This window comes from Pseudoalteromonas sp. AS71, assembly GCF_038900275.1.
Lineage (GTDB): Bacteria > Pseudomonadota > Gammaproteobacteria > Enterobacterales > Alteromonadaceae > Pseudoalteromonas.
Map to the genome: position 1 here is coordinate 57,672 of NZ_JBBMQZ010000016.1, position 57,671 is coordinate 115,342.

General features: G+C 39.0%; 53 protein-coding genes and 1 tRNA gene (2 of these 54 cut by a window edge). 33 read left to right on the forward strand and 21 right to left on the reverse strand.

Annotation, left to right across the window (positions count from 1 at the left end; genetic code table 11):
* The 4 genes from WNY98_RS13160 to WNY98_RS13175 all read right to left on the reverse strand — a co-directional run.
* On the reverse strand, positions 1–504 hold the 5' portion of the coding sequence (locus tag WNY98_RS13160) for a LysM peptidoglycan-binding domain-containing protein (RefSeq protein ID WP_342878094.1). It extends 966 nt beyond the left edge of the window; only the first 504 of its 1,470 coding nucleotides appear in the window; its start codon is at positions 502–504; its stop codon lies beyond the left edge, outside the window.
* A 55-nt stretch (positions 505–559) separates the two neighbouring features.
* A complete protein-coding gene (locus tag WNY98_RS13165; RefSeq protein WP_342878095.1) occupies positions 560–1,582 on the reverse strand; it encodes an MBL fold metallo-hydrolase in 1,023 nt (340 codons plus the stop codon).
* 63 nt (positions 1,583–1,645) lie between these two features.
* Positions 1,646–1,951, reverse strand: a complete 306-nt coding sequence (locus WNY98_RS13170) for a cell division protein ZapA (protein ID WP_002957856.1) — start codon at positions 1,949–1,951, stop codon at positions 1,646–1,648.
* Entirely contained in the window at positions 1,951–2,181 is a 231-nt protein-coding gene (locus WNY98_RS13175; RefSeq protein WP_007586448.1) for a hypothetical protein, read from the reverse strand. The genes WNY98_RS13170 and WNY98_RS13175 overlap by 1 nt, the downstream gene beginning before the upstream one ends.
* Positions 2,182–2,419: 238 nt before the next feature.
* On the opposite strand from WNY98_RS13175, the gene rlmJ reads away from it, so the two are divergent.
* Positions 2,420–3,259, forward strand: coding sequence for a 23S rRNA (adenine(2030)-N(6))-methyltransferase RlmJ (rlmJ, locus tag WNY98_RS13180; RefSeq protein ID WP_342878096.1), 840 nt, complete (start codon positions 2,420–2,422; stop codon positions 3,257–3,259).
* A gap of 105 nt (positions 3,260–3,364) precedes the next feature.
* On the opposite strand, the gene WNY98_RS13185 is transcribed toward rlmJ, so the two are convergent.
* The 3 genes from WNY98_RS13185 to WNY98_RS13195 all read right to left on the reverse strand — a co-directional run bounded on the left by WNY98_RS13185 (position 3,365) and on the right by WNY98_RS13195 (position 5,699).
* On the reverse strand, positions 3,365–4,183 hold the full coding sequence (locus tag WNY98_RS13185) for an META domain-containing protein (RefSeq protein WP_342878097.1): 819 nt from the start codon (positions 4,181–4,183) through the stop codon (positions 3,365–3,367).
* A 121-nt stretch (positions 4,184–4,304) separates the two neighbouring features.
* Positions 4,305–4,871 carry an alkylphosphonate utilization protein gene (locus WNY98_RS13190; protein WP_002957852.1) on the reverse strand — a complete coding sequence of 189 codons (567 nt, stop codon included), beginning with the start codon at positions 4,869–4,871 and terminating at the stop codon, positions 4,305–4,307.
* Between the two features lie 78 nt (positions 4,872–4,949).
* Positions 4,950–5,699, reverse strand: coding sequence for a transporter substrate-binding domain-containing protein (locus WNY98_RS13195; RefSeq protein ID WP_342878098.1), 750 nt, complete (start codon positions 5,697–5,699; stop codon positions 4,950–4,952).
* Positions 5,700–5,853: 154 nt separating this feature from the next.
* Between WNY98_RS13195 and WNY98_RS13200 the strand changes: the two genes are divergently transcribed.
* The 7 genes from WNY98_RS13200 (at position 5,854) to WNY98_RS13230 (ending at position 15,156) form a co-directional block, all read left to right on the forward strand.
* A complete protein-coding gene (locus WNY98_RS13200; protein ID WP_342878099.1) occupies positions 5,854–7,122 on the forward strand; it encodes an EAL domain-containing protein in 1,269 nt (422 codons plus the stop codon).
* A gap of 2 nt (positions 7,123–7,124) precedes the next feature.
* Positions 7,125–7,739 carry a paraquat-inducible protein A gene (locus tag WNY98_RS13205; protein ID WP_342878100.1) on the forward strand — a complete coding sequence of 205 codons (615 nt, stop codon included), beginning with the start codon at positions 7,125–7,127 and terminating at the stop codon, positions 7,737–7,739.
* Between the two features lie 94 nt (positions 7,740–7,833).
* Positions 7,834–8,196, forward strand: a complete 363-nt coding sequence (locus WNY98_RS13210; RefSeq protein WP_342626610.1) for a hypothetical protein — start codon at positions 7,834–7,836, stop codon at positions 8,194–8,196.
* A 257-nt stretch (positions 8,197–8,453) separates the two neighbouring features.
* Positions 8,454–9,830 carry a TolC family protein gene (locus WNY98_RS13215; protein WP_342878101.1) on the forward strand — a complete coding sequence of 459 codons (1,377 nt, stop codon included), beginning with the start codon at positions 8,454–8,456 and terminating at the stop codon, positions 9,828–9,830.
* On the forward strand, positions 9,820–11,382 hold the full coding sequence (locus tag WNY98_RS13220; protein WP_342878102.1) for an efflux RND transporter periplasmic adaptor subunit: 1,563 nt from the start codon (positions 9,820–9,822) through the stop codon (positions 11,380–11,382). The genes WNY98_RS13215 and WNY98_RS13220 overlap by 11 nt, the downstream gene beginning before the upstream one ends.
* A gap of 8 nt (positions 11,383–11,390) precedes the next feature.
* Positions 11,391–14,510: an efflux RND transporter permease subunit gene (locus WNY98_RS13225; protein ID WP_342878103.1), complete on the forward strand. Its 3,120-nt coding sequence runs from the start codon at positions 11,391–11,393 to the stop codon at positions 14,508–14,510.
* Between the two features lie 190 nt (positions 14,511–14,700).
* The gene (locus WNY98_RS13230) at positions 14,701–15,156 is read left to right on the forward strand and encodes a hypothetical protein (protein WP_024600196.1); all 456 of its coding nucleotides are present in this window, start codon (positions 14,701–14,703) and stop codon (positions 15,154–15,156) included.
* Positions 15,157–15,195: 39 nt separating this feature from the next.
* Here WNY98_RS13230 and WNY98_RS13235 read toward each other — a convergent pair whose 3' ends face one another.
* From WNY98_RS13235 to WNY98_RS13245, 3 genes are all read right to left on the reverse strand, one after another.
* On the reverse strand, positions 15,196–16,683 hold the full coding sequence (locus tag WNY98_RS13235) for an exopolyphosphatase (protein ID WP_342878104.1): 1,488 nt from the start codon (positions 16,681–16,683) through the stop codon (positions 15,196–15,198).
* Complete coding sequence (gene ppk1 / locus WNY98_RS13240) at positions 16,676–18,763, reverse strand: polyphosphate kinase 1 (protein ID WP_342878105.1); 2,088 nt, start codon at positions 18,761–18,763, stop codon at positions 16,676–16,678. Before ppk1 ends, WNY98_RS13235 begins: the two co-directional genes overlap by 8 nt.
* A gap of 96 nt (positions 18,764–18,859) precedes the next feature.
* The gene (locus WNY98_RS13245) at positions 18,860–19,366 is read right to left on the reverse strand and encodes an ACT domain-containing protein (protein WP_342878106.1); all 507 of its coding nucleotides are present in this window, start codon (positions 19,364–19,366) and stop codon (positions 18,860–18,862) included.
* Positions 19,367–19,747: 381 nt separating this feature from the next.
* On the opposite strand from WNY98_RS13245, the gene WNY98_RS13250 reads away from it, so the two are divergent.
* The 7 genes from WNY98_RS13250 (at position 19,748) to WNY98_RS13280 (ending at position 28,395) form a co-directional block, all read left to right on the forward strand.
* Positions 19,748–21,982, forward strand: a complete 2,235-nt coding sequence (locus WNY98_RS13250; protein WP_342878107.1) for an ABC transporter permease subunit — start codon at positions 19,748–19,750, stop codon at positions 21,980–21,982.
* Positions 21,983–21,997: 15 nt separating this feature from the next.
* Positions 21,998–23,647, forward strand: coding sequence for a phosphate ABC transporter permease PstA (gene pstA / locus WNY98_RS13255; protein WP_024600192.1), 1,650 nt, complete (start codon positions 21,998–22,000; stop codon positions 23,645–23,647).
* Positions 23,648–23,674: 27 nt separating this feature from the next.
* Entirely contained in the window at positions 23,675–24,502 is an 828-nt protein-coding gene (pstB, locus tag WNY98_RS13260; protein WP_007586464.1) for a phosphate ABC transporter ATP-binding protein PstB, read from the forward strand.
* 46 nt (positions 24,503–24,548) lie between these two features.
* On the forward strand, positions 24,549–25,250 hold the full coding sequence (gene phoU / locus WNY98_RS13265; RefSeq protein ID WP_166420446.1) for a phosphate signaling complex protein PhoU: 702 nt from the start codon (positions 24,549–24,551) through the stop codon (positions 25,248–25,250).
* A 150-nt stretch (positions 25,251–25,400) separates the two neighbouring features.
* Positions 25,401–26,078, forward strand: a complete 678-nt coding sequence (locus WNY98_RS13270; RefSeq protein WP_342878108.1) for a TIGR00153 family protein — start codon at positions 25,401–25,403, stop codon at positions 26,076–26,078.
* A gap of 39 nt (positions 26,079–26,117) precedes the next feature.
* Positions 26,118–27,386: an inorganic phosphate transporter gene (locus tag WNY98_RS13275; protein WP_007586466.1), complete on the forward strand. Its 1,269-nt coding sequence runs from the start codon at positions 26,118–26,120 to the stop codon at positions 27,384–27,386.
* A gap of 82 nt (positions 27,387–27,468) precedes the next feature.
* Complete coding sequence (locus WNY98_RS13280) at positions 27,469–28,395, forward strand: hydrogen peroxide-inducible genes activator (protein ID WP_024600190.1); 927 nt, start codon at positions 27,469–27,471, stop codon at positions 28,393–28,395.
* Positions 28,396–28,413: 18 nt separating this feature from the next.
* On the opposite strand, the gene WNY98_RS13285 is transcribed toward WNY98_RS13280, so the two are convergent.
* Positions 28,414–28,626, reverse strand: a complete 213-nt coding sequence (locus WNY98_RS13285; protein ID WP_002957835.1) for a hypothetical protein — start codon at positions 28,624–28,626, stop codon at positions 28,414–28,416.
* Positions 28,627–28,807: 181 nt separating this feature from the next.
* Positions 28,808–31,339 carry an EAL domain-containing protein gene (locus tag WNY98_RS13290; RefSeq protein ID WP_342878109.1) on the reverse strand — a complete coding sequence of 844 codons (2,532 nt, stop codon included), beginning with the start codon at positions 31,337–31,339 and terminating at the stop codon, positions 28,808–28,810.
* Between the two features lie 187 nt (positions 31,340–31,526).
* Here WNY98_RS13290 and queA point away from each other — a divergent pair, with 187 nt between their 5' ends.
* The 7 genes from queA to WNY98_RS13325 all read left to right on the forward strand — a co-directional run bounded on the left by queA (position 31,527) and on the right by WNY98_RS13325 (position 39,812).
* Positions 31,527–32,558 (forward strand): tRNA preQ1(34) S-adenosylmethionine ribosyltransferase-isomerase QueA, encoded by a 1,032-nt coding sequence (gene queA / locus WNY98_RS13295; protein WP_076924053.1) that lies wholly within the window; start codon positions 31,527–31,529, stop codon positions 32,556–32,558.
* Positions 32,559–32,741: 183 nt separating this feature from the next.
* On the forward strand, positions 32,742–33,869 hold the full coding sequence (gene tgt / locus WNY98_RS13300) for a tRNA guanosine(34) transglycosylase Tgt (RefSeq protein ID WP_024600187.1): 1,128 nt from the start codon (positions 32,742–32,744) through the stop codon (positions 33,867–33,869).
* 25 nt (positions 33,870–33,894) lie between these two features.
* Positions 33,895–34,230 carry a preprotein translocase subunit YajC gene (gene yajC / locus WNY98_RS13305; protein ID WP_002957830.1) on the forward strand — a complete coding sequence of 112 codons (336 nt, stop codon included), beginning with the start codon at positions 33,895–33,897 and terminating at the stop codon, positions 34,228–34,230.
* A 19-nt stretch (positions 34,231–34,249) separates the two neighbouring features.
* Entirely contained in the window at positions 34,250–36,109 is a 1,860-nt protein-coding gene (secD, locus tag WNY98_RS13310; RefSeq protein ID WP_010554381.1) for a protein translocase subunit SecD, read from the forward strand.
* 9 nt (positions 36,110–36,118) lie between these two features.
* A complete protein-coding gene (gene secF, locus WNY98_RS13315; protein WP_024600186.1) occupies positions 36,119–37,066 on the forward strand; it encodes a protein translocase subunit SecF in 948 nt (315 codons plus the stop codon).
* Positions 37,067–37,196: 130 nt separating this feature from the next.
* Positions 37,197–38,984, forward strand: coding sequence for a bifunctional diguanylate cyclase/phosphodiesterase (locus tag WNY98_RS13320; protein WP_342878110.1), 1,788 nt, complete (start codon positions 37,197–37,199; stop codon positions 38,982–38,984).
* 18 nt (positions 38,985–39,002) lie between these two features.
* Positions 39,003–39,812 carry a transporter substrate-binding domain-containing protein gene (locus WNY98_RS13325; RefSeq protein ID WP_076924055.1) on the forward strand — a complete coding sequence of 270 codons (810 nt, stop codon included), beginning with the start codon at positions 39,003–39,005 and terminating at the stop codon, positions 39,810–39,812.
* A 53-nt stretch (positions 39,813–39,865) separates the two neighbouring features.
* Here the strand turns inward: WNY98_RS13325 and suhB are convergent, their stop codons facing one another.
* Positions 39,866–40,669, reverse strand: a complete 804-nt coding sequence (suhB, locus tag WNY98_RS13330; RefSeq protein ID WP_002957826.1) for an inositol-1-monophosphatase — start codon at positions 40,667–40,669, stop codon at positions 39,866–39,868.
* Between the two features lie 276 nt (positions 40,670–40,945).
* Between suhB and WNY98_RS13335 the strand changes: the two genes are divergently transcribed.
* Entirely contained in the window at positions 40,946–41,362 is a 417-nt protein-coding gene (locus WNY98_RS13335; protein WP_342878111.1) for a VOC family protein, read from the forward strand.
* A gap of 38 nt (positions 41,363–41,400) precedes the next feature.
* Here the strand turns inward: WNY98_RS13335 and WNY98_RS13340 are convergent, their stop codons facing one another.
* Entirely contained in the window at positions 41,401–42,063 is a 663-nt protein-coding gene (locus tag WNY98_RS13340; protein WP_342878112.1) for a LiaF domain-containing protein, read from the reverse strand.
* A 328-nt stretch (positions 42,064–42,391) separates the two neighbouring features.
* Between WNY98_RS13340 and WNY98_RS13345 the strand changes: the two genes are divergently transcribed.
* From WNY98_RS13345 to WNY98_RS13360, 4 genes are all read left to right on the forward strand, one after another.
* Positions 42,392–42,958: a BON domain-containing protein gene (locus WNY98_RS13345; protein ID WP_024600181.1), complete on the forward strand. Its 567-nt coding sequence runs from the start codon at positions 42,392–42,394 to the stop codon at positions 42,956–42,958.
* A gap of 72 nt (positions 42,959–43,030) precedes the next feature.
* A complete protein-coding gene (locus WNY98_RS13350; protein WP_002957822.1) occupies positions 43,031–43,189 on the forward strand; it encodes a YqaE/Pmp3 family membrane protein in 159 nt (52 codons plus the stop codon).
* Positions 43,190–43,559: 370 nt separating this feature from the next.
* Positions 43,560–44,057 (forward strand): hypothetical protein, encoded by a 498-nt coding sequence (locus WNY98_RS13355; RefSeq protein ID WP_342878113.1) that lies wholly within the window; start codon positions 43,560–43,562, stop codon positions 44,055–44,057.
* A 255-nt stretch (positions 44,058–44,312) separates the two neighbouring features.
* A tRNA-Ile gene (locus WNY98_RS13360) sits at positions 44,313–44,389 on the forward strand.
* Positions 44,390–44,708: 319 nt separating this feature from the next.
* On the opposite strand, the gene WNY98_RS13365 is transcribed toward WNY98_RS13360, so the two are convergent.
* Positions 44,709–45,038 carry a 5-carboxymethyl-2-hydroxymuconate Delta-isomerase gene (locus tag WNY98_RS13365; RefSeq protein ID WP_024590599.1) on the reverse strand — a complete coding sequence of 110 codons (330 nt, stop codon included), beginning with the start codon at positions 45,036–45,038 and terminating at the stop codon, positions 44,709–44,711.
* Between the two features lie 207 nt (positions 45,039–45,245).
* On the opposite strand from WNY98_RS13365, the gene WNY98_RS13370 reads away from it, so the two are divergent.
* The 6 genes from WNY98_RS13370 (at position 45,246) to WNY98_RS13395 (ending at position 50,278) form a co-directional block, all read left to right on the forward strand.
* A complete protein-coding gene (locus tag WNY98_RS13370; RefSeq protein ID WP_076925008.1) occupies positions 45,246–45,731 on the forward strand; it encodes a CreA family protein in 486 nt (161 codons plus the stop codon).
* Positions 45,732–45,766: 35 nt separating this feature from the next.
* Complete coding sequence (locus WNY98_RS13375; protein ID WP_342878114.1) at positions 45,767–46,540, forward strand: hypothetical protein; 774 nt, start codon at positions 45,767–45,769, stop codon at positions 46,538–46,540.
* An 11-nt stretch (positions 46,541–46,551) separates the two neighbouring features.
* Positions 46,552–47,178: a LysE family transporter gene (locus WNY98_RS13380; RefSeq protein ID WP_197185558.1), complete on the forward strand. Its 627-nt coding sequence runs from the start codon at positions 46,552–46,554 to the stop codon at positions 47,176–47,178.
* A 26-nt stretch (positions 47,179–47,204) separates the two neighbouring features.
* Complete coding sequence (locus tag WNY98_RS13385; RefSeq protein WP_342878115.1) at positions 47,205–47,708, forward strand: gamma-glutamylcyclotransferase family protein; 504 nt, start codon at positions 47,205–47,207, stop codon at positions 47,706–47,708.
* A gap of 7 nt (positions 47,709–47,715) precedes the next feature.
* Positions 47,716–49,257, forward strand: a complete 1,542-nt coding sequence (locus WNY98_RS13390; RefSeq protein ID WP_342878116.1) for a serine hydrolase — start codon at positions 47,716–47,718, stop codon at positions 49,255–49,257.
* 103 nt (positions 49,258–49,360) lie between these two features.
* Positions 49,361–50,278 (forward strand): histone deacetylase family protein, encoded by a 918-nt coding sequence (locus tag WNY98_RS13395; RefSeq protein WP_342878117.1) that lies wholly within the window; start codon positions 49,361–49,363, stop codon positions 50,276–50,278.
* 13 nt (positions 50,279–50,291) lie between these two features.
* On the opposite strand, the gene WNY98_RS13400 is transcribed toward WNY98_RS13395, so the two are convergent.
* The 6 genes from WNY98_RS13400 to purH form a co-directional block, all read right to left on the reverse strand.
* Positions 50,292–50,585: a hypothetical protein gene (locus WNY98_RS13400; protein ID WP_342878118.1), complete on the reverse strand. Its 294-nt coding sequence runs from the start codon at positions 50,583–50,585 to the stop codon at positions 50,292–50,294.
* Positions 50,586–50,591: 6 nt separating this feature from the next.
* Positions 50,592–51,401: a DUF2797 domain-containing protein gene (locus WNY98_RS13405; protein WP_024600160.1), complete on the reverse strand. Its 810-nt coding sequence runs from the start codon at positions 51,399–51,401 to the stop codon at positions 50,592–50,594.
* Positions 51,402–51,423: 22 nt separating this feature from the next.
* Entirely contained in the window at positions 51,424–53,964 is a 2,541-nt protein-coding gene (locus tag WNY98_RS13410; protein WP_342878119.1) for an EAL domain-containing protein, read from the reverse strand.
* Between the two features lie 112 nt (positions 53,965–54,076).
* Positions 54,077–55,360, reverse strand: a complete 1,284-nt coding sequence (gene purD, locus WNY98_RS13415) for a phosphoribosylamine--glycine ligase (RefSeq protein WP_342878120.1) — start codon at positions 55,358–55,360, stop codon at positions 54,077–54,079.
* A gap of 15 nt (positions 55,361–55,375) precedes the next feature.
* Complete coding sequence (locus tag WNY98_RS13420) at positions 55,376–56,197, reverse strand: methyltransferase (RefSeq protein WP_342878121.1); 822 nt, start codon at positions 56,195–56,197, stop codon at positions 55,376–55,378.
* 106 nt (positions 56,198–56,303) lie between these two features.
* Positions 56,304–57,671, reverse strand: the 3' portion of a protein-coding gene (gene purH / locus WNY98_RS13425; RefSeq protein ID WP_342878122.1) for a bifunctional phosphoribosylaminoimidazolecarboxamide formyltransferase/IMP cyclohydrolase. The gene runs 219 nt beyond the window's last position; only the last 1,368 of its 1,587 coding nucleotides appear in the window; its start codon lies beyond the right edge, outside the window — the gene reads right to left on this strand; it ends in the stop codon at positions 56,304–56,306.

Below are 57,671 nucleotides of genomic sequence, written 5' to 3' on the forward strand. Positions count from 1 at the left end.
AAAGTGATGCGCTGTTGCGCCAACTAACTGCCAAACACCAACAGCTTGCTGTGATGAGGCTATCGTTGGTCTAAAATCGCTTTCTACAAATGGTAGTAAAACGAGCTCCATAGGTAATTGTTTTTGTTCAATTTTTTTTACGATGTGATACAGGTAAGGCGCTGCGCGTTTGCTCACAGTTTGTAAGTAGTTAGGTTGCTTAGCGTACCAGTTGATACGCTTTTTTAACGCGCGATTTTGATAAACCGTAAAGTGTAGATTGTTGGCTATATGCACCCACAGATCGGTGGTTTTTGGTGGGCGCTTTTTTACGATTGTTTTTTTGAATTGAAGTGGCGTAACGTGCTCACTAACTTGCGGCGTTTGAGCTACTTCATCATCAGTATCATAAGTATAGTCAGGCTCAAAATGAGTAAATATTTGTGGAGCTTCTAGTGGTTCTTGCTCCGTTGATTGACAACCAAATAACAGAATACCCAAACAACATAAAACCAAACTGCGCATAGTGATCACTTTTGTAAATTCCTTTTATTATTTTAACACAATCCGTTGTGTTGAGTTATTCTGCGCTTTTTGCGCGATTTAGGCCAGCTTGTAAAAAGAAGTTGCTCGATTTTATATTAAGCGCTTCTTGTTTATAAGGCTCAATAACTGATTCAGGAAACGACAGCATTAACTGCTCAATACTTTGATCTTTATTGTTTTTAACGTGCTCTGTTATAGCTGTTAAAAATGATAGTGGCTGTTTCAGCTGCTCTTTTGTTAATGTACCGCCGTGCCCAGGTAAAATAATAGTGAGCTTTTCGTCGTTAATATATTGCTTAAGCAACGCTTGCCAACTTTTAAGTTCACCGTGTCCAGGGTAAGGAAGCCAGTCAACGATATCGCCACCAATCAGCACACTGCCATTATTAGTAGTAATAGTTAAATCGCCGTTAGTATGGGCTTGCTGAGGCTCAAGCGTTACCTCAAAATCACCAAGGTCGATAACTTTACGACTATCAATTACTATTTTGGGTTTGCTAAGCTGATACTCCTGCCAGCGAAAAAGTCGTTTTTTTGCAAGTTCTAACTTATTTCGCCATTTAGCTTGCTCTTCTTTGGGCACATTCGCTAATCGTTGGTAGCTCAGCTCAATGCTCTTTTCATATGTGTCTAGTTTGTCGGTATATGCTGTTTGATAAAGGTTAAAATTTTTATTTACCTGCTGATGAACAATGAGCTTAGCACTTGGATAAAAATTTTGCATAACCGCCATACCTAGCAAGTGATCGTCATGGTAGTGGGTAGCCACTAAATAGCATAAGGGTGTTTTAAGGCGCTTCTTTAAATCTTCAGCAAGTTGTTCAACTGCGGCAAAATTGGCGCTCGTATCAACAAGTATGGCGCATGTTTCGCCTTCAATTAATACTTGGTTAGAGTCGTAAAAGCGAAGCTTGTCTTGTTGCTTTAAAAACTGAATATGAGGGTTTATTGTATTCCAAGTGACGGCAGCATAGGTGCTAGGTACTATTGATAATAAAGTGCATGCTAATAGTAAGTGCTTACATGAAGAGGCTATGTTTGAAATTTTTAACTTCATTTATTATCTCTACGCTGATGTTTAATTACTTTAATAATAAACAAAAAGCGCAGTATGCGCTTTTTATTTTTGGTGTTTGGGGTCATTTGCCAAATGCTGACTGAGTTTATCAATCAATTGGTCTTGATGCTGTTGTTCAACTGTAGCCTGTGTTTTTGCTTCTAGCAATTCGTGGCTTAAGTTTAATGCTGCCATTAGTAGGGCTTTTTGATCGTTTCTAACGGTTGAGCGTTGCTTCATTTGCTCAACTAAGTCATTTAGATTTTTAGCTGCTGCTATTAATGCATCTTCCTGCCCTTCAGGGCAAGCAAATTGCTGCTCTTTACCTAGCAACTCAACAGTGACCCGCTGGTTTTGCAGCTCAGACATTAGCTAGCCTGTTGTGCGCTTTGTAACTTATCAAGAAGACCAGATAAAGTAGTGCTGGCATCTTTTTGCTTTTCTTCATTTTCTAAAGCTTCAAGTTGTAGCAATTCGTTGTCATCGCTTAGTTTAGTGTTCTGTTCTTTTAAAGTAACAACATCTGTTTGTAATTGGTTATTACGTTCGATTAAAGAATCGATCAGTTGTTCGAGTTGTTGAAGAGTAGTGTTATTCATAAAGGCGCTCATATAACTGTAATTAATGTCATGCAAATGTAAAGCAAAGTGTGTTGATTTGCCAGCATTTACGGTGGTTTTAGCTGATTTTTCTTCTTCATTAAGGGATAATTCAGCATATGAGCTTTTTCATTCAGAAATGGTTCACTTAAACACTCTCTTATCTTGGTGTAAGTTGCCAAAGCCTAGTGCTTATGGTTCACTTACGATATTAAATTGCGTATGGCGAAAATAAATAATGCTTAGTTACAGACACTCATTTCATGCGGGTAATCCTGCCGATGTACTTAAACATTTAGTACTGGCACAAGTGCTAAATTATCAAACAATTAAAGATAAACCGCTTGATTATATAGACACACATTCAGGTGCTGGCTTTTTTGAACTTGCAGCTGCCGACGCGCAAAAAACGCAAGAGTATCAAGATGGTATTGAAAAACTTTGGCAACATAAAAGTGAGCATGCTGAGCTTAATGAATACATTGAATTAATTAAGTCATTTAACGACACTGACGAACTTGCGTTTTATCCAGGTTCACCAAAAATTGCAGAGCATTTTTTGCGCCGCCAAGATAAGGGTTGGTTTTTTGAACTGCACCCGCGCGATTTATTATTGCTTGAAGAAAACATGAAAGGTAAGCGATCTATTCGTGTGCGTGGAGAGGATGGTTTTGCAGGTTTAGTTGGTTTATTACCACCAGCATCTCGCAGAGCGTGTGTGTTAATTGACCCTCCATACGAAATTAAAGATGACTACGAAACGGTTGTAAAAACCTTAGTTAAAGCTCATCAGCGTTTTGCTACAGGTACTTACATGATTTGGTATCCGGTTGTAGACAGAGAGCGCATTGATAATATGGAACAGGGCTTAATTGACTCAGGAATGCGCAACATTCAGTTATTTGAATTAGGCACTGAAGCGGATACTGACGTACATGGTATGACAGCATCGGGCATGATTGTAATTAATCCTCCGTGGAAGCTAAAGCAAACAATGGATGCAATAATGCCTGAACTTGTTAGTTTGTTAAGTGAGCCAAGTGGTTTTTACAGAAGTGAGCAACTCGTTGATGAGTAACTTTAAATAGCGCTTATAACGAATAATAAAATGCCCAGCTTTGCTGGGCATTTTATTTAAAATCAGTACGAATGTGTTAGGTAATATATATAAGGGAGCTAAATATTAATTAAAATAAACCGCACTAAAAGTAGCAAGCGTATTACCGCGACTGTTTTTAAGTTTTAGTGATTCACCTGTTATTTCCCACTTTGAAGTTTTGCTAAGTACGTCAGACATAGCCGCTTCTTGGCTCATATTATCCGAGCACATCTTTTTTGTACTTGCTAGCTGACTAAGTGTAATTGTTTGCTGCTCGGTACTATAGCTTCCGCTAAAATTATTACAGCCTAAAAAGCCATTAACGCGGTGGTCTTTATTGAACTGAATGAACGGTTCTTTAGTTGTAACATTCACAGTTTGAGCATTTATTGTTATTGCTTTCCAGTAAGTATTTGTGAGTGTTACATCGGGTTTTTGAGTCGACACTTTTGAAAGCTCAATTTTATAGGGGGTAGTTAACTGTGATTCTGTAAACGGGTCGTGATTTGTTGTACTTGTGTAAAGCACTTTGTCTTTATTTATAATTCTGGCGCTTAGGCTATAGCGATGTTTATCGCTAATTTTGCTGGCATCATAAATTAGCTCAACGGTAAATGGCGGGGCTTGTGTAACATCAATCACTTCTTGTGTGATTATATCAGCTTTTACATCCATTTTAGATACATTGGAAAGCGTAACTATTAATTGCGAGCCAGGGCGAAGCATACTGCGATCTTTATAGCTAACTTGAATAGTTAGGGTAGATATTGCTTTTGCTTGCTCTGTATTTTCAGTTGGCTTAGTTTGCTCACCGCAGCCAGTTACTGCAAAAGCGCTAAGCGCCAATAAGCCAATCCCTGCAGCTGCTTTTTTACGCGAAGATACTGCTTGATGCTTTTCCATGTTGGTTATCCTTACTCAATATTATGTCCTTAGTGTATTACCTAGTTACTTAATCATTCCTTAACTTATTTTAAACATAAAAAAAGGCGCATTAGCGCCTTTAATAATTAAAAACAAACGATTATTTTTTAACAAACTTAGTTAAAATAACAATGCGCTGGCCGTCAACTCGCCCTTCAATATGTTCAGGGTTGCTGGTTAGGCCAATATTACGAACAGCTGTTCCACGTTTAGCGGTAAGGCTACTGCCTTTAACATCTAAGTCTTTAATTAGGGTAACAGTATCGCCTGCTTGAAGTACTACACCGTTGCTATCTACATGCTTTAAATCGTCATCTTCGGCAAGTGCTTTTTTAGCCCACGTTAGCGTGTCTTCTTCAAGGTAAATCATGTCTAGCGCATCTTGTGCCCAGCCATTATCAGGCGCTAAACGCGAAAGCATTCTGTAAGCTACAACTTGTACTGCAGGAGTTTGGCTCCACATGCTATCGTTTAAACAGTGCCAATGTGTAGGCGTTATTTCGCTGTTATTCTCGATTTGATCTTTACATGTTTGACATGTGTAAATACATTTATCTGAGTGGGTTTCAGTTACCGGTGGTACTTCATAAACAGATAAGTTCTCGGTGGCTGCACACAATTCACATTGATTACTACTACGTTCGATTAAGGCTTTTTCAATACTCATGGGGCTCTTTCTGGTTCTGGTCGAGTTAACATTTGCTGCTATTATACTCCAAAACACGAGCTCTGCGCCATTAGTCCCTTAATTTTGTGTGGGTATATTTGCCATATATTTATCGGCAACTTGCTGAATGAAGCCGCTGCTATGGAGGTTTTTAATAGCTTTGTTAATTGCTGGCAATAAAGCTTTATGTTTGCTCAATAAGCGTACTTTTAATAAGCCATGTGAATACTGCGGACCAAAAGCAATATCAACATTTAATTGTTTAGACCAATGTAAAGCGGGTAGTTTTCCAATAATTGCTACATCGACTCGTTTGCGGGCAAGTGCAATCATAAGTTCTTTTTCAGAAGGAAAATCTATGCGATTAAATAAATTATCGTTGTGATAGTAGTAACCTAAAACAGTGCCTACGTTTTTATTATATAAACTATTAGCGTTTTGCCAGTTATTAATGTTTTCAGATAGACTTACAACTATTTCTGTCGCATTAACTAATGGCTCAGAAAAAATATATTGAGGGTTGTTTCGCTCACTTTCGGGTAACCATTTAAGTGTAATAACGTCAAAATCAATTACTTCATCTTGAAGGTATTTTGTAATTCGTTTTGTTGGTAGGTTTACGTGCGATGCTGATATATCTGCATCACTAAGTATTTTTTCGATAATTTCTGGCAGTACACCAGGCTCTACAGGGTTATTTGTATAATAAGGGTAGTAGTTCCCTGATGAAGTAATGTTATATTTTAAAGCTGGGTTATTTAATTCAGCTAATATAGGAAAAGAGAATAATAACAAGCAGGCTATTAATAGCCCTTTTAAGTTAATCAAATGCTTTCCTTAATAGGTTTAAATTTAGTGAAACTATAACTTTAGTGTTAAGTATTATAGTTTTTTTGTAACGAATAGTATATTTATACTATGTATATTCTATGCAGCTTATATTAATGGTTAGCATTAAAGCGTCTTATAAAGGTTATATATATTGAAACCCTCAAAAAAATTGCCTGGACAACCGGTTATTACACAATATGTAGCTAGGCAGCCTATTTTTGATGCTGCTAAAGGCGTTTTTGCATATGAGTTGCTATATAGAGATTCATCAAATAATGCGTTTCCGGTTGGCATGAGCGACGAAAAGGCAACGAGTCGCTTATTTTTTAATACACTAATGTTAGTTGGAATTGAAAAATTAACCGCTAACCATCGAGCATTTATTAATTTATCAACTGATGCACTGCTAGATGACTTCCCTAAATTATTAAAACCAGAAACTGCGGTTATTGAAATCGTAGAGCGTGCAGTTAATATAACGGCTATTGCAAGGCGTGTGCAGGCATTAAAAAAAGAAGGTTATATTTTTGCATTAGATGATTACGATGGCGATATTAAGTGGGAACCATTATTAGCGCTAGTTGATTATATAAAAATAGAAGTTGATGAAGCCATCATCAAAACAAATATGCGTGTTAAAAAACTCAAACGTAATTACCCTAAATGTAAGGTGATTGTTGAGCGTATAGAAACCCATGAGCAATTTTTGACGCTCAAAGGCGCCGGATGTGATTACTTTCAAGGGTTCTTTTTTTCACGCCCTGAGATGCTAACGTATAACAGCGTTGATCCCTCTAAAGTTACAGTATTTGATTTACTAAAATGCACTTCTAAAGACTCTTTATGTTTTGAAGAAATACACCAACGAGTAGCTCGAGATATAGGTATTACAGCACGTATTTTAAAACTGGCGAATGCACGCTCTGGTAATAGTAATTTAGTAATAACATCTATTTCTCAAGCTGTTGTTTATTTGGGTGAGGATACAATACGTCAGTTTGTACGGGTTTTAGCATTAAGTGATTTGGGAATTGATAAGCCAACAGAGCTTACTAAGTATGCTCTTATTCGTGCAAGATTAATGGAGCTAATTTTAAGCGAGCAAAATGTTGAGTTGGCGCAGCAAGGTTATTTGGTGGGCTTGTTTTCGATGCTTGATGCTATTTTAGATATAGAATTAAGCGTTATTGTAAAAGAGTTTGCACTTGATGTTGCTATAAACAATGCATTATTAGCTCACACTGGTGTGCTCGGTGATTGTTTGTTACTTGCTAAAGCAATACAAGAAAAAGACTGGGTAATTGCGAGTTATAAACTTAAGCAGGTAAACCCGCAAATCTCTATTGAGAAAGTTTATAGCTTTGTTTTAGAATCGATGCTTTATAGTGATGATGTTATTGAAGTTGTGGCTGGTGATTAAGTATGCGTAATTGGTTATCTGTTTTAAGTATTATAATCGCGCTTGGTTTATTGTTTCCTGGTATTACAAAACCGGTATTAACAATAGAGGGCAACATAGATAAATCAAAACTAGCGCAAGCGGGTATTGAAATGCTGGCTGAAGAGGGCGATGGTCGCACTCGCAGCATGCTAATGATGTTCTCTAACATGCTAGGGCTCGATAAGTTAGAAGGTGAGATTAGCGCCTATAACAAAACACAAAGTATTTTAGGCACAGTTAAAGAGCTTGCTCGCAATAATAATTTATTTGTAGCCGCTTTAGTGGGGTTGTTTTCTATTGTTATTCCAAGCTTGAAGCTGCTATTACAATTGCTTTATTGTTGCCTACCTTTGAATGGGTTTAAGCAAAAGCTCGGTCTGGTTATTTGTGCATTAAGTAAGTGGAGCATGGTTGATGTATTTGTTATTGCATTAATAGTGACTTACCTTGCAGGTAACGCTCATGGTAAAAGTGGTGAGCTACTTGTTATGAATGCACAATTTGGTGAGGGTTTTTGGTATTTTAGCGCATATTGTATATTTGCAATTATTGCGAGTAACTTAATTAAAACACCTGCTAAACCGCAGTCTACATAATTAAAGTATTTGTGGTTGCCGTTAGGTTACCTTACAATCATTTTAAAGTTTATTAAAAGGCATAATGTTGCAACGTTTTTACGCTAGTTTACTCATGATAACTTTGCTGCTCACTTTTGTGGGTCAGGCAGTTGCGTCTGTAGCTATGGTATGCGAAATGCCACATATGCCAACTAAAACAGTAATGCATGCCCAAATGCCAATGACACATAGTAGTGATGCAACTGCGGCTGCTAGTATGTCTGAAAATATGATGCAGATGGATTGTTGCGACGACGAAAGTACGCCACAAAATGACTGTAAATGCCCTATCAGTGGCTGCGCTGCTAACTCAATGCTTAATGTTGATACTTTATTTAGCGTTACTTTACTTGAATCTGAAAAAGTAAATGTACGTGTATTTACTACACAAATTAATATACCTCGTTCACTCTACCGCCCTCCTATGTCTGCTTAATAGCAGGATAGGTGTAATATCAATTTTATTGAAAACATGCTCATTCTAGCGAGTTAAATAGCTCTATAACAAGGAAAAAATTACTTATATAAAGCAACTATACTGCGTAATTTTTTCCTTGTTATAGAGCTATTTCCCTACCGCAATAATAGATCATTAATTCAATGCAATTGATATAAAAGGTTTTTGTAAAACTCCTAAACACCTTTTTTGCTTCCTAATTTAAGATTTTCTTTTATTTTTAGATGGAGCAGGTGATGAACCACGCTGTAAGTATTAAAGTCGTATTATGTAGTGTTGTGTTATTTAGCACAGCTGTTAATGCGCAAAACAATTCAAATAACCTAAATACCGAAATACTAAAGCAATCTAGTAATGAGCAAACGCTTAGCTTAACGCAAGCGCTTAATTATGCGCTAACGCATGAGCCATGGCTAAAAGCGAGTGGCTACCAAGAAGATGCAGCAATAGCGCAAAGCATTGCCGCAGGCACCTTACCCGATCCTGTTTTAACGGTTGGCTTACTTAACTTACCTACTAACGGTTATGCGTTTGATCAAGAAGGGATGACGCAGCTTAAAGTTGATTTGAGCCAAAAGTTTAGCCGAGGGAATAGCTTAGCGCTTAAACAAAAAGCACTAGAGGAGTCTGCTCAACAATATCCTTGGCAGCGAGCCGATCGCTTAGCACAAGTAAAAGCAATTGTGATTGAGTCGTGGTTAAACGCGTATCGTGCTCAGCGAAGTATTGCTTTAATTGAGCAAGATAAAGGGCTATTTACTCAGCTTATTGAAATTACCGAAGCAAGCTACGCAAGTACCTTAGGTAAAACACGTCAGCAAGATATTATTCGTGCGCAATTAGAGCTCACCCGCCTTGAAGATAAGCTAGTTATGCTTGAGCAGCAGTTTGAAAGTGCTAAAGGCCGTTTAGCACAGTGGTTACCTATTAATATGCTTATGCAGCCTTTAAATGCCGAGTTTACTAAAACCACAGGGCTGGTTGATTTTTCGAGCCTTGAGTTTAATGAATTAATACAGTTGCTTATGGCGCATCCCGCCATTATTGCGATAGAAAAAACCGTAACGGCAAAGCAAACCGAAGTTGCACTCGCTAAGCAAAGCTACAAACCTCAAATGGGCGTTAATGTGGGCTATGGTTACCGAGATGATACCCCGATGGGTGAGTCGCGAGCTGATTTACTCTCGGTAGGGTTTAGTATTGATTTACCATTGTTTACTGATAACAGACAAGATCAACAAGTTAAATCGGCTATTGCTAGTGCAGAAGCGACTAAAACACAAAAGTTGGTGGCGCTTCAAAAACTCAAAGGCATGTACTTTAAGGAGTTTAGCCAACTCGCTCGTTTGCAAAAACGCGATGCGCTTTATCAAGATACGTTATTACCGCAAATGTCAGAGCAATCTCAAGCAACACTAAATGCTTATACCCGCGACGATGGGGATTTTTCTGACGTCATGCGCGCGCGCATTAGTGAACTTAATGCCAAAATAGACGCGCTTAATATTCAAGTAGATCAACATATTATTACCGCTCGCCTTAATTATTATGCAAGTAGCTTAGACCCCCAAGTAATGGCAGGACAAACAGGAGAATTACACAATGAATACTAATTTAAAGTTACTTGTTGCTGCCTTAGTTGGCGCAGGCGCTGTTGGGTTAATTGGGGGCTTAGTAATGCAGTTTTTACCTAGTAACTCGCCAATGCATGAACAGCAAAGCGCTGACAAGCAGCCCTTATACTGGGTAGCCCCTATGGATAGTAATTACAGGCGTGACGCGCCAGGGCTGTCGCCAATGGGAATGGATTTAGTACCTGTGTATGAAAACGCTAGCAACGCTCAGGACGGACTTGGTGCTGTAACTATTTCGCCTGCAGTCGTTAATAACTTTGGTGTAAGAACTGCCAAAGTGCAGCTTAAAACACTTCACAGCGATATAAATACTGTGGGTTATGTGCAATATAACCAAGACCAACTTATTCACATTCATCCGCGTGTAGAAGGCTGGATTGAAAGTTTATACGTTAAAGCACAAGGCGCAGAAGTTAAAGCTGGTGAGCCTTTATATACATTGTATTCACCACAATTGGTGAACGCACAGGAAGAGCTTTTATTGGCAGTTAATCGTAATAATACCGTGTTAATTCGCGCTGCAAAGGCGCGTTTAGAGTCGTTAAATGTGTCTGATGGATTTATCGAGCGCTTACAAAAAAATAAAAAGATAATGCAAAATATTACTTTTTACGCAAAGCAAAGTGGTGTGGTAGATGAGCTAACAGTACGAGAAGGCTTTTACGTTAAACCTGGCACATCAATGATGAGTATTGCTCAGCTTGATGAAATTTGGGTAGAGGCGGAAGTGTTCGAGCGCCAATCAGAACAAGTGAGCGTTGGTTTACCTGTAACAATGACGCTTGATTACTTAAAAGGTCAAAAGTGGGAAGGTAAGGTTGATTACATTTACCCCGCGCTTGATGCTAAAAATCGGACGCTGCGTGTAAGGCTTAGGTTTGAAAATGCAGATCATCGGTTAAAACCAAATATGTTTGCACAAGTGAGCATTCACGCTAAAGCGAGTAAGGCGCAATTTACAATCCCTAAAGAAGCGGTAATTCGCACGCAGCATCAAAACCGTGTAGTTATTGCATTAGGTGAGGGTCGTTTTAAATCGGTAGAAGTCGACGTTGGGCAAATTAATAGTAATGAAGCGGTGATTTTGTCAGGTGTAATGACAGGTGACACGGTAGTGACTTCAGCGCAATTTTTAATAGACTCTGAATCGAGTAAAAGCTCTGACTTTAAACGAATGGAAATGCCTAGTTCTGGTATTAGCTCAGGTATGAGTTCGGATTCTGGTTCAGACTCAAATATGAACATCAACATGCAGCCACAAAGCGCCACGGTTAACGGCACTATTAACTCCATAGATACACAAAACCGCATTATTAATATTAGCCGAGAAGCCATTGAAAAATGGAATCGAGAAGCCGCCACAATGGACTTTGTATTAGCGCCAGATTTTGATATTAGTCAGTTTGAAAATGCCCAGTATATTAATTTTACTTTTAGCATTATTAACGATGAATTTGTAATTACTAAAGCGCAAAACGCAGAGCCGATTGATCATTCTACTATGCAACCTATGCAATATAGTTCTCACTAGGAGCCATTATGATAACTGCCATTATTCGCTGGTCTGTTAGCAATCGCTTTTTTGTGTTGTTGCTTACATTAATTTTACTGGGTGGAGGATTGCTCGCGGTAAAAAATACTCCCGTGGATGCCTTGCCTGACTTATCTGATGTTCAGGTAATTATAAAAACTACTTATCCGGGGCAAGCTCCGCAAGTAGTGCAAGACCAAGTCACATTTCCTCTAACCACCGCAATGCTTTCTGTGCCGGGTGCGCAAACGGTAAGAGGTTTTTCGTTTTTTGGTGACTCGTACGTTTACGTTATTTTTGACGAAAAAACCGATTTGTATTGGGCGCGTAGCCGAGTACAAGAATACCTAAGCCAAGTAGCAAGTAGATTACCCGATAGCGCTACGCCAGAGCTTGGTCCTGATGCGACAGGGGTCGGTTGGATTTATTTATACGCACTCGTTGATAAAACAAATAAACACGATATTAGTCAGCTACGAAGCTTACAAGATTGGTTTTTAAAGTTTGAGCTACAAACTGTGCCCGGTGTATCTGAAGTGGCTGCTGTTGGTGGCATGGTTAAGCAATACCAAGTCAATGTAGAGCCCGATAAATTACGGGCATATGGTATTCCGCTAAGCCTTATTCAAACAGCTATTCAACAAGGCAACCAAGAGATGGGCGCCTCGGTAGTTGAAATGGCTGAAGCTGAATACATGGTAACAAGCACCGGCTACATTAAGAGTGTTGCCGACTTGGAAGCTATTCCGCTTGGTGTAAACGCCAACGGTACTGCGCTGCAATTACGTGATGTAGCTGATATTCGGGTCGGACCGCAAATGCGCCGTGGTATTGCAGAGCTAAATGGCGAAGGCGAAGTAACCGGCGGCATTGTTATTATGCGCTATGGCGAAAATGCACAAAAAACCATTGAGCTCGTAAAAGCGAAATTAGAATCGCTTAAAAAGGGATTACCAGAGGGCGTTGAAATAGTCCCTGTGTACGATCGCTCTAACTTAATAAATAACGCGGTAGATAATCTAACAAGTAAGCTAATTGAAGAGCTTATTGTAGTTGCCTTAGTGTGTGTGGTGTTTTTGTTTCATGTGCGCTCATCGCTGGTGGCGATTATTACGTTACCGCTTGGGATTTTAACGGCATTTATAATTATGTATTGGCAGGGGATTAACGCCAACATTATGTCTTTAGGAGGAATTGCAATAGCGATAGGCGCAATGACCGACGGCGCTATCGTTATGATAGAAAATATGCATAAGCATATGGAAAAAACGCCCCTTACCAAGGAAAACCGTTGGGAAGTTGTGGCTAAATCGGCGAGTGAAGTAGGTCCTGCATTATTTTTTAGTTTATTAATTATTACCGTCAGCTTTATGCCGGTATTTATTTTAGAAGCGCAAGAAGGGCGTATGTTTGCGCCACTGGCTTACACTAAAACCTATGCTATGGCAGCGTCTGCTGGGCTTGCGATTACCTTAGTGCCGGTATTAATGGGTTACTTTATTAGAGGTAAAGTTATTTCGGAGCAAAAAAATCCAGTTAACCGATTACTTGTTGCAGCGTATCGGCCATTACTTAACTGGGTGCTTAAATTTCCAAAAATGACATTGGTACTCGCGGTGGTTGTTTCTGTTATTGGCTTTTACCCGGTAAACAAAATAGGCAGTGAATTTATTCCGCCACTCGATGAGGGCGACTTAATGTATATGCCCACAACGTATCCTGGTTTATCGGTAGGTAAAGCGCGCGAAATACTACAGCAAACCGACAAGTTAATTGTCACAGTACCCGAAGTTAAAACAGTATTTGGTAAAGTTGGGCGAGCAGAAACTGCGACAGATCCTGCGCCGCTTACAATGATAGAGACGTTTATTCAGTTAAAACCAAAAGACGAATGGCGCGAGGGCATGACGCTTGAAAAGCTGAAAAAAGAACTCGACGGTTTGGTTAAGTTTCCAGGGTTGACAAATGCGTGGGTAATGCCAATTAAAACACGTATTGATATGCTCGCAACGGGTATTAAAACTCCCGTGGGCATTAAAGTTGCGGGACCAAAGTTGAGTGAAATTCAAAAAATAGGTCAACAAATAGAAGTGCTTTTAAAAGATGTGCAAGGCACCGCATCGGTTTACTCAGAGCGAGTAGCCGGTGGACGTTATATAAAAGTAGATATCAACAGAGAAAAAGCCGCACGTTATAGCTTAAACATTAGCGACGTACAACAAGTTGTATCTACTGCAATAGGAGGTACAAACGTAACACAAACGGTAGAAGGGCAAGAGCGTTACCCTGTTAATTTACGTTACCCGCAAGCATACAGAGACTCGCCAGAGGAGCTAATGTTGTTACCTATTGTAACGCCTACAGGGCAGCGTATAGCACTTGGTGATGTAGCTGATGTATTTATTGAAGATGGACCGCCAGGTATAAAAAGCGAAAATGCGCGCTTAAACGGTTGGAGCTTTATTGATATAGACGGTGTTGATATTGGTACTTACGTTGAGCACGCTCAGCAAGTGCTCAATAAAGACCTAATACTACCTGCTGGCTACTCAATTACGTGGGCTGGGCAGTATGAATACATGCAGCGCGCTAAAGACAAATTGACTTATGTATTACCACTTACATTGGCGATTATTATTGTATTGCTTTACCTTAATTTTAGAAGCTTTGCTGAGGTCACTATTATTATGGCTACGTTGCCACTGGCAATGATTGGTGGCGTATGGCTAATGTATTTAGAGGGCTTTAACTTTTCAGTTGCAGTAGGTGTAGGCTTTATTGCCTTAGCTGGAGTAGCGGTAGAAATTGGGGTCATTATGTTGGTGTATTTAAACCAAGCCTATCAAGAAAAGTGCCTCGAAGCAGAGCAAGCCGGAAAACCGCTTAGTTTAGTGCAATTACAGCAAGCTATTATTGAAGGAGCAGGGCTTAGAGTGCGCCCAGTAATGATGACAGTTGCGACAATTATTATTGGCTTGCTACCTGTGCTGTATGGCACGGGCACCGGAAGCGAAGTAATGAGCCGCATAGCAGCGCCTATGGTTGGCGGTATGGGTAGTGCAATTGTACTTACCTTACTCGTTATTCCTGCTGTTTACTTGCTGTGGCGCAAACAAGGACTTAAATAATAAATACACAGAGTAATACGCTAATTTGATGGCGTATTACTCTATAAAAGTTACTCATAATTTGTAAGTTGTTCTATTAAATAGTTCGTTATTACTCATATTTAAATTAACTAACTGTTTTTAAATGGCTTTTTAATTGGCACGCTTTACGCAGTGTATTACCTATACAGTCAACAAGTAAGGAATGCACATGCAAGTTAAAACAATTAAAGAGGTATACGATTGGACCGTTTTGTTTCATACGCAAATGGCGGCTAATTTTTATAGCGTAAAGGATTTACTCGATGAACATAATGCAATGCTGGTGGACTACTACCTAAATTACGAAAAAAAACTCGCCGAAGATTTAGTCGGGTTTAAAGCGATAACTGAAATAAATACGCTCGATACATACAGCTATGAATACTTTGCTAAAAATCCTGAGTTAATTACCTTTGATGATATTAGTAAAGATCAGCAATTCGATGAGAAAGTTATCCAAGCTTATTTATCAGAGCAGCATCAAAAAGTGATTGAGCTATATGAATACTTACTTGAACGCGCCGAAACCCAAAGTGGGCAAGAAAAGCTTCAACAAATACTAGAGCTTGAAAAGCAAGGTATAAAGCAAATGATGCAAAGTACTAATCGACATATGGATATGTAGCTATAAAAGCAGGGTGTTAGTCACCCTGCTTTTGCTGGTCTAGGAGCAATTAAGTGCTATACCTACCTTTTTCAAATAACGTTGCTCTAGCTCTAAATCTGCTTGCAGTAGAGTATGCTCTTGCAGGTAGTTATCGCAAAACTTTATAAATAATCCGGTGCTATTTGCGCTAATTTCCATATTTGGTTTTTGGCTCACTTGGCGTTTCTGATTAAATAAAATCGCTAAACGTAAAATAGTGATGAGTTTAAGTACTTGTTGTTGCGAAATAGTTATAAATTCAGAGAGTTCATCGAGTTTAATTTTTTTACGATAAAAACGAATGAGTGAGCTGAGTATTAATTGCTCTTGCTGCGTAAAGCCTGGCAGCTGGCTATTAGCAACAATATAGGCGCTGTGTTTATTAATACCCGATGAGTTAATCGATAGACCAATTTCATGTAATTTTGCTGCCCAAATTAGTAAAGCAATATCGTCTTTATTATTAAGCTGCCAAGACGACTTTAAACGTTCATAGAGCCAAATAGCGGTATCTGAAACTCGCGTTGCGTGAGCTTTATCTACAGTGTACCTGTCGCTAACATTATTTATGGTATTACTGCGTATATCTTTATCAGCCAATTTTTGCTGCATTTCATGAAGCAAACCCTCACGTAGCGAAAAATCACTATAAGTTAGTTCGGTGATTGCAAACTCTCTAAAAATTGCAATTAAAATGGCAAGTCCGCCACACATACTCTGCTGGCGTTCTGGTGTTAGCCCTTCGATTTCTAAATTATCAATTCTTTTTGCTTTTATAAATTGTTGTTTAAGGCTTAATAAGTCGTCGTAAGTTATGCAAGGCTGATGTGGATTTTGAGCGCTCACCATAGCCAAAATGGATTTAATAGTACCAGATGTACCAATAACGTTTTTCCAACCCTCGGCTACATAATTGGCAAAAATAGCTTCTATTTCTTGTTCAGCTTTTATTTCAGCTTTATTAAAGCGTTTTGAATTTATTATACCGTCACTGAAAAATTGATTTGTGTAACTCACACAGCCCATATTTCGACTCGTAAGTAACTTATGTTTAAAGTGCTTACCAACTATAAGTTCTGTACTACCGCCGCCTATATCGATAACAAGGCGGTTATCTTCATTATGAACGTAATGGGCAACTCCTTGATAAATCAGTCGTGCTTCTTCTTGTCCTGCAATTACATCTATATGAAAAGGAAATGCTTTATTAGCCTGTGTTAAAAATGCATGAATATTTTTAGCTCTACGAAAAGTATAAGTAGCTGCTACTTTTACGTTGCAGGCGGGGAAATCTTGTAGTGTTTTTGCAAACTGTTTAAGTACAATTAAGGCACGGTCAATTGCTTGCTGGCTTAGCCTAAATTTATCGTCTAGGCCATCCGCTAAATATACGCGCTGCTTTTCTTTATGCAGGATTTGTAGTGTGCCATCAACTTCACGAGCAACCACTAAGTGAAAGCTATTTGAGCCTAAATCGACGGCTGCTATTGAGGGATGATCATTCATTATTATAATTGTGTTCCCATTTTTTTAGATGGTCATAAATTGCAATTTGCGAACGTATTTTTTTTCTGTTTCCGCGTCTAACATACGTATTTTTTTGTTCACTGTCGATTAGTCGCGCTTTAGTACGGTCTTTAAATTGTAGCTCTAAAATATCAATAATGAGCTGTTTTAATTTAGCATCTAAAATTGGTACGCCCACTTCTACACGATGATCTAGGTTGCGTGTCATCCAATCGGCAGACGAAATATATACTTTATCATCGCCGTTATTGCCAAACACCATCACTCTAGGGTGCTCTAAAAAGCGGTCAACAATACTTATTACTCTTATATTGTCGCTGAACTTAGTAATCCCAGGTATTAACGAGCACATTCCGCGTACAATTATACGTACTTTAACACCTCTGCGGCCCGCGTAATAAAGCTTATCGACAAGTTGCTTATCTACTAAATTATTTATCTTGAGAGTGATTTTTCCTAGTTTTCCATTTTCTACATGTTGAATTTCTTTATCTATTAAATCCAAAAGCATATCGCGTGCATTAACAGGTGAGATCATTAAGTATTCAAAATTAAAGGGTTTATAGCTGCTTTCTATAAATTTAAATACGCTATCGCACTCCTCAGAAATACCAGTATGTTTAGTGAAAAGGCTAAAATCTGTGTAAATTTTTGCCGTTTTTTCGTGAAAATTCCCAGTGCCTATATGTGCGTATTTTACTATTTTGTTTTTTTCTTTACGGTGAATAATACACAATTTACTATGTACTTTTAATGCTGGAATACCAAAGATTACTTTTATACTGGCACTACTTAATACCTTTGCCCATTCAATATTATTTTGCTCATCAAAACGAGCTTTTAATTCGACCATTACCGTTACTTTTTTACCATTTTTAGCTGCATTGATAAGTGAAGAAATAAGCCGAGATTTACTTGCAACACGATAAATATTAACTTTTATTTGTGTAACCATAGGATCAAATGCAGCTTGGCGTACAAATTCTAATAAATGGTTAAAGGTATGGTATGGGTAGTAAAGTAATATGTCGTGACAGGTTATGGCATCAAATACACTGGTATGTTTGTTAAATGCGGTACTTTGAAGTGCTGGCAGTGGCTTATTTTCTAGATACTGACGGCCTATATTTGGAAAAGTAATAAAGTCTCTAAAGTTTCGATAGCGGCCTGCAGGTATTAATGCATCGTGATGGGTCACGTTTAAACGCTTTTTCATTACCTTTAACATGCTCTCTGGCATTGCTTCATCGTATACAAGACGAACTGGTTCTGCGTAAATTCGCTGCTTTAGGCCTTTTGACATTTTATCAAGTAAGCCCTCTTCTAGCTCATCATCTAAATTATATTCTGCGTCGCGAGTTAGTTTTATTGCATGACCTTGAATGGTTTCAAAAGTAAAAAAGTTACTAAATACATCATTTAAAAAATATAAAATTACGTCATCTAGCATTACAATAGTTTTATGACGTCGAGTTTTTTCTGGTGGTAGTATTATGAATCTAGACACTCGGTCTGTAGGTACTTCTAGCATAGCAAAATGACTTTTTTCATCGCTCATTTCTACAAATAAGTAGGTCATTGTGTCGTTTATGTAGTCGGAGTAATCTTTATTTTCGTCTAATAAAATAGGAGATATATGCTGCAATACATTGTCATGGAAATAATTTTTCAACCAGTTTAAATGAAACTCAGTGAGTTCTTCTGGGCGGTCCACATGAATATTATGCGCTGTAAGGTCGTTTAAGATTTGCTGATGAATTAGATTAAACTTTTTGCCAAGTTGTAATACTTTTTTTTGTATTTGACTTAGTAGTGCTTCATCTTCTTCAAAGTTAGCATTTGGTAGTTTATTCAATAAAATACGGCGTTTAACGTCTGCCACACGCACCCTGAAAAACTCATCAAGGTTATTAGAAAAAATACCTAAAAAACGTATCCTCTCAATAATTGGATTGTTTTTGTCTTTTGCTTCTTGCAGTACGCGCTCATTAAACGACAGCCAGCTAAGTTCCTTAGCAAAGTATTCAATGACTTGAGGTTGTTCTGTGTAAGCGTTCATATTTTATTCCGTAATTAGATACTGAATAAAATATAGTGCAGATTAATGACATTAAAATGACATGCGTGTCATATGCATGACACGCACAAATTGAGGTTAAACTTCTTCTGTATCTACAATTAAATCACTTGTGATTGACTCTAGTGCTTCAATAACTTCATCTTTATTCATGCCATTTGGCAACGTGACGGTAGCAACAGCGCTAAAAATAGGCACTCCCCAATTAGGTGCGCTTTGTTGTCTTGAATTTAAATGAGTAATATTAGCGCCTTTATGGCGTATTACACTTGCCAGCTCTTGAACAATACCTGGACGATCGTTACCTGTTATAACTAGATTAATTTGCTCTAGTGTTGATGGTTCAATCTCTGTGTTTCCGGTTTCAATACGAATGTCTAACTTAGGTAACTTATTTAAAGCACTTTGTAATGACTGAAAATGCTCCTCAGCAACTTCAAGTTGAATGATACCTGCAAAATGACCTAATAAATGGCTTAAGTTACTGCTTAGCCAGTTGCCATGATTTTGTAATACGACTGATGAGATGCTCTCGACTAAACCGGGGCGATCTTGCCCTAAAATAGTTATAACCAACTGCTTCATAAATAATTCTCTTTTTAAGCCCAAAGAAAGTAAATGCATAGGCATTAAGTGTATTGTTTAATATAAATTGTGTGTTATTGCACTTTGTATAAATCTTTGATTTTAAATTAATAAAAATGGATATAGTTGTGTTGACTCTACGCAGTATCAATAGTCATTATTATTTACTAAGTACTCTCTGAGTATTGACCTCGATAAATACTTTGTCCAATTATTTTATAATTTAGTTCACTTATAAATCATCGATTTGAAGTTAATTTAGGCATTTACCTCGCGAGTCTTATTTAAAAGTGTTTTAAAGTGCTTATTGTTACCGTTGTAACAATACTGTCATCTTGATGAAATATAATTTATTCAACGTTAAGATTTAAGGGTGTTTTGATGACTTCAAATCCGAATAAGCCGACTTTTAATACGGATCGAAGCCGTCTATTTAAAGATCGGTTTGCCAAATTTGGCATAACCGCAGGTGGGATAATGGTATTAGTAGCGCTGCTATTAATATTCTTTTACCTTCTTTATGTAGTACAGCCAATTTTTGAATCAGCAAAAGTAGAAAAGCGCGATAGCTTTCATGTTGCTAATTCACAGCAAATAGTAGGTTTAGGCGTAGAAGAGCAAACTGAAGTAGCTTATTTACTAAGTGAGCAGGGGCAGGTTGATTTTTACAGCGTTGAGTCAGGTAGTTTTGGTAAAAAACTCAAAACGCTTAATGCAGAGTTACCTAGTGATGCAACAAGCTTTGCAACTAGCGCGCCTTTTCAAGGGCATTATGCGTTTGGTTTAAAAGATGGCACCGTAATGGTTGTTGCACCTAAATTTTTAGTTACCTTTCCAAACAACGAACGTAAATTAACACCTCGCTTAGGTTTTCCTCTTGGGGAAATGGCTTTAGAAGTAGATGAGCAAGGTGCGGCTATTAAACGCTTTGCATTTAGTCACTATGAAGACAAAACAGCAGTTGTAGCACTTACCAAAGATAAACGTGTACTGTTTAGCAGTTTTGTTGCTGAAGAGAATATGTTTACTGGTGAAGTTGAGTGGGTTGTTGAGCGTACAGAACTTGATGTTGAAGGACGTGTAGACGAGTTATTAATGTCGCCAGATACAACACGTACTTTTGTGCGTTCTGCTAATCAAGTGTATGTATACGATACACGCGACCCAAGTGATGTAGAGCAAATTCAATTACTTTCGGCTAACGAAGAAAATGCAAATATTGTATCTGCACAGTTGTTGGCTGGTGCAAACTCATTAATGCTTGCGAATGATAACGGTGAGGTTTCGCAGTGGTTTGAAGTAAACACTGACACAGGCCGCGAATATCAAAAAATTCGCTCATTTGAAACGACTAAGCAAAGTAAGCTAAATATATTTACTGAGTTTTACCGTCGTACTTTTTTTACTACCGGCAATAATGGTGAGCTAGGTGTGTATTACACAACAAGTGAAGCAAAACTTTGGCAAGGTAAAGTAAGTGAAGGTGCAATAGAGAACTTTGCAATTGCACCACGTTCAAATGCTGCGTTAATTTTAGCGGATAACAAACTAACCGTATTAGATATTCACAACGAGCATCCAGAAGTTACTTGGTCAGCACTTTGGCAAGAAGTCTGGTACGAAGGTTACCCAGAGCCAGGTTATATATGGCAGTCAACATCAGCTAGTGATGACTTTGAGTCTAAGTTTTCATTAGTGCCAATTTCGTTTGGTACATTAAAAGCTGCACTTTACGCGATGTTGTTTGCTGTACCAATCGCGCTTTCGGCGGCTATTTACACGGCATACTTTATGTCGAGCAAATTACGTAAAGTGGTTAAGCCTACCGTAGAAATAATGGAAGCATTACCAACGGTTATTTTGGGTTTTTTAGCGGGTCTCTGGTTAGCACCGTTAATAGAAGAACACTTACCTGCGATTGTTGGGTTACTCGTACTATTACCGCTAGGTATGTTAGCGACGGGTTTAGCTTGGACTAAATTGCCAACAAAAATTCGCCATAGAATTCCTGAAGGTTCTCATTCAATTATCCTTATTCCGGTCGTCTTACTTATTGGTTGGTTTTCGTTTGCGATGAGTGGATTTGTTGAGCTTTGGATGTTTGACGGCAATGTACGTCAGTACTTAACAAACGAGCTGGGTATGACATTCGATCAACGTAACTCACTTGTTGTAGGTATTGCGATGGGTTTTGCGGTTATTCCTACCATATTCTCAATTGCAGAAGATGCTGTATTTAGTGTTCCAAAGCATTTATCAAACGGCTCATTAGCATTAGGTGCAACGCAGTGGCAAACACTAATACGCGTTGTATTACTAACAGCAAGCCCTGGTATTTTCTCAGCGGTAATGATGGGACTTGGCCGAGCAGTTGGCGAAACCATGATTGTACTTATGGCCACGGGTAATACACCTATTATGGATTGGAGTATTTTCCAAGGTATGCGAACGCTTGCGGCAAATATTGCAGTTGAAATGCCAGAGTCTGAAGTAGGCAGTTCACATTATAGAATACTGTTCTTAGCGGCCTTTGTACTATTCATATTCACATTCATTTTTAACACAGTAGCTGAGTTTGTTCGCCAGCAACTGCGTGAAAAATATAGCTCGATGTAAGCGGAGAGACACGACATGGTAAAGCAGTGGTTTAAGTCTGGTTCTCCTTGGATTTGGATGACCGGTGGTGCAGTGAGCATCAGTTTGATTTCAGTTTTAGGCTTATTAGCAATGATAGCCTGGAAGGGATTAAGTTTTTTTTGGCCTTCGGAAGTTGTGCAATTTGAACTTGAAGGGTCGATTGCAAAGCAAACCGTGATTGGCGAAGTTTACGACCGTGAATTAGTACCAAAAACGCGCTTAGCCGCGACAGGTATTGATGTTAGCGAATTTGAAAAAGAAGAAATAGAGCGCTTGCTTATTAAAACAGGTAACCGCGAATATGTAGATTTAGATTTTCGTTGGATATTAGAAACCGACATAAAAAATAAAACAGCACCAGCGGCGCTTGCTGTATTTGAGCGTAGTAAAAACGGTAATTTTTATGGTTATGTTGAAAGTGTAATTAAAGATGGTAAACCAGTCGAAGGCGATAAGATTGAAGCGCTACATGAGCTTGTAGAGCGTGCAGTAGACTTAAACGACGAAGCACTTGATTTGCAAAATGGTGACATTGGGCATATTAACTACGCACTTGAACGTCTTCGTTTAAAAGAAAAGGGCTACTTACTCGATAATGCACTTACTGATGAGCGTGTTGCTGAGCTTGCTCAAGAGCGTGCTGAATTACGTGCACAGTATGGTGTACTTGAAAAAGATTTATTTGCACTACGCAAGCAAGCTAAGCGTGACCACGTAACTGTAAAAGATATGCGCGGTGAGGTTGTAACGATTCCAATGTACCAAGTACTTGATGTTTGGTTTCCAAACGACATGGGCTTTTTTGCAAAGCTAGGTCACTATTTTGTACAGCTAGGTAAGTTTGTATCTGATGATCCACGTGAAGCAAATACAGAGGGCGGTGTTTTCCCTGCTATATTTGGTACTGTGTTTATGGTTATGTTGATGGCTGTAATAGTGACACCGTTTGGCGTTGTTGCTGCGATTTACTTACACGAGTACGCCGCTAAAAATGCAATCACTAAAATGATTCGTATCGCGGTGATTAACTTGGCTGGTGTTCCTTCAATTGTATATGGTGTATTTGGCCTTGGCTTTTTTGTATACATGTTAGGTGGTAGCTTAGACCAACTATTTTATCCAGAATCGTCGCCAACGCCAGTATTTGGCACGCCAGGTGTAATGTGGTCGGCATTAACGCTCGCTATACTAACGCTGCCAGTTGTTATTGTATCGACTGAAGAAGGTTTATCTCGTATTCCAAGTACCGTACGTGATGGTTCACTAGCGCTTGGCGCAACAAAAGTAGAAACGTTATGGCGCATAATTATTCCAATGGCAAGCCCTGCAATTATGACCGGTTTAATACTGGCAGTTGCGCGTGCTGCAGGTGAAGTTGCACCGTTAATGCTAGTAGGCGTCGTAAAAATGGCCCCTACATTACCACTTGATGGCAACTTCCCGTATTTTCACTTAGATAGAAAGTTCATGCACTTAGGCTTTCATATATACGATGTTGGCTTCCAAAGCCCTAATGTTGAAGCGGCACGCCCGCTGGTATACGCAACGGCCTTTTTATTGGTGTCGGTGATTATTACCCTAAACATAACGGCCATTGGTATACGTAACCATTTACGTGAAAAGTTCAGATCGCTTGAACACTAATTAGTAAAGATTTTATAGGTAACAAAAATGATTACAGTCGCTCCAAAAGTAAACCAAGCTAATATAGGCCAGAAGTTAGACCTAGAAAATTTAACGGATGACCAAAAAGCGCTAGAGATTAAAGATCTCGATCTTTACTACGGCGATAAGCAAGCGCTTAATAAAGTAAATATGAACATTCCAAAAGGCCAAGTAACTGCGTTTATAGGACCATCTGGTTGTGGTAAATCAACTCTATTACGTTGTATTAACCGTATGAACGATTTGGTTGATATTTGTCGTATTGAAGGTGAAATATTACTTCACGGTCAAAATATTTACGATAAGAGCGTAGATGTAGCAGCACTTCGTCGTAATGTAGGTATGGTGTTTCAGCGTCCTAACCCATTTCCTAAATCAATTTATGAAAATGTGGTTTATGGCCTACGCTTACAAGGCATTAAAGAGAAGCGTAAGTTAGACGAAGTGGTAGAGCAATCACTTCGTGGTGCTGCTTTATGGGATGAAGTAAAAGATAGATTACACGATAGCGCGTTTGGCTTATCGGGTGGTCAGCAACAGCGTTTAGTTATTGCTCGCTCAATTGCAATTGAGCCAGAAGTTCTTTTATTAGATGAACCTACATCGGCACTCGACCCAATTTCTACTTTGGTAATCGAAGAGCTAATAAACGATTTAAAAAACCAATTTACCGTTGTTATTGTTACTCATAACATGCAACAAGCGGCACGCGTATCTGATCAAACAGCCTTTATGTATATGGGCGAATTGATTGAGTACTCAGACACAAATACCTTATTTACTACACCAACGAAGAAAAAGACCGAAGATTACATTACCGGTCGTTACGGTTAATTAGTCCGTTATAGCGTGTTGTGCAAGATAAAGAGAGAAGGTAACTATGGAACATAATATTAATAAACATATTTCTGGGCGTTTTAACCAAGAGCTAGAAAATGTACGTAATCATGTATTAAGCATGGGTGGATTAGTTGAGCAGCAATTAAATAGTGCGCTTGATGCTGTGAGCCGTAACGATGCAGAGCTTGCTCAAAAGGTACGTCAGAACGATTATAAAGTGAATGCTATGGAAGTAAGCATTGATGAAGAATGTACGCGTATTATTGCGCGTCGCCAGCCTGCAGCAAGCGACTTACGTTTAGTGATTGCAATTGCAAAAACAATTGCTGATTTAGAGCGTATTGGCGATGAAGCTAAGCGAATTGCTAAAGTTGCACTAGACTCATTTACTAAAGATCAGCAAGATTTATTAGTAAATATTGAAAATATGGGCCGTCAAGTTTTAAAAATGCTACACGACGTACTAGATGCATTTGCGCGTATGGATGTGCAACGCGCATTTCAAGTACATAAAGAAGATGCAAAAGTTGACCGCGAATATGAAGCTATCACACGTCAAATAATGACTTACATGATGGAAGATCCACGCTCAATCCCTAAAATCATGGACTTAGTTTGGTCTGTTCGCTCATTAGAGCGTATTGGTGATCGCTGTCAGAACATTGCTGAATACATTATTTATTTTGTTAATGGCAAAGATATTCGCCATACATCTCAAGAAGATATAGAAAAATCACTATGATTTTTCATCCATCACGTATTTCTATTAAAGCGGCTTAGTGCCGCTTTGTGTATTGCAAGCTTTAGTGAAGTAATAAAAAGCGTTCACAATCTTGGTTAATACTGTAAAATTCATGCTGCAAAGCATATCAATTTGATTAAAGGGTCAGTTATGCCTACAAACGCGTTTTTAGGAGTATTTGCAAAATCTCCTATCAAACCAATGGAAGAACACATCAAGAAGGTTCATCAAGCAAGTAAAGCTTTGATACCTTTTTTTAATCACGTATTTAAAGAAGAGTGGGTACAGGCAGAAGAGCTTCGCATCGCTATTCGCAATTTAGAACGTGAAGCTGATGATATGAAAAGAGATATACGTTTACAGTTACCGCGTGGTTTATTCATGCCGGTAGAGCGTACAGATCTTCTCGAATTAGTAACTCAACAAGATAAAATTGCCAATAAAGCGAAAGACATAGCTGGGCGAGTGATTGGTCGTGAAATGACCATTCCAAAAGTTATGCAAACTGACTTTTTAGCTTATTTAACACGTTGTGTAGATGCGACTAAACAAGCATCAAAGGCAATTAACGAGTTAGAAGAATTGCTAGAAACGGGTTTTAAAGGTCGAGAAGTCACCTTAGTAGAAAAAATGTTAGTTGAATTGGATGCGATAGAACAAGACACGGATGAAATGCAAATAAAAGTACGCCGCCAGCTACGTGATGTAGAAGGTGAGTTAAACCCAATTGATGTAATGTTTTTATATAAAATTATTGAATGGGTTGGCGAGCTTGCAGATATTGCAGAGCGCGTAGGATCACGTCTTGAGCTGATGTTAGCTCGTTAATTTAAAATCAGTTCAAACACGAAAGATTAAGGTTTTACAATGGATATCATTGCATCTTACGGCACGGTATTAATTTTAATTGCCGCAGCAGTCGGCTTTTTTATGGCTTATGGTATTGGCGCGAATGACGTAGCTAACGCCATGGGTACATCTGTAGGTTCAAAAGCACTTACAATCAAACAAGCAATTTTTATTGCGATGATTTTTGAATTTGCAGGCGCTTACTTAGCAGGTGGTGAGGTTACATCAACAATTCGTAAAGGAATTATTGATGCCGCACCATTTGCAGATATTCCGGAGCTTATGGTTCTGGGTATGATTTCGTCTTTATTTGCAGCGGGTGCTTGGTTATTAATGGCCTCGTTCTTAGGTTGGCCAGTATCAACAACTCACTCAATCATTGGTGCAATCATTGGTTTTGCGTTAGTTGCTGTCGGCACTGAGGCGATTCAATGGGATAAAGTAGGTGGTATTGTTGGTAGTTGGATTATAACGCCCGCCATATCAGGCTTTATTGCATACTTAATATTTATGAGTGCACAAAAACTTATTTTTAATACAGATGCACCTCTAAAAAATGCTAAACGCTATGTACCACTTTATATGGGTTTAGCAGGTTTTATAATGGCCTTGGTTACAATTAAAAAAGGCTTAAAGCATGTTGGTGTTGATTTAGGTGCAGCCGAAGGGTATGCCCTTGCAATCGCAGTTGCAGTAGTTGTTGCTATTATTGGTAAAATTGCTATTTCTCGTTTAAATATCGATCCAAAAGCAGATAAACAAATGCAGTTCAACAATGTTGAAAAAGTGTTTGCTGTTCTTATGGTATTAACAGCATGTTGTATGGCCTTTGCACATGGTTCTAACGACGTTGCTAATGCAATTGGTCCATTAGCTGCTGTTGTAAATATTGTTGAAAACAATGGTGAAATTGCTAAGAAAGCCGCTATTGCTTGGTGGATTCTACCTTTAGGTGGTTTTGGTATTGTTGCGGGTCTTGCTATTTTGGGCAAAAAAGTAATTAAAACGATTGGCGAAGGCATTACACATTTAACGCCTAGTCGTGGTTTTGCTGCTGAATTAGCCGCTGCTTCTACCGTTGTTATTGCATCAGGTACTGGTATGCCAATCTCTACTACTCAAACCTTAGTAGGTGCGGTATTAGGTGTAGGTATGGCACGTGGAATTGGTGCACTTAACATGGGTGTTATCAGAAACATCGTAGTTTCTTGGGTAATTACATTGCCAGTTGGCGCTGCCCTTGCTATTGTTATTTTCTACGTACTAAGAACCGCATTTGGGGTTTAACAAAAAAGTACTCAAAGACTTTTAGCTTGAAAAGATCTCAATGCCCTAGGTGTTGGGGTCTTTTTATTTGTGGAAAGAAAAAATGACCAATCTTCCAAGTATCAAACAGCTACAGTATTTATTAGCTGTTCATCAACATCAGCACTTTGGCAGAGCTGCCAGTGCCTGTTTTATTGGGCAATCTACTTTAAGCAGTGCTATTCAAAATCTTGAAGAAACTTTGGGTTGCCAGCTTATTGAACGCGAAAATCGCAGCCTCATGTTTACCAGTATTGGTGAAGAAGTTGTTGAGCGCTCTCGTAAAATAATTAACGATACAATTAGTTTAAAAGAGCTCACTAAAAGCTTTTTAACACCACTGAGTGGTAAATTAACGGTGGGTGTTATACCTACAATTGCTAGCTTTATAGCGGCTCCTCTGTATCACTTTTGTAAAGAAACCTTTTGTGATTTAGAGCTGGTATTAATAGAAGATACGAGTGATAAGCTACTGGATAAACTTGAGCATGGGCATATTGATTTAGCGCTACTTGCACTGCCATACGAAACCGATAAATTTCATACACAAGTATTGGCAAAAGATCAGTTTAGTTTAGTGCACCATAAGGATTACAGCGCTGCAAAGGGCGTAGTCGACTTTAATCTATTACCAGAGGCTAGCGTATTCTTACTCGAGCGTGAGCACTGTATGACAGGCCATGCGCTTAGTGCATGTCATTTAAATCGTGCTAGCTGTATTAACCCATTTGAAGCAGCAAGCTTGCATACATTATTGAGTATGGTTGAGCATCAGCTCGGGGTGACTTTTTTACCACAAATGGCGATTAACGCCGGAATTTTAGATAATAAAAATATGGTGGCTACACCATCACAAAGTGATGCATATAGAGATATTGGCATATTGTGGCGCAAAACTACGGGGCGGATCCGCGACTTTAAGTTATTTAGTCAACAGCTTGAGGTATTTTTAAAGCGCCAATGTAGTTTAGATTTTTCTAAATTAGAATAGGAAATGAATGAAAGCAGCCTATAAAGGCTGCTTTTGATTTTGAAGATGGCTTTCAAAAGGCTCAAGTTCGGGTAAAAATAGTAAATAAATCCATACCACTAAGTTAAAGTAAGGCACGCAGCCTAATACAGTAAAAACCTTAACTGGGTAGCCTTTAATATTTGCGTAACGATAACACTGATACGCGATTGCAAAATGTATAATCAGTAATAACATAACTAGCTGTGTCATACCTTTCTCCTTAAAAGCCCAAATAGCTTTGAAACCCACTATAAATATCAGTACTACGTCGCCAAAAGGTAATGTCATGTTTTTAAAGTGAAATGCATTAAAAGGTACGACATTTTTCATTTGATACTGAAAGTATAGGCAAGAAAGGTAATATTGGTAGTAACAAATTGTTTAATTTTGTTTATTTTGGGCTAGCTTGTTGTTGGTAAAACGTTTTATTTTTTGAAATTTTTTCAAGTTCATCTTTTACTTTTTCAACAGGTATTGGGCGTGCAATAAAGTAGCCTTGTCCATAATCAACACCTATCTCTTTTAGTGCAAAAAATATCTCTTCGTTTTCAACGTATTCCGCTACAGAGCGCTTATCGAGAGACCGACTAATATCATTTATTGCTTTTACTAACGCTAAGTCTATAGGGTCATTAAGCATGTCGCTTACAAATGAGCCATCAATTTTTACATGCTGTGCCGGAAGCTGCTTTAAATAGTTAAATGTACTAAAGCCAGTTCCAAAATCATCAATAGAAAAATGACAGCCTAAGCTATTAAGCTTCTCGATCATTTTACGAGTCGCTTTTAAATTGTTAATACTTGCTGATTCAGTTATTTCAAAAATTATCCGCGAAGGGGGCACGTTATACTTTTCAAGATTTGATTCAATTAATGGCAGTAAGCGTTCATCTAAAAATGATTGTGCTGACAAATTGATAGCAACTTGATTTAACTCTGGGTGCTTAGACACACAAGCAACGGCATTACGTATAACGCATTGATCCATCAAAAATGTGTCGTTAAGCATCTCTAAAGAGGGAATAAATTGATTTGGGTATACAAGTTCACCTTTGAGCTTTAAGCGTAAGAGCGCTTCAAAATAAGCAACTTTACACTCTTTAAAATCCCAAATAGGTTGGTAATGCAGTTCAATATTATCTTGCTGCAGTGCTTGGCGAATTTCGTGACCCCATTCAAGTCCTGTTTGAAGCGTATTGTTTTGAGCATCCTCTTTTGAATAGCAATGTACTAAGTTACGCCCTAAATTTTTGGCAATATACAAAGCAATATCAGCTTGTTTTAAACACTCATTAGGATCATTATTTTGTGTCGTAATTTGAGTTAAACCGATAGAGCAGCTAATTGTATATATCTGATCTTCTGATTTAAAAGCATGTTTTTCTATCGCGCTGCACACACCTTCAGCAATAAGATGTGCATCCAGTAAGTTCATATCAGTAAGAATTACAGCAAACTCATCGCCGCCTATTCTGCATACTAAATGGTCGTCACCAATATTTGCTTTAAATAATTTTGCTACTTCTTTTAATACTATATCGCCCTGATGGTGACCTTTGCTGTCGTTTATTATTTTAAAGTGATCGAGGTCAATATAAATAACAGCATGCTCTATGCCATCATACGTGTATTTATCTTGGCATATTTTATTAAGCTGTTGGTCGAAGTAATAACGGTTGTGTAAACCAGTTAATGGGTCATGGTGTGCTAAATGACGTAGTTGGATTTCTGCTTGTTTACGTTCGTGTATGTTGTCGATAGTGGCGGTTATGGTCGCGTTATTACGACTATTTTTGATTAGCTGTAATCTGCATTCGACCCAAATTAAATTGCCATTTTTATGGGTGAGCTTTACTTCTATTTGTTGCTGCTGCTCGCCACCATGTAAAATGTCGTTAATAGTGTAATTTAGTCTTCCTTTATCTTCGTTATTACAATAAGCGCTTAATGGGTTTTGTAGTGATGATTTAACACCAAAACCGCTTAATGTTTCCCAGGCAGGGTTAATAAAACGAATATGACCTTGTTGATCAAGCTCTAAAACAACCGTATTCAAATGCAATAAAATACGCTGATGAGCCGAAAATAACTCCTTATAACGCACTTCACTCACGCTTAGTTGCTCTACTTTGTAAGCAAACTCAGCATAACTCACCATAAAATCTTCACGTCGTGCGGCGTGGTCACACACTTTATTTAAAAATGAAGGGTCGTATGGGGCTCTAATAAAGTCGGTAACACCAGAGAGCAAAAGCTGCTCAGCGTAATCAGCATCATCACTTTCTATAATAGTAACAATAGCTTGTTTAGAATTGTGCTGTAGGATTTCTTCAACGAGTACACTCGAGCTCTCTGCACTTGATGTCGTGGCATCGAGTAGCACAATTGAAAACAGCTGTTGGTTGTAAGCGTTTAGTGCTGCTTTGGCTGAGGTAACGTGAGTAATAGCAAAGTTTAACTTTAACTGTTCACTAATTTTGTCGGCCGTATTTTGGAGTGGCTCTAATAGCAATAAATTTAGTCGGCTACTTTTCTCTAGGTGAGTAGATAGAACATTCGCAAGCACTTGAGGAAGCATGTCTTTATGTTCAAATGGTAGTACAGCATCTATCCCGTAGCTTCGGGCTGTTGTTTCGGCAATACGCTCACAGTAAATTGGCGGGATAAGTAAAATTGGGGTGTTTTTTGGTGTTTTTAATAATCCTGAGCGGATCATCCTCGAAAAGCGCCAGCCGTCAATTTTACCAACATTAATGCCCGTTACTATAATATCAACAGGGTGTTGTTTTAAAAGCTTTAAAGCTTGTTGGCTATCTTGCGCATCAATAAAGGTAAATACATTTAAGCTATCTAAAGTGGCCTTAATCGCGCGGCGTTCAGCACTACTTGCGTTTAATATTAGCAATTTAAGCTGGTTTGGCACGTGTTGATTACCTCTAATGTAACTTATAATAATTCAGCCGAACAAGAATAGTGACATTTAACCATAAGAACAAGAAAATTAAATGACAAACACGTAAACAAGACATTATAAGTTTGGCTGATTTCTTGAGCTTAATATCCGATACATATACACTTGGCGCGATTTTAAATGATGTGGATTACTAATTATGCGCGTGGCTGACTTTAGCTTTGACTTACCTGATGAATTAATAGCTCGTTTTCCTAAAGCGGAAAGAACTAGCAGCCGTTTACTTACTTTAGATGGCCCAAGCGGAACTCTAGAACATAAAGTGTTTAGCGACATACTTGATTTAGTAAACGAAGGCGATTTGTTAGTCTTTAACAATACACGCGTTATTCCAGCACGTATGTTTGGTCAAAAAGCCTCTGGCGGCAAAGTTGAAGTGCTTGTAGAGCGAGTGCTAGATGAACATCGAGTACTTGCACATGTACGCGCGAGCAAGTCGCTTAAGGTTGGTAACGAAGTTATTCTTGAAGGCAAAGCTAAAGCAATAATGGTTGCACGCCACGATACATTATTTGAGCTTGAGTTTGATCATAGCCAAAATGTGCTAGATATACTTAATGATATTGGCCATATGCCACTGCCTCCTTATATTGACCGACCTGATACCGATGCTGATCGTGAGCGTTACCAAACTGTTTATGGAGAAAAGCCAGGTGCAGTTGCTGCGCCAACAGCGGGCTTACATTTTGACGATAAGTTAATGACGGCACTGAAGGATAAAGGTGTAAACATGGCCTTTGTTACTTTGCACGTGGGTGCAGGTACTTTTCAGCCAGTACGAGTAGATAGTGTTGATGAGCATATAATGCATTCCGAGTACATAGAAGTGCCCGATGATGTAGTTGCTGCCGTTGCACAAACCAAAGCAAGTGGCGGGCGCGTAATTGCGGTTGGCACAACTTCAGTACGCTCACTAGAGTCGGCAGCTAAAGTTCACGGCGGCAAGTTAGATACGTATTTTGGTGATACCGATATATTTATTTTTCCGGGTTACCAATTTAATGTTGTTGATGCCATGGTCACTAATTTTCACTTGCCTGAGTCAACACTCATAATGTTAGTAAGTGCTTTTAGCGGACAAGACAATATTATGGGCGCATACAATACCGCAATTGAACAACAGTACCGCTTTTTTAGTTACGGTGATGCGATGTTTTTAACACGCAAGTAACAGCTTGTTATTTAATGCTCAGTAAAAAACATTAAAAACCCCAGCTTCGTTGCTGGGGTTTTTGTTTAGCGTAATAAGCAAGATTGAATTTATCGCAGCTAATAGTATTAATGAGGCAAAAAGGGTAGAATCGAGCGGTTAAATTATAGCTTGTTGGACTGTTTTTCCGACATTGAGGATGATATGAAATTTGAATTAGATTGTACTGACGGAAAAGCGCGCCGCGGCCGCTTAATTTTTGACCGTGGTGTAATAGAAACACCTGCATTTATGCCTGTTGGTACTTACGGTACTGTAAAAGGTATGACGCCAGATGAAGTAAAAGCCACTGGTGCGCAAATATGTTTAGGTAATACCTTTCATTTAATGCTTCGCCCAGGTACTGAAATCATTAAGCAACATGGTGATTTACACGACTTTATGAATTGGGATTTCCCAATTTTAACTGACTCAGGCGGTTTTCAAGTATTTAGCTTAGGCGCAATGCGTAAAATCACTGAAGAAGGCGTGTTATTTCAATCTCCAGTAAATGGTGATGAAATTATGATGTCGCCTGAAAAGTCGATGGAAGTACAGCGCGACTTAGGCTCAGACATCGTTATGATTTTTGACGAGTGTACGCCATACCCAGCAACTGAAAAAGAAGCTAAAGATTCTATGGAGTTATCTCTTCGTTGGGCTAAGCGCTCAAAAGAAGGGCATGGCGACAATCCATCAGCTTTGTTTGGTATTATTCAAGGTGGTATGTACCCAGAATTACGTGCACAATCGCAAGCAGGCTTAGAAGAAATTGGCTTTGATGGCTATGCATTAGGTGGTCTATCAGTAGGCGAGCCTAAAAACGAAATGATGAATATTCTTGATCATTGTGCGTTTAAAATGCCAGAAGACAAACCACGCTACCTTATGGGTGTAGGCAAGCCAGAGGACTTAGTGGAGTCTGTTCGCCGTGGTATTGATATGTTTGACTGTGTTATGCCAACACGTAATGCGCGTAACGGCCATTTATTTATTACCACGGGTGTAGTTAAAATTCGTAACGCAGTGCATAAAACAGACACAGGGCCACTTGACCCTGAGTGTGATTGCCATACGTGTAAAAACTATTCACGAGCTTATTTGCATCACCTTGATAAATGTAACGAAATATTAGGTGCGCGACTAAACACAATTCATAACTTACGTTACTATCAACGTGTTATGGAAGGTTTACGTAATGCGATTAGCGAAGGTAAATTAGAAGAATTTGTACAAGATTTTTATGCTCGCCGAGGCCAAGACGTGCCAGAGCTAGTAGATATAAAAAATTAAACTTTAAAATTAAAGAGGAAGTATCATGAGTTTATTTATTTCAAATGCACACGCAGCAGCTGGTCAACCTGCGGCAGGCGGTGGTTGGGAAATGCTAATTATGTTAGCTATTTTCGGTTTGGTTTTTTACTTTTTAATCTACCGCCCGCAAGCTAAGCGCGTTAAAGAGCACAAAAGCTTAATGAGTATGATGGCTAAAGGCGATGAAGTACTTACCCAAGGTGGTTTAGTGGGTAAAATTGTGAAAATTTCTGAAGAGAAAGATTTCATCGTTATCTCTTTAAACGAGCAAGCAGAAGTAACAGTACAAAAATCTGCAGTATCTGCAGTATTGCCAAAAGGCACAATGAAGTCGCTATAAAAATAATAAGGACGACCCCGTGTTAAACAAGTTTCCAGTTTGGAAGTATTTACTTGTTTTAGCTGTGGTAGCCATTGGCCTTTTATATGCCTCTCCAAACTTGTATGGTCGCGATCCGGCTATACAAGTTTCAGGTGCTAAAGGCGCTGATGTCGATCTCAGTGTTGTAGACAAAGTAAACGCAATCCTTGAAAAAAATAATGTAACCGCTAAATCGACAATACTTGAAGATGGACAAATTTTAGTTCGTTTAAAAAATGTTGAAGAACAGCTTAAAGCGCATGACTTACTGCGCGATTCTCTGAGCGATGATTACATTTCTGCCATTAATATGGCACCTGCTCAACCAGCTTGGTTAAAAGCGGTTGGTGGTAACCCTATGAAGCTAGGGCTTGATTTAAGTGGTGGCGTACATTTCACCATGGAAATCGACATGGCAACAGCGGTTGATAACCAGCTTGAGCAAATGGAACAAGATTTTCGTAGCGACCTGCGCGAAGAAAAACTACGTTACCGTAGTGTTCGCCGCGTAGCAGGCTCCGATCGTATGCGTGTAGAAATGCGTACCGAAGCAGATAAAGACGCAGCAGAGAGCTTCTTAGAAACTCGCTACCCGCTAAATGTCTACATTGATGACAGCAGTAACGATAAAGCATTCTTTGCGACAATGAGTGAGCAAAAACTCAAAGAGATTCGTGACTACGCTATCAAGCAAAATGAAACGATTATTCGTAACCGTATCAACCAAATTGGTGTTGCAGAGCCTAACGTACAACGCCAAGGCGCTGAGCGTATTATTGTTCAACTACCAGGTATTCAAGACACAGCACGGGCTAAAGAAATTTTAGGCGCAACAGCAACACTTGAATTTCGTGAAGTAGACGAAAACGCTGATATTAGCGCTGCTGCCCAAGGTCGTATCCCAGCGGGTACTGAAATGATCATGAGCCGCGACGGTTACCCTGTTGTACTTAAAAAGCGTATTATTCTAGAAGGCAGTCATATTACTGGCGCGCAATCTGGCGCTGATGAATACCAACGCCCACAAGTTAGTATTACGCTCGATAGCAAAGGTGGGGCAAAAATGAATGCCTTTACCAAACGTGCTATTGGTAAGCGTATGGCAACGGTATTTATTGAATATAAGCCATCAGGTAAAAAAGATGCAGACGGTAAAGCGCTTCCGCCTATTAAGGTAGAAGAAGTTATTAACGTAGCAACAATTCAAGCTCGTCTTGATCGCTCGTTCCGTATTACAGGCATTGATAACCCAGCAGAAGCACATAACTTAAGTTTGCTACTTCGTGCTGGTGCGCTTGTAGCGCCAATTCAAATTGTTGAAGAGCGCACAGTAGGTCCAAGCTTAGGACAAGAAAATATTGAAGCGGGTATGACTGCGGTTGCACTTGGCTTTGCGTTTGTACTTGTGTTTATGCTTGTGTACTACAAAGGTTTTGGTATGGTTGCAAACCTTGCGCTTGCGGCTAACTTAGTACTAATTGTAGGTGTTATGTCTTTAATTCCGGGCGCTACACTTACGCTACCTGGTATTGCCGGTATTGTATTAACGGTAGGTATGGCAGTTGATGCTAACGTACTTATTTTTGAACGTATTCGTGAAGAGCTGGCCGATGGCCGTAGCCCTCAACAAGCGATTCATTTTGGTTACGATAGCGCATTTAGCACTATATTCGATGCCAACATCACCACGCTAATTGCTGCCATTATACTGTTTGCAGTAGGTACCGGCCCAATAGCTGGCTTTGCAGTAACACTTGCGATTGGTATTTTAACTTCAATGTTTACAGCCATCGTTGGTACCCGTGCGGTAATCAACTTGTTTGTTGGTGGTAAACGTATTGATAAACTTTCGATTTAAGGAGCTGACATGCAAATTTTAAGTTTGGGTAGTAGAACCCTTCGTTTCATGTCTCTTCGTAAAGTGGCTATGGGTTTTTCGACGTTATTAATTTTAGCGTCGTTTGCATCAATTTTTGTTAAGGGCCTAAACTTTGGTTTAGATTTTACCGGCGGTACAGCGGTAGAAGTGGGTTTTTCACAACCGGCTGACCTTAAAAAAGTACGTGATGCACTAGCTGATAATGGTTTTGCTGATGCATCAGTGCAGCTATTTGGTTCAAGCCAAGAGATTTTAGTTCGCTTAGCACCACGCGGTAGCGATGTAAAAGCTGAAGTGATTGGTAACCAAGTAATCGACGCACTTAAAAAAGCAGACGACAGCGTAGTAATGCGCCGTATTGAGTTTGTAGGCCCAAGTGTAGGTGAAGACTTAAAAGAGCAGGGTGGCCTTGCCATGCTAACTGCGCTTATTTGTATCTTAATCTACGTTGCATTTCGTTTTGAATGGCGCTTTGCTGTGGGTGCGGTAGGTGCACTACTACACGATGTTATTATTACTGTGGGTTTATTTTCGGTATTAGGTTTAGAGTTTGATTTAACTATATTAGCGGCAATTCTTGCGGTAATAGGTTATTCACTTAACGATACGATTGTTGTATCTGACCGTATACGTGAAAACTTCCGCAAAGTGCGCATTGACGATACTGTAGAAATTATTGATATTTCACTTACACAAACACTTAACCGTACACTTGTAACTTCAATCACGACTATTTTAGTATTGATTGCTTTGTTTGCATGGGGCGGACAAACCATTCATGGCTTTGCAACTGCATTGCTGTTTGGTGTGTTTATTGGTACTTATTCTTCGATTTATGTTGCGAGCTCTGTTGCTATAGCAATGGGTGTAAGCAAAGAAGACTTAATACCAGAAGTAATTGAAAAAGAAGGTGCAGACCAAGACGCTATGCCGTAACTGGTTTTGTGCTTAATGAAAACCGCTCTTATGAGCGGTTTTTTTATGAGCGCATTTTTTTTGCGCAATAAAAATGTCATACACACTTGGTACTTTATTGCTCCAATCAAAATAGTTATTAGGCAAATACGTGACGATTCAGCGCAAAGTATTAGAGTACATTTTAAAAAGCGGTGAAATAACTACGCTGTTTCAGCCTATTTTTGATATTAGTAATCAAGTGGTTTTGGGTTACGAAGCACTTAGTCGAGGACCTAAAAATAGCCCGTTAGAAATGCCTAATACGTTATTTAAAGTTGCCCATGAGGAAGGTTTAATTTCGGAGCTTGAATTACTATGTCGCTCAAAAGCGATTGAAAACTTTGTAAGGCTTAACCTACAAGGTAAATTATTTTTAAATGTAAGCCCTAAAACACTATTAGACCCTTGCCACCCTAAAGGGGAAACACTGCACTTAATAGAGCAATTTGGCTTAGCTGCTAACCGTGTAGTTATAGAGGTTACTGAGCAAGAAAAAGTAGATGATGGCTTCTTGTTATTAAAAACGATTGCCCATTACCGAGAGCTCGGTTTTACTATAGCAATAGATGATTTAGGCGCTGGGTATTCAGGGTTAAAGCAATGGTCTGAACTATGCCCCGACTTTGTAAAGATTGACCGCTATTTTATTGATCATTGTGATGAAAGCGAAGTTAAAAAAGAGTTTTTGAAATCTATTACCGTTTTGGCTAGAGCTACTAATACTCAGGTTATTGCCGAGGGCATAGAGCGCGCAGAAGAGCTTACATTGGTAGAGAATTTAGGTATTAGTAATGTACAAGGGTTTTTACTCGAAAAGCCAAGCATAAAGCCAAGTGAGGACTTCAGCTCAGAACAGCTGCAGGCACTTTCATTTGTGCAATCAAACGCATTATTAGATCAATCAATGGCCATAGGTCGCCTATCGATTACGCAACCTGCAATAAATAGTGATACTCGTTGTAAAGATGCACATAAGCTCTTTGAGCAAGATAAATTACTTATAAGTATTGCAGTGTTAAGTACTGAAAACCAGCCAATAGGGCTACTTCACAGAGATCAATTAACAGAAGTTTTTGCAGCGCCCTATGGACATGCCCTTTACGATAAACGCCCAGTTACTGCACTTATGGACAAGCAGCCATTAGTCGTTGATGAAAACCAATTACTCGATACCGTAAGTAAGCAAATAACTGAGCAAGACTTTGATATACGCCGCCATATAGTGATAACTAGAGAAAAAGCTTATTTAGGATTAGCGCCGCTTCGCGATATTTTAAAACACATAACCGAAGAAAAAATACGTCATGCACAACATGCTAATCCGCTTACCATGCTCCCTGGTAATGTAGCAATTAATGAGGCTATAGAGCAGCGATTAAGAGGTAGTAATTCGTTTTCACTCGCGTATATAGACCTTAATCATTTTAAGCAATTTAATGACTTATATGGCTACGCTAGCGGCGACAGTGTAATTAAACTATTAGCTGATGTAACAGTGCAAGCGTGTAAAAATAGTGCTAACTTTGTAGGGCATATAGGTGGCGATGACTTTATGGTGGTGTTTGATCAGCACGACGCTGTTGATATATGTAATACCATTATTGAGCAATTTGAACACCAGTCTCGTATATTTTTTACACCTGAGCACATAAAGAGCAAAGGGTATTGGGCCACAAATCGTGAAGGAGAAAAGCAATTTGTGCCTTTACTAACGTTATCGATTGGCTTAGTTGTGCCTGATTTACAGCAATGTAAAAACAGCCATCAGGTTGCAGCACTTGCAACTGATGCTAAAAAAGAGGCCAAACGTTATCGCCATAGTTATTTGTTTATTTGCAAACGTAAAGGGCCAGCACCCGCTGTGGTGCGCTTAGCAAGCAATAAGCAGGTGATTTAAATAAAGTAGGTAATTATTATGTTGCCAATAAAAATTTCTATTAGTGTATTAACTCTGTTTGTAAGTTTTGCACTTGTGGCGCAAGAGCAAATAATTAATGTAGCTCAAAAGCAAGATGTTCAAAATGCTCGTGAAGAGTACCTTAATGAGCTGTTGGTACGTGCACTTGAGAGTGTTAACTATCCCAGTGTTATCCGAATGACCCCTATATCAGATCTGCAAAAGCGTAAGTTAATAAACCTAGATGATAACGAATTAGATATGTATTGGAGTATGAGTAGTCCAGAGCGAGAGACGCTCGCTTTGGCAATAAAAATTCCACTATTTAAAGGCTATATAGGTAAGCGAGCTTTATTAACTAATAAACAAAATGTAGCACGTTTTAAAAACGTAAAAACTCTTGAGCAGCTAGGAGAGTTTTCAGCAGTGCAAGGTCACAACTGGCCAGATACAAGAATCATGTCGTACAACGGGCTACATGTAAGGCCACTTACTAACTACCAAGCTATGTTTACTCTAACAAGCCGTGGGCGAATAGATTACTTTCCTCGCTCGTTTATTGAGGTTAATTCCGAACTTATCGAAAACAAGCAAAGTAACCTTGTTGTGGTGCCAAACTTGTACATAAGCTACCCAACGGGTATTTATTATTTTGTGACTAAAAGTAAACCTGAATTGGCAAAGGCTATTGAAGAGGGGTTAATTGTGATGCAGAAAAACGGCGAGTTTGATGCATTATTTGATGAATACTTCGCAAAGGATTTAAATACTTTACCGTATACAAAAGGCAAAACGGTTGAGATTAAACTCGATAACCCTTATTTTTAGGCACAAAAAAAGGAGCCTGAGCTCCTTTTTAGCATGCTATTAATAGCATTAAATTAGCGAAGTAACGACTCAGTTAATACTGGACGAATTTCACGAATAATTGCTTGGGTCAGTTTTGGTGAACCACAGATGATATTGCCGCTGTGGTTATAGTTATTACCACCAGCGAAATCTACAACCATACCGCCGGCTTCTTTAACCATTAGTTCGCCCGCAGCAGAGTTCCAAGGTTTTAAACCAATTTCAAAAAAACCATCAACACGGCCAGCTGCAACGTATGCCATATCTAAAGCAGAACAACCTGCGCGGCGAATGTCTGCAGTGTGTACAAACAATGCTTTAAACGCTTCAGTGTATGCGTCCATATGGTTTTTGTTTTTGAAAGGGAAGCCAGTAGCAAGTACAGTGCCTGCAAGGACCGTCGTTTTGCTAACACGTAGACGTTTGCTGTTTAACTGAGTGCCTTGACCGCGAGACGCAGTGAAAAGCTCGCCACGAATTGGATCATAAATAACAGCTTGGTCTAAACGACCTTTAACTTTAAGTGCGATAGAAACCGCGTAATGAGGGATACCTTTGATGAAGTTAGTTGTTCCATCGATAGGATCTACAATCCATTGGTAATCATCATCCTTGCCTTTATGCTCACCTAATTCCTCACCAACAATAGAGTGAGTAGGGTAAGACTGTAAAATAGTGTCACGAATTACGGCTTCGGCTTCTTTATCAATGTTAGTTACTAAGTCGTTAGCGCCTTTTTGTTGCACTTCAACTTTTGATAAATCTTCACTTGCGCGAAGTAAAATTTTGCCTGCGTTGCGCGCAGCGCGAACCGCAATGTTTAACATTGGATGCATGGTATTACCTTTGGGTTGTAAAAGAACGTTTATATATTTCAGCCGGCGTATTTTAGCGACTTTTGACATAAAGTAAACAATAAACCCCAAATACTTATGTTTGTTTTTTATACAAGATTGAAATTTGTATATATTTTTAAAAAATAATAATGAGCAATTAATAAGTCATTATGTTCCTTTATGTGTTTATTAAATCGAATTAATTTTAAATAACGCTTTACCTAAAGTTAGCTTGAGGTTTTATCGTGCTCCTAACTTAATTGATAGGACAACATAATGTATTTAGAGCACGTAAACTTAGTCGCGAGTGATATAGATAGTATGCTTAAATTTTACCGAGCTGTATTTCCACATTGGTCGATTAGAAGTGAGGGCAGAGGCGATTGGCATGGAAAACCAAGACGCTGGGTACACTTTGGGGATGACACGCATTATATTGCGATAAGCGATCATGGTGAGGCTGAAAACAGAAACTTATCGGGCCATCAAGTTGGTTTTGCACACTTTGCTTATGTAACTAGTAACTTAAATGAAGTAGTAGCACGCTTAAATAAAACGGGTTTTGGGATAAGTAAGCAAGGTAGTGAGAACCCTTTTAGAAAGAATGTTTATTTTATTGACCCCGCAGGGTTTGAAGTAGAATTTGTAGAATATTTAAGTGATATCCCAAGTGAGCGAAATAACGATTTATAATAGGTTAAGCACCGCAAAGTGCGGTGCTTAACGAGGCTTTATGAACGATTATTTCCAGCGCCAAGTTGTGTTTTTAGCTCATTAGCAAAGCTCATAAATTTTTCTTTAATTGTGCGCTTTATTTTTACTTCGACTGAGCCCATTACTGCCTTTCCTTCAATGTGAATAGTAGGACCTTGGCGTTTGTTAAGCGACACAGATTTATTTTCAAGGCTACTTAAAATACAAAACATTTTAGACACTACATTTACATGCTCTGGTACGTAAATCTCATCACTACCAAAAATACAGTTAACGTGAATAGTTACATTTTGATGCGCAAAAATGGCATCGGTAAAATCTAGCACCACCGATCCCATAAAGTTACTCAAATATATATTCTTTGGCACGACCCACTGACCGCTTCGCTCGTTAGAGCCTAAAATGCTGCGTAATGTAAAATCATCATCACTGTTTTGTTGTGCACTATAATGTGGTGTAAATTGCGATTGTTTTTCTGCTTTATATTGCTGATCAGTATTAAGTGTTAAGTCTTCTACTAAGGCTAAAAGAGCTTCGTTATTAGGTGCATCCATCGCGTTATCTAAGCGTCTCTCAAATGCATCAACAGAAATCATCCCATGACTGTAATTATAAATTAATTGATCAATTACTTGTTCGCGTACTTGCTCTATTGGGCGGTCTTCGACTTTTACAGACATGGGGCATTCCTTATTATATTTGCTATTAATACTGCTTCTGATATTTATATGCAAAGCACGCACCAAATATAATGATCTTAATTATCAAAGGTTTAATTTTCAATGATGTTTTATGTTTTGTTATATTAACGATAGATTAACCAAAAATGCAATTATCTAGTTATTTTCACTATTTGAGAAAGTTTTACCGAGTAGCCTGTAAATAGTTACACAGCTATAGATAGTGCCTTATCCCAGAATTACATCAAGCCATTGAAATATATATAGAAATAAAGTTGGCCTAAAGCTCGCATTAGTTAAAGTGTCTTTAATCAAAAGGAGAAAGATTATGAAAACATTTAACAAATCTATTATCGCAGCTCTAGTTCTTGGTACTACGGCTATGGGTGCCCAAGCAAACAGCTGGGAAAACGAAAGTAAAGATGCTTGGATTGATGGTAAGGCAGAAACAGTTCTACTTATGAACACTAATCTAAACAACTTTGACATTAACACTGATGTAAAAAATGGCAAGGTAGTACTTACAGGTAAAGTTAATAGCGAGCTTGATAAAGAGCTAGCAGAAGAACTTGTACTTAGCCTAGATGGCGTATCTGATGTTGAAAACAGCCTTACCGTTGTTAAAAGCATGGACACAAAAGATAGAAACAAAGACATGATGGACGATGATGATAACGACCTAACTGACGCTAAAATCACCACTGTAATCACAACTCGCTTCCTGTTTGATTCAGAAGTTGGTGGTACAGACATCGATGTTGATACCGACAACGGTATAGTAACTCTGAATGGCTCAGTAGAGTCTGAAGCTGAAAAACAACTAGCAGTTAAAATTGCTAAAAATGCTGAAGATGTTCGTGACGTAGTTGATAAACTATCTATTACTGCTGAATAACACAGTATAGTTAAGGCCCACTAACACTGGGCTTTACGCCTTTTTAATGCTTAATTTAAATGGAGTTTAATCATGGATATTATTCGTATAATACTTTCAGTTTTATTGCCGCCATTAGGTGTATTTTTGCAAGTTGGCTTAGGTATGCATTTTTGGCTAAATATTTTATTAACACTGTTGGGTTATTTCCCAGGGTTAATACATGCGATCTACATTATTGCGAAAAAATAATGACAGATTATATATTGTGTAAGCCGACTACTGAGGTTTAGCTAAATAAAAACTTCAGTACTGATCGGCTCACAATATTAGTTTTTAAAGTAAATATTTTTTATCAAGATCTAATTTTTAATTTACTCAAACTAAGTGATTTATTTCTTGTAACTCACTCCCTCAGCCACACCTATCGTTTACTTCAATTAAGCTTTCTAACTAACAGTAGTGTTCTGATTCTGCATTGATGCCATTTAGGACATCTTCAACATTAGTTTGTTTATATATCTACAATACGCGATTAATTACTCTATTATTAAGTGGCAATATTACCATCACTTCTAGTGTTATCATTAAACCAAGTTTTTACGCATATTGAGGTAGCTAATTGAATATTCGACTTATACTGTCAGGCGTTGTGTCATTCGTTTTTTATTTTAGTTGGGCCTACTGGGCAAACAGTACGGCAGATATTGCTAAAACGGTCACGCTTCAAGCTGCATTAGTGCAAGGTTTGTATAGTGGATTTGTAACACTGTTTTTTACCTTTATTTTAGAAAAGGTCGTCAACAAGTATAAGTCTAGTTATGTAACGCTTGCGTTTGTAACTCCAATTATTTGTATGTTTCATTCTAAAACACCACAAAACGTAGCAATACGACAAAGCTTCAATAATGCAATTAACTCTAGCGCCTCGTATTTAGGTAACAAAAAAATAGCAGGTGTACTTTTTGCGCCTATTATTCCGATTACTGTTCAATCGAGCTTAGTGATTATAGTGAATGTAATTAATGAGACACCTAATTTGGCACTTACAGTAGCTCCAAGCATATTTTTTACAGCCTTGTATGCCTACACATATATGTTAGCTTTACTTAAAAAATAGAGCGTTAAATATAAAAGACTACATGTTGAAGGAAGGTTTTTATAATTTAGTGCAGAGAATATAGTGGAAAATATCTTACGTTTTATGTTTATACCCGCCTAAAAGATTACTATTTAAGCAGTTAGCTTACTGATTATTAAAATAAAGGTTTTTGGTAGTGACAAGCACCTAAAAAGTTTTTATACTGCAGTCCGCTTTAGTCGCTCTGTGACTAAACGCTTCAAAAATTAACTGTCTTGCAGTTATATAAAAGTTGGCCCCTTAGCTCAGTTGGTTAGAGCACACGACTCATAATCGTTAGGTCCCCAGTTCGAGTCTGGGAGGGGCCACCACTTTTACAAACTTTCCAAAAATACCTACTCAAATTATTTAAAGCTACATAAATTTAATATCGTGTAATTTATTACTCTTTTTTTACCCCTAATAATAAATATAATTTAAATAAAGATAATCCATAGATTAAGCTAAGCTCTCTTAAATTTGAAATAGTGCGAATGCACTATTAAGTTCCAGCGTTAGATCGGACGCCATTCATGCTCTGTTTTGTAAATGACAATGAGCTGCATCTGATTTCAGGATACAAAAAAAGCCCCTGTTGGGGCTTTTTACTTATTAGCGATTACTTTTATTGCTCAAAACTACAAGAGTTAACTAATTTTTACGGTATATTTCATGCTCAATATCGTAAATATTTACACTTAGGCTGTCTGATGCTCTGCAATATGTTTTTAAGCACGAAAGTAGCAGTTCGCTTAGCATTTGCTTTTGCTCAATTGAGCGTCCCGCTAATATATGTACCGCAATATGTATAAACCCTGATTTTCCTGCGCCTAGTTGATATTGCTGATAAGCAATAGCGCGCGTTTTTATGGTTTCTAACTCAAATAAATCGCTTTCAAAGGCGGTATTGTGAATTTTTTCTACGAGAACTTGTGGTAATACAGGAAGGTCTTCTGAGTGTTCAATAATAATGTGCGGCATTTAGGCGTTTCCTATTATGAGTTACTGCATGAGCGAGAGTTAATTGTATCAAATACAACAGGGTTCGCTAAACCCTGAGCTATCTAAAATCTTTACTTTAAACTAATTTAGTCGTATTTATTTTTGATGTTAGTATAAAAACATACAGGTGAACCTTCGCTTAGTAACGTAGGTGCTAAGTTACTTATATATTAATTAAGGATAAGTATGAAATTACCACAAAAATTTAAACGTTTAGTTTTACTTGCAGGTGCTGTTGTTACATTAAGTGCTTGCTCTGATGATGTTGCGTCGGTAAGTCTTGGGTTATTTACAACTAAAGATGTTGTAGTTAATTCGCAGCAAGATCCAATCCTCGAAGGCGTTACTTGTCATATTAGTCATATAGAGGCTAATTTGGACTTTTCTGACCCGTCAGATATGTCTATAGCGTGTCGTCAAACAGGGCCTATTACAGCGCAGCAACTACAAAAAATAGACCGCAGTAAATCAGGTGAGGTGATATTTAAATCATCTAAAAGTATATTATTTAAATCACTAAAAGTGCGCCGTATTTACGATGCTGAAAACCGTACCTTATTGTATTTATCGTATTCAACTAAAGAATCCAGTGGTAGCCACCACCATGCACTATCAACAGTGCCGCTATACAATACTCAAGCGTGGGATTGGGCACTTACACAGAAAAACTAAACTGGTACCTAAACTAAAATCTAAAAGAGCACACTATGTTAGCTTTATTTAAATCAAAGCCATTATTAGAGCAGCAAGAACAGCAATGGCTTATTGATACATTTATTTGGGCTGTAGAAAACTTTGATGCTGAATTTTTTACAAAGCACACTCAAATAATACTGCCAACGGCCACTTTTTTCCCCGATTCGGTATCGAGCATTGAAGAGATGGCGAGTAATGTTTTTACCCGCGTTACTAATTACGCGGGTATGAACGCATGGCCTATCCAACTAGTTGCACCGCAGCAGTTACAACCGCAAGTTTTTCCGCACTTTGAATTTAGTGATGAAATACGTGGCAAAGGCAGTCATTTAATTGTGCCGCCAAGCCATAAGGTCAGTATCTCTTTTAATCCTAATCAGATTAATCAGCCACAAGATTTAGTGGCAAGTTATGCGGGTACATTGGCCACCATACTTATTAATCACGTTGGGGTGCTACCGCCAGGTGGTAGAGAGTATTTACCACAAGCTGCAGATGCACTTGCCTGTTTTTTAGGGTTTGGTGTGATGATGAGCAACACGGTGTATCAGTTTAAAGGCGGTTGTGGCTCTTGTTATAATCCATACGCTAACCGTGAAGCTAAGTTAAGTGAAACACATACGGTATTTATGCATGCTCTGATTAGTTACTTTAAAAACGATAAAGTGTCTAAAAAACACTTAAAGCCGCATTTACGTGGTCAGTTTAAAAAAGCGCAAAAAGAAATTAAAGCATTGGTAAATAACTCGGCTAACCCGCTGTTATTAGCTTATTCGCCAAACTAGCAAGGATCTGCGTGGAATACTTAGATGAATTTTTACTGATTGTTATTGCTCATTTTTTTGCAGTAGCAAGCCCAGGGCCTGACTTTGCCGTAGTACTTAAGCAAAGTGTGCAACAAGGAAGGGGCAATGCACTCTGGACAAGTGCCGGTGTTGGCGCTGCTATTTTATTACACGTTGCCTATTGTGTTTTAGGTGTTGCGCTTATTTTAACGCAGTCACCTAGCTTATTTATGGCGCTTAAATATGTGGCTGGTGCCTATTTAGCTTATTTAGGTGTGCAGGCGCTTAGAGCGGCAAAACCACCAACAAATAATCAAGACAATGTAGAAATAAAAACGGTAGTCGAAGAACCTGTTTGGCTTGCTTTTAGGCGAGGCTTTTTCACAAATGCATTAAACCCAAAAGCCACGTTATTTTTTATGTCGTTATTTACACTCGTGATTAGCCCAACAACACCTACTAGTATACAGGTAGGCTACGGCGTATACATGGCATTGGCTACGTGGGCGTGGTTTTCAATGCTTTCAATGATACTTTCTAGAAATAATGTAAGGGGTTTTTTCCAACAACGCGGTTATTGGTTTGACCGTGGAATTGGCGTTATTTTAATTGCCCTTGCAGTACGTGTTGTTATTTAACTTATTTAAAAAGTGTAGGAGATAAAATGCCGTTATATAATTTTTCGTTTGGCTCTAATATGTCATCTAATCGTTTGCTAGCGCGCTTACCGAATGTAAAGCGTGTAGGAACAGCGGTACTTAAAGGTTATGAGCTAACTTTTGATATGCTATTTAAAGATGGCTCAGGCAAGTGCAGTATTTGCGCAAGCGATAAAGAAGACGCGCTGGTTTACGGCGTTATTTATGAGCTTAATGAAGATGAAAAAGTTATTTTAGATAGTATTGAGGGCGTAGGTTACGACTGCGTAGATATAGCCCCAACGCTTTTAACGGGTGAGACTGTAACTGCACATTGTTATATAGCTAATAACCACGACAGCGACGTACTACCATACGATTGGTACATAAAACACGTTCATCGCGGATCACTTGAAGCGGGCGTACCAAAAGAATACAGTGATGCGATATTAAATCGCGCACAAAAAAGCGATACCAATCAAGAGCGCGCAGCAATTGAATTTGCAGTTCATCAAAAAATAATAAAATAGGATTGATATGAAATTAACCAAACTTGCCGCAATTGCACTATTGGCGGGCACTACGTTTAGTAGCTGGGCACAAGTTGATACCAACAAAATTGACGATGTTATTAAAGCCTCAATGGCACGTTTTGACGTACCCGGTATGGCAGTCGCCATTGTTGAAAACGATAAAGTGATATTTGCTAAAGGCTTTGGTGTAACTAATCTCGATACCAACAAAAAAGTAAACAAAGACACTTTATTTGGTATTGCTTCAAACACCAAAGCATTCACTACTGCGGCACTGGCAAAGTTGGTTGATGAAGGTAAATTAAGCTGGGATGACCGCGTCATTGATCATTTACCAGAATTTAGATTATACGACTCATACGTAACACGCGAAATGCGTATTCGTGATTTATTAAGCCACCGCAGTGGGCTAGGGCTTGGGCAGGGCGATTTAATGATTTGGCCAAGTACCGATAAGTCAGTTGATGAAATTTTAGCGGGATTACAGTATTTAAAACCAGCGAGCAGTTTTCGTAGTAAGTATGCTTATAACAACTTGATGTTTGTTACCGCTGGTGAGGTGGTTGCACGTGTGTCGGGTATCAGCTGGAACGATTATATCGAAAAAAACATATTGCAGCCGCTACACATGGACAACTCGCGTGCGGGATTTTCGCGTATTCCAAAAAGTAATAAAAACTGGGCAACCGGTCATATTCCTATGGATGGCACGCTTCATCCATTTTTTGTGAACTACCTAGAAGATTTTAGAGGTGCAGGTGCAATTGCTTCAAGTGTAAGCGACATGAGCCAGTGGCTTCGTACGCAATTAGCAGGCGGTAAAATGCCAAACGGCAAGCAGCTATTTAGCGAAAAGCAACAAGCGCAAATGTGGCACCCACATATTACGTCTATGGCGTCTAAAAGCGCGTTTGAGTCGTATCATCAGCAGTTTAGAGGTTATGGGTTAGGTTGGAGCATTGAAGACTACCACGGCTTTAAAAAGCTAGGTCACGGTGGTGGTATTTTAGGGATGGTATCGCAAGTTACTTTATTGCCTGAGAAAAAACTCGGTATTGTTATTTTATCTAATCAACAAGCTTTCGGTGCGCTTTCGGCGGTAACCCATGAAGTTCTTGAAGATGCGCTTGAGCTTGAAGATAAAGACTGGGTAGAGGATTTAGCTAAAAGTCATTTTGAAGGCAAACAACGCGCGTACGCTAATGCAAAACCAGAAGCACCGGCTGACTACCAACCGCAATTACCAAACATTAATTACACCGGTACATTACATGATGATTGGTATGGCGATGTGATTATTGAGCAGCTTGATAGTAAATTGCATATTGATTTTACGCATACCAAGCGCTTAAAAGGCACACTTGAGCATTACACCGGTAATACATTTATAGTTAAGTGGGATGAAAAACTGCTTGAAGCGGATGCGTTTATTCGTTTTGAAATGAGCTCACAAAACCGTGTAAATAGCGCTAAAATGCGTGCAGTATCAACAGCGGTTACCGACTTTAGCTTTGATTTTAGAAACCTGCATTTAAAAGCAAAGTAGCTAATAGCTTTGATATTTTAAATGTTGATATAAACCAAAGTCGCAAAGCCACCCGTCGGTGGCTTTGTTATATTAAGTTTTTACACCTTGTAAGGGACTTTTTATGCGTACCGCTGTTATTTCTCATCCTCATTGCCGTAAGCATAAAATGATAGACGACCATCCTGAGTGTCCAGAGCGCTTAGATGCAATTACCGACAGATTATTAGCCAGCGGTGTAGATGTTGGCTTAACCCACCTTCAAGCCCCTAAAGCCGAGCGTGAGCATTATTTACTTGCTCACGATGAATCTTTAGTTAAACACGTAGAAGCCTCGATACCAACCGAAGGGCTTGCTAATTTAGATGGCGATACTTGGCTATGCCCAGATTCGTTTAAAGCGATTGAGCGTGCAGTAGGTGCGGGGGTTTTAGCTGTTGATGAAATACTTGCTGATAAACTCGATGCCGCTTTTTGTTCTGTGCGCCCGCCAGGGCATCATGCTAATAAAGATTCGTCATCCGGATTTTGTGTATTTAATAACTTAGCCATTGCTGTTAAGTACGCCCAAAGCAAAGGAGTTAAACGTATTGCGATTGCTGACTTTGATGTACACCACGGTAATGGCACACAAGACATTTTTATTGATGACGAAAACGTACTGCTTTGTTCGTTATTTCAGTATCCGTTTTATCCTAATACAGCGGTTAAAAATAATAGTCATATTGTTAATTCACCTCTGCCAATTGCTAGCAATGGCGACGACCTAAAAGAGGTGTTTACTGGGCAATGGTTACCAAAATTAAAAGCGTTTAAGCCTGAATTACTTTTTATAAGCGCAGGGTTTGATGCTCATCTAGAAGATGATATGGCAAGCTTAAAGTTTGTAGAGGATGACTACATTTGGCTTACCGAGCAACTATGTGGTGTTGCTAAAGAGGGCGGTTGCAAAGGGGTTATTTCGTATTTAGAGGGGGGCTATGCGCTATCAGCTTTAGGTCGCAGTGCTGTAGCGCATATAAAAGTACTTACTGAACTTTAAATAAAAAGGGAGTTTATAACCCTAGTAAATCAAACGCCTGCGCTGCACTTAGGGTTTTGATTTTACCAAGGCAGCATTGTCCTTCATTTAATAAGTAAGCTGTAACAAGCTGTGCTAGCTGCTCGCCATTCAATTTAGGGCAAGCAGTGCCTTGTAAATTAAGGAAGTCACCTTGCTTATTAAGTACTCGCACATAGCTTAGCTCACTTTGCGTAACGCTGTGTAAGCATTCTTGTTGCTCTTGTTGGTTATGGGCTATCTCAAGCTCATTATAAATAACCAATAACTGTGGGTAGCTGTTTAACATAGCTCGTTAGCCTACGGTTACTTCATAAGACGTAAATTTACGAATATTAATAACGCCTTTTTCAAAAATTAAGTATTGGCCTTTAATACCTTGTAAAATACCACTTACTACAGGGTCTTTGTCAAAGTTAAATGAGCTGATTTTTGTAGGATACTCGGTTACTGGGAAGTCTAAATCAACCACATCTTCATCAAGTTGTTCTATTGCTGTTGCACCAAATAATTCACTTAGCTCATTTAGCTTCTCACTAATTTGTGGGATCAGTTCGGCTGCAGCTGCTTTTAAGTCAATTGCTTCGTTTTGACCTTTTAACATATTGCGCCAATTAGTTTTGTCGGCAATAAATTCAGCCAATGCAACTTCCACTAAACCTGATTGCAGGCGAGTTTGCACTTTAAAAATAGGCAATGCTTGAGTTGCGCCTTGATCAACCCAACGAGTCGGTATTTGTGTGTGGCGGGTAATACCTACTTTTAATCCAGAGGTGTTAGCGAGATATACATAGTGTGGGATCATGCAGTTTGCTTCGCCCCATTCTGGCTCTCGGCAAGTACCTTGGTCATAGTGGCAGGTTTCTGGTTTCATAATACACATATCGCAACTAGCAAGCTTGCGCATACATACAAAGCAGTGACCTTGAGAATAGCTTTTTTTGGTTTTTTTACCGCAGTTAGAACATAAAATAGTGCCACTAAAGGTAAGCGTAAGCTCCTTACCTATAAATGCATTTAAGTCTACTAAGTGCTCACCTACTGGTAAGTGATATTGTACTGGTTCGGTTAAGCTCGATTTTAGTTTACGCAGTGTGCCTTGCATCTTTACTTGGCCCCTAAAGATGTTAAAAAGAGGAGTCTAACATTTTTAAGCTATATTGGCTTTTTAAGAAGTGTAAATAGTCGGTGTAAGGCAGTGCTTTTGCATATAAATAACCTTGGGCGTAGTCAGCGTTCATATCTTTGAGTAAGTGATGAATTTCTTGGGTTTCTACCCCCTCAATTGTTATTGATAAATTAAGGTTATGCGCCATATCAATGGCTGTTTGTACAATAACTTGGTGAGTTGGGTTATTAGGTAAATCAAAAACAAATGACTTATCTATTTTAAGTTCACTAAAGTGATAATTAACTAAGTAGCTAAGTGACGCGTAGCCGGTTCCAAAGTCATCCAGTACCACTTTAATGCCTAATGCTGTTAACTCATCAACTAGCTTTATAAGCGCATCTTGGCTATCTACGAATGCGGATTCGGTAAGTTCAAATTTAAGTAACTGTGCCGGCACTTGGTATTTAATTAAAATGTTTTCTACTTTTTCGGCTAAGTTATTTATAGTTAGATTTTTAGCACTTAAATTTACGCTAATTGTGTGCTCGTTATAACCATTTTTTATAAGCTTGACTATGTCTTTACAGGCTTGCTCTATTACCCACAGTGTTAGCTCGTTAATAATACCTGTGTGCTCAGCAAGTATTATTAATTCTTCAATTGATAAGCTGCTGTAAGTTGGATCGGGCCAACGTAATAGAGCTTCTGCGCCACTTACTTGGTTACTGAATAAATTAATTTGAGGTTGATAGTAAAGCGCTAGTTGATTGGTTTGGATGGCTTTTTGCAACTTAGCAGCTAAAGCAACATCCATCATCAGGTTATTTGTGTTTGACGATGACCCAACTTGATTAGCGCTACTTTTAGCTTTTTTAAGCGCTAAATAACCACGTTTTAACCAATATTCAAAATCGTTACTTTTACCTGCACTACTAATACCTATGCTGTAGCTAAGCTGCAGGTTTAGTCCTTTAATTTCATATTGTTTTGGCAGGCTACTAATTATTTTTGTTAATAATGTTTCTAGCATTTCTTGGTTTTGTGTTTTAGTAGAAATACAGGCAAATACGCCACTACTCAAATCGGCTAAGCGTGGGCTGGTGTTTAAATCTGTTTCGAGGTTTGTAAATTCGCGTTCATGGCTTAGTTCTAATTCAAGCTCTTTGGCTACATGCTTTATGAGTGTGTAGCCCTGAGAAGAGGTAATAATAGTATTGAGCGAATTAAAGTGACGTATTTTTATTAGGCATAAAGTTGTTGAGCGGTTTTGACTTTGTAGTGCCATAAATGCTTGTTTTAGCTTAGAGCTATTAAGTAACCTTGTTTGTTGTGTGTGCGTGGCATGATAAAGCGCACGCTCTCGCTGATACCTTACTCGGTCTGCTAATGCCATTGCCATTAAAATAACTTCACACAGAATCGCAACTAAAAAGGCATGGCGAGTTGTAAAGGTATACGGTAAAACTCCAGTAAGTTCCATAGGTTGAATTACCGCACCAATTATTAGTGGTATCCATGAAAAAACATAAAACTTAGCCCACCTAAAACCACTACGTAACTTGTTATATATTAAAATAATACAGGTAATATAAAGTAGTGCCATCACACCAAAAAATATAGGAGCCGCTATGTTCTCGGGAATAAACAAGCTACATACTGCAAGAATAAACATAAGCCAAAGTAGGGCGATGCTCATTTTGTAGCGCCAGCATTTATCCTTATGGTAGCGCAAAAACATGATGCAAAAAGAAAGGGTGAAAAAAGCGACACCATAATTACTAAATACGACTTGTTCGTTTATAAGGAGCTGCCAGTGATTAGGCCATATATAAAAACCAAAACCTAATACAGCCCCCATTAGCGTAATAGCGCTGACGATGTAGCCAATATAAATTAAATAAACACGGTCTTTTATGCCAAAATAAAGCACCAAGTTATAAAGCGCAGCCATCAATAGCACGCCTACAAAAATACCCCAGATCCCAGTTTGAGAGCGCACTAAGTCAATAAACTCTTTATCACGGTATAAGTTTACAGGTGTTTTACTTATGCCGATTGTGTCTATTTTCATTACTAGGCGCTGTGACGACTTTCTTTCTACTAAAAAACGAATATGCGGTACGCTGTATTCAAACAAAGAGAGGGCTTCTTCTTTATCGCCGAGTTTGTATGTTTCAATTAGTTTGTTGTTTTTATCGAGGCGGTAAACCGTAAGGTGATCGACCATAGGGTTGTCAAAATGTGCCACAACATTTTGCTTGTTAAGGCTTTTATTTTCTAAATCAAGAAACAACCAATAGTTTTGCTGGCTAAAACTCCATGGAACATCTGAAAATGGTCGATGAGTAAGTAATTCAGGTTGGTTAATGATGGTATCGAATGTTTTAGTTTTAGTTTCGTCAATGTAGTAGGCGTAATCGAGGTACATTGGAGCCGTTTTATCAATTGTATATCGTGTAGGCACGACGAGGTTTGATGCCAATGTACTGATTATAAAAAATATAAAGATCAGTATGGCAACAGCAATTGCATGATAACGTAAAGTTCTTAGTTCCAACGTTTGTGTACTTTCAAAAAACCTTTTAATTAGTGTAGCACTAAAAAAGCGCAGGGAAACTGCGCTTTTTTAGTTAAATTAATTGGTTATACCAATGAATAGGTATTACAAGCTATTGCTCGCGTGCAATAGCACGGTAAGCAATATCAGTACGATATTCCATACCATCCCAGCTAATTTGTTTAACAAGCTCATAGGCGCGCTGCTGCGCTTGCGTAACGGTATTACCAAGTGCTGTTGCGCATAATACGCGACCGCCTGCGGTTACAACGTCATTGCCACTTTGCTTAGTACCCGCATGAAACACTTTTTCACCCGCAGGGTAATCAACTTGTAGCCCCGAAATTGCATCACCTTTAGGGTAATCACCAGGGTAACCTTTAGCTGCAAGTACAACACCAACGGCTGCGCGTGGGTCAAACTTAATCGTTGTTTTATCAAGTTCTACACGGTTAGCAGCTTCAATCAATTCAACTAGGTCTGATTGTAAACGTAGCATCATAGGCTGAGTCTCAGGGTCGCCAAAGCGACAGTTGTACTCAATTACTTTAGGGGTACCTGTTTCGTCAATCATCAAACCTGCGTATAAAAAGCCGGTGTACGGATGGCCTTCGCTTGCCATGCCTTCTACCGTAGGGTAGATCACTTCGTTCATAATACGCTGGTGGATTTCATCAGTAACAACTGGCGCAGGTGAGTATGCACCCATGCCACCCGTATTAGGACCGGCATCGCCATTGTAAGCGCGTTTATGGTCCTGACTGGTAGCAAATGGTAATACGTTTTTGCCATCAACCATTACAATGAAAGACGCTTCTTCACCGTCTAAAAACTCTTCGATAACAACACGACTTCCCGCATCGCCAAAAGCATTACCCGCAAGCATATCGCGAATAGCATCTTCGGCATCGGCTTCCGTCATAGCTACAATTACGCCTTTACCTGCAGCTAAACCATCTGCTTTTACAACAATTGGCGCGCCTTTTTCTTTTAAATAAGCAAGGGCAGGGTCAATCTGTTCAAACGTTTGATAATCGCCTGATGGAATATTGTGGCGTGCTAAAAAATCTTTAGTAAACGATTTAGAGCCTTCAAGCTGGGCTGCGCCTGCCGTTGGGCCAAAAATAGCCATGTTATGTTCACGAAACTTATCAACAACACCCAGTACTAACGGTATTTCTGGACCTACAATAGTAAGCTCTACCTTATTTTGCTGTGCAAAACTAAGTAAACCCTCTAAGTCGTCAACGTTTATTGCTACGTTTTCAAGTTTTGGTTCAAGTGCAGTACCTGCATTACCAGGGGCTACAAATACAGTACTTACTTTGGTGTTTTGAGCGGCTTTAAACGCAAGTGCGTGTTCGCGGCCGCCGCTGCCAATGACTAAAACATTCATGGCGAAAATTCCTATTTAAAGCGGTTTTTTAAATTTCAGCGTCATGCGGTCGCTTTCACCAATGGCTTTGTATTTGTCAGCATCTTGTTCGCCGAGTCTTAAGCTTGGTGGTAGCGTCCATACACCTTTAGGGTGATCGGCTGTATCTTTTGGATTTGCATTTATTTCACTGCTTGCCACTAATTCAAACCCAGCTTGTTTAGCAAGGTCTACTACGTAGCTCTGCTTCATATAACCTGATGTTTTTTGATCTTCGTCAGCACGTTCTTCAGCTAAACGGTGTTCAACTAAACCTAATGTACCACCTGGTTTAAGGGCTTTATAAAAAGCTTGGAATGCACTTAATGCACCACTTTTATCTTTACCCATGTACCAGTTATGCACATTACGGAATGTTAAAACCATATCGGCACTGCCTGCTGGCGCAATATCTAAATGTGTTACAGGTGCAAACTCAGTAATTTTAACGCTACTAAAGCGCTTATCTTCAGCTACTTTTTGTTTAAAGCCTGCAAGAGAGCGTTGGTAGTAGCCAATTGATGAATCAGCAGGAAAATGCGCGGCATAATAAGTGCCTTGCTCTTTTAGTGCTGGCGCTAAAATTTCACTATACCAACCACCGCCTGGCGCAATTTCAACAACTGTCATAGTTGGTTTAAAGCCAAAAAATGCCAGTGTTTGAGCCGGGTGACGATATTCGTCACGAACGCTGTTTTTAGCGCTACGTTCGCTTGATTGAAGTGCATGCTCTAGGCTCGATTCGTGGTTATGGCTAAGCGCCATAGTCGATGTCATCGTTAGTGTGGCTACAAGTAGCGATTTTAGCGCAAATTTCATTGTTTGTTCCTTCACATTATAATTTTAAATAGGTTATTGAATAATCAGAATACGTGAATTTATAGCAAACAAAAAGGGTTAAACCAACGTTTAACCCTTTGTGTGATTAGTGGCGGAAATGGCGCATACCAGTAAGCACCATTGCCATGCCAGCTTCATCAGCAGCTGCAATCACTTCTTCATCACGCATTGAGCCACCAGGCTGAATTACCGCAGTAATGCCAGCGGCTGCTGCAGCGTCAATTCCATCACGGAATGGGAAGAACGCATCAGACGCCATAACTGAACCTTTAACTTCAAGGTTTTCATCTGCTGCTTTTATGCCTGCAATTTTAGCTGAGTATACGCGGCTCATTTGGCCTGCGCCTACACCAATGGTCATACCGTCACGGGCATAAACAATCGCGTTTGATTTAACAAACTTAGCTACTTTCCAGCAAAATAGTAAATCTTTAAGTTCTTGCTCTGTAGGTTGACGTTTAGAAACAACTTTTAAGTCGCCTTGCGTTACCATGCCTAAATCGCGGTCTTGAACTAAAATACCGCCATTAACGCGTTTAATATCTTGGCCAGCGGCTTTACCTGTCCACTGTCCACATTCTAATAAACGAACGTTCTTTTTAGCTTCAACAATTTTTGCAGCGTCGCCCGAAATACTAGGTGCAATAATTACTTCAACAAACTGACGGTCAACAATTGCTTGTGCAGTTGCTGCATCTAGCTCTCGGTTAAAGGCAATAATGCCACCAAATGCTGATGTAGGGTCTGTTTTAAAAGCGCGCTCGTATGCTTCAAGGATGTTGTCCCCAATTGAAACACCACACGGGTTAGCGTGCTTTACAATTACGCACGCAGGTACGTCAAATTCTTTAACACATTCAAGTGCTGCATCGGTATCTGCAATGTTGTTAAACGAAAGGGCCTTACCTTGCAATTGAGTTGCTGTTGCAACTGATGCTTCAGCAATGTCACTTTCAACATAAAAAGCAGCATCTTGATGTGAGTTTTCACCGTAGCGCATATCTTGCTTTTTAGTGAACTGCATATTGATAGTACGTGGGAATTTAGTCTCTACAGCAGCTTCCTCGGTGTAATCAGGAACCATTTTACCGAAGTAGTTAGCAATCATGCCATCGTATTGTGCAGTATGCTCGTAAGCGGCAATCGCTAAATCAAAACGTGTTTTGTACGTTGTTGAACCATTGTTGTTTTGCATTTCGCTAATAACACGGTCGTAGTCGCTCGCGTTTACCACGATTGTTACGTCTTTGTGGTTTTTAGCGGCAGCACGAACCATTGTAGGGCCGCCAATATCAATATTTTCAATGGCATCTTCAAGGCTGCAGTTTTCTTGAGCGACTGTATTCGCAAAGGGGTATAAGTTAACTACAACTATGTCGATAGCAGAAATGTTATTATCTGCCATTACGCTTTCATCTTGTCCGCGACGGGCTAATATGCCGCCGTGAATTTT

Bases quoted from the DNA above. Each gene is read 5' to 3' on its own strand.
- WNY98_RS13165 (WP_342878095.1), bottom strand. From the start codon at position 1,582: ATGAAGTTAAAAATTTCAAACATAGCCTCTTCATGTAAGCACTTACTA.
- WNY98_RS13170 (WP_002957856.1), bottom strand. From the start codon at position 1,951: ATGTCTGAGCTGCAAAACCAGCGGGTCACTGTTGAGTTGCTAGGTAAA.
- WNY98_RS13175 (WP_007586448.1), bottom strand. From the start codon at position 2,181: ATGAATAACACTACTCTTCAACAACTCGAACAACTGATCGATTCTTTA.
- rlmJ (WP_342878096.1), top strand. From the start codon at position 2,420: ATGCTTAGTTACAGACACTCATTTCATGCGGGTAATCCTGCCGATGTA.
- WNY98_RS13185 (WP_342878097.1), bottom strand. From the start codon at position 4,183: ATGGAAAAGCATCAAGCAGTATCTTCGCGTAAAAAAGCAGCTGCAGGG.
- WNY98_RS13190 (WP_002957852.1), bottom strand. From the start codon at position 4,871: ATGAGTATTGAAAAAGCCTTAATCGAACGTAGTAGTAATCAATGTGAA.
- WNY98_RS13205 (WP_342878100.1), top strand. From the start codon at position 7,125: ATGCGTAATTGGTTATCTGTTTTAAGTATTATAATCGCGCTTGGTTTA.
- WNY98_RS13210 (WP_342626610.1), top strand. From the start codon at position 7,834: ATGATAACTTTGCTGCTCACTTTTGTGGGTCAGGCAGTTGCGTCTGTA.
- WNY98_RS13215 (WP_342878101.1), top strand. From the start codon at position 8,454: ATGAACCACGCTGTAAGTATTAAAGTCGTATTATGTAGTGTTGTGTTA.
- WNY98_RS13220 (WP_342878102.1), top strand. From the start codon at position 9,820: ATGAATACTAATTTAAAGTTACTTGTTGCTGCCTTAGTTGGCGCAGGC.
- WNY98_RS13225 (WP_342878103.1), top strand. From the start codon at position 11,391: ATGATAACTGCCATTATTCGCTGGTCTGTTAGCAATCGCTTTTTTGTG.
- WNY98_RS13230 (WP_024600196.1), top strand. From the start codon at position 14,701: ATGCAAGTTAAAACAATTAAAGAGGTATACGATTGGACCGTTTTGTTT.
- WNY98_RS13235 (WP_342878104.1), bottom strand. From the start codon at position 16,683: ATGAATGATCATCCCTCAATAGCAGCCGTCGATTTAGGCTCAAATAGC.
- ppk1 (WP_342878105.1), bottom strand. From the start codon at position 18,763: ATGAACGCTTACACAGAACAACCTCAAGTCATTGAATACTTTGCTAAG.
- WNY98_RS13245 (WP_342878106.1), bottom strand. From the start codon at position 19,366: ATGAAGCAGTTGGTTATAACTATTTTAGGGCAAGATCGCCCCGGTTTA.
- WNY98_RS13250 (WP_342878107.1), top strand. From the start codon at position 19,748: ATGACTTCAAATCCGAATAAGCCGACTTTTAATACGGATCGAAGCCGT.
- pstA (WP_024600192.1), top strand. From the start codon at position 21,998: ATGGTAAAGCAGTGGTTTAAGTCTGGTTCTCCTTGGATTTGGATGACC.
- pstB (WP_007586464.1), top strand. From the start codon at position 23,675: ATGATTACAGTCGCTCCAAAAGTAAACCAAGCTAATATAGGCCAGAAG.
- phoU (WP_166420446.1), top strand. From the start codon at position 24,549: ATGGAACATAATATTAATAAACATATTTCTGGGCGTTTTAACCAAGAG.
- WNY98_RS13270 (WP_342878108.1), top strand. From the start codon at position 25,401: ATGCCTACAAACGCGTTTTTAGGAGTATTTGCAAAATCTCCTATCAAA.
- WNY98_RS13275 (WP_007586466.1), top strand. From the start codon at position 26,118: ATGGATATCATTGCATCTTACGGCACGGTATTAATTTTAATTGCCGCA.
- WNY98_RS13280 (WP_024600190.1), top strand. From the start codon at position 27,469: ATGACCAATCTTCCAAGTATCAAACAGCTACAGTATTTATTAGCTGTT.
- WNY98_RS13285 (WP_002957835.1), bottom strand. From the start codon at position 28,626: ATGACACAGCTAGTTATGTTATTACTGATTATACATTTTGCAATCGCG.
- queA (WP_076924053.1), top strand. From the start codon at position 31,527: ATGCGCGTGGCTGACTTTAGCTTTGACTTACCTGATGAATTAATAGCT.
- tgt (WP_024600187.1), top strand. From the start codon at position 32,742: ATGAAATTTGAATTAGATTGTACTGACGGAAAAGCGCGCCGCGGCCGC.
- yajC (WP_002957830.1), top strand. From the start codon at position 33,895: ATGAGTTTATTTATTTCAAATGCACACGCAGCAGCTGGTCAACCTGCG.
- secF (WP_024600186.1), top strand. From the start codon at position 36,119: ATGCAAATTTTAAGTTTGGGTAGTAGAACCCTTCGTTTCATGTCTCTT.
- WNY98_RS13325 (WP_076924055.1), top strand. From the start codon at position 39,003: ATGTTGCCAATAAAAATTTCTATTAGTGTATTAACTCTGTTTGTAAGT.
- suhB (WP_002957826.1), bottom strand. From the start codon at position 40,669: ATGCATCCAATGTTAAACATTGCGGTTCGCGCTGCGCGCAACGCAGGC.
- WNY98_RS13335 (WP_342878111.1), top strand. From the start codon at position 40,946: ATGTATTTAGAGCACGTAAACTTAGTCGCGAGTGATATAGATAGTATG.
- WNY98_RS13340 (WP_342878112.1), bottom strand. From the start codon at position 42,063: ATGTCTGTAAAAGTCGAAGACCGCCCAATAGAGCAAGTACGCGAACAA.
- WNY98_RS13345 (WP_024600181.1), top strand. From the start codon at position 42,392: ATGAAAACATTTAACAAATCTATTATCGCAGCTCTAGTTCTTGGTACT.
- WNY98_RS13350 (WP_002957822.1), top strand. From the start codon at position 43,031: ATGGATATTATTCGTATAATACTTTCAGTTTTATTGCCGCCATTAGGT.
- WNY98_RS13365 (WP_024590599.1), bottom strand. From the start codon at position 45,038: ATGCCGCACATTATTATTGAACACTCAGAAGACCTTCCTGTATTACCA.
- WNY98_RS13370 (WP_076925008.1), top strand. From the start codon at position 45,246: ATGAAATTACCACAAAAATTTAAACGTTTAGTTTTACTTGCAGGTGCT.
- WNY98_RS13375 (WP_342878114.1), top strand. From the start codon at position 45,767: ATGTTAGCTTTATTTAAATCAAAGCCATTATTAGAGCAGCAAGAACAG.
- WNY98_RS13385 (WP_342878115.1), top strand. From the start codon at position 47,205: ATGCCGTTATATAATTTTTCGTTTGGCTCTAATATGTCATCTAATCGT.
- WNY98_RS13390 (WP_342878116.1), top strand. From the start codon at position 47,716: ATGAAATTAACCAAACTTGCCGCAATTGCACTATTGGCGGGCACTACG.
- WNY98_RS13395 (WP_342878117.1), top strand. From the start codon at position 49,361: ATGCGTACCGCTGTTATTTCTCATCCTCATTGCCGTAAGCATAAAATG.
- WNY98_RS13400 (WP_342878118.1), bottom strand. From the start codon at position 50,585: ATGTTAAACAGCTACCCACAGTTATTGGTTATTTATAATGAGCTTGAG.
- WNY98_RS13405 (WP_024600160.1), bottom strand. From the start codon at position 51,401: ATGCAAGGCACACTGCGTAAACTAAAATCGAGCTTAACCGAACCAGTA.
- purD (WP_342878120.1), bottom strand. From the start codon at position 55,360: ATGAATGTTTTAGTCATTGGCAGCGGCGGCCGCGAACACGCACTTGCG.
- WNY98_RS13420 (WP_342878121.1), bottom strand. From the start codon at position 56,197: ATGAAATTTGCGCTAAAATCGCTACTTGTAGCCACACTAACGATGACA.